Source organism: Lysinibacillus sp. NPDC095746, assembly GCF_044763535.1.
Lineage (GTDB): Bacteria > Bacillota > Bacilli > Bacillales_A > Planococcaceae > Lysinibacillus.
In genome coordinates, this window is sequence record NZ_JBIWGL010000013.1 from 57,672 (window position 1) to 115,342 (window position 57,671).

Here is a 57,671-nt window from a genome sequence, read left to right on the forward strand (position 1 = left end):
TTAGCGCCCATAATTCCAGCAATTTGTGCCACTTGCGTAGGGTCGCCTTTTTTTATGCCGCCCTGTTGGATAGCTTGATAGACTTCATCGGATAACGTGATTGTACTACGAGCGATCGCTGTACGGTTTGTGATTGTTTTATCTGAAATGTCGACCATTTTGGGGCGACCTTCTTCATTCCAGTGTGTAAAATTACTCATTATTATTAGACTTCCTTTCAAATGTTTGTAGCCAATCTTGTTGAGAATTAATATTGATAAATGTTGAGCTGTCTTCTTCAAATGGGACATAACATACTTGAAGTTGCTCTAACAAGACTTTCATACTTCGCTTGTTTTGTTGGACTAATTGCTGTGCTATTGGTAAAGCACTGCGTCGATATAAAGCAGCAAGAGGTTGTAATCTTGAAGCTTGTTTAGGTACAATCGCATCGTAACGATCATCGATAAATGTGAGCATAGTTTGGACAAATTCTGCATTAATAAAAGGCATATCACTTGCTATTACGAAAAACCACTCTACTTCCGGAAAATTTGTCATTATATTATGCAAGGCGAACAGAGGTCCTTGATGGGGCTGTTTTTCAATGATCCATTGGACATTTTCTTCTACAAACTTTGATTGTAAGCTAGCATTTGTAGCAATAATTAAAGGCTGTAGTTGATTTTTTTGTAAGGCTATGAGACTGTGCTTATATAAAGGTAGACCAGCAAATAATTCAAACATTTTCGGTTGACCGTACCGTGAAGATTGACCGCCTGCTAAGACAACACCAGCCATTTTCATATACGATTCAACTCACCGACAAAATGTTGCACAGTAGGAAGAATCAGTTTTGTCATGGCAAGTGTCACGGCATTAGTTGAACCTGGTAGTACATAGATAGCCGTTTTATCGCGACTACCCGCTGTTGCACGACTAAACATGGCTTTTGGGCCGATTTCTTCATAACTTAGTGCTCGAAACAATTCACCAAATCCCATCATTTCTTTTTCGAAAAGAGGGAGAATCGTGTCGTAAGTTTGGTCTCTCGGTGTAAATCCTGTTCCTCCTGTTACGATAATGGTATTAATGGTTTGATCATCGCACCATTTTTGTACATGGTTTGAGATTTCAAGAGGTTCATCTTTTGACATTTGGTAGTCTATTAATTCAAATGAAGCTTCTTGAAGTAATGATTGAATACGCTGACCACCTCGATCATCCGCCTTCGTGCGTGTGTCGCTCACTGTTAAAATGGCAGCTCGTATAGGAAGTTCACTATGTGTGGGATGCAAGGTAAAAGACCTCCTTTTAAAGAGTTGATTTTTGTTTTTGCTGAAAAACATTGCTTTTATTATAAAGCTATATATTAAAAGGTCAAACTAAAATTCATAGAAAGAAAGGCAAAAACGTTTATGCATAATAGATATTCTAGACAACAATTATTCAGCCCAATCGGAGAAAACGGGCAGCTACTACTAAAAGAAAAGCATGTCCTGATGATAGGAGTTGGTGCTTTAGGTAGTGCTAGCGCAGAGGCGCTTGTCAGGGCAGGCGTCGGAAAGTTGACGATTATTGATCGTGATTATGTAGAGTGGAGTAATTTACAAAGACAACAACTATATACCGAACAAGATGCGCAAGAAAAAGTCCCTAAAGTAATCGCTGCAAAAAAACGACTACAAAGCATTAACGCAGAGGTAGAAATTAACGAATATATTTTGGATGCGTGTACAGAGCAAATAATCCCACTACTTGCAGATGTAGATATTATGGTGGATGCAACGGACAACTTCGATATTCGCTTTATGATGAACGATCTTGCACAAAAATATCAAATTCCTTGGGTTTATGGTTCTTGTGTTGGGAGTTATGGTGCTACTTATACGATTGTGCCAGGTAAAACACCTTGTTTACATTGTTTGCTAGCAGCGATGCCTAATACAGGGATGACTTGCGATACAGTAGGAATTATAAGTCCAACTGTTCAAATCGTCGCAGCTTATCAAGTAGCTGAGGTATTAAAGTTTTTAGTGGGCGATGAAGAAGCATTACGCAAAAGTTATTTAACTTTTGATGTTTGGCAAAACCAACACTATGAAATCAACGTAGAAAAAATTCGCAATCATGACTGTCCATCCTGTGGTAAAAATCCGACTTATCCGTATTTATCATATGAAAATCAAACAAAGTTAAATGTATTATGTGGTCGTGATGCTATTCAAATACGTCCAGCAAAACCGATTCATTATAATTTTGATCAGCTCGCAGTTCAACTTAGTCCCTATGGTGATATTCAACAAAATCCCTATTTACTGTCTTGCCAAGCAGAAGATTATCGACTAGTGATTTTCCAAGATGGACGAGTTGTCATTCACGGTGTACAAGATATACAAAAAGCTAAAACCATTTATTATCGTTTATTCGGATAAAGGAGTGTTCCAAATGTTAGAAAAAAGAAAACCAATTGCTGTTGGAGAAGCTGTTCAACGTGTCATGGAGTTTGCCTTCCAAGAAAAAATAGAGGTCGTTTCACTACAGCAAGCGCATGGACGTTTTTTAGCAGAAGATGTTGCTGCAGACCAAGATGTACCAGCTTTTGATCGTTCACCTTATGATGGTTATGCTATTCGCTCGGTCGATAGTCAAGAGGCAAGTTCAGACAATCCAGTAACCTTTAAAGTAGTGGGGGAAATTGGCGCGGGCTATGTATTTGAGGGAGAATTGGGTGATCGAGAAGCGGTGCGCATCATGACAGGAGCTCCTATCCCGAACGGGTGTGATGCAGTCGTTATGCTCGAATTAACGCGCACATTTGAAGAAAACAATCAACGGTATATGTCGATTAAACGCTCTTATGAAACAGGAACAAATATTTCCTATAAGGGAGAGGACGTTCAAAAAGGCGCAGTTCTTATGGAAAAAGGACAATACATCAATCCAGGTGTTGTCGCATTACTTGCTACTTTTGGTTATGATCAAGTACCTGTTTTTCGAAAACCAATCGTTGGCGTTATTGCAACAGGAAGTGAATTACTTGAACCAAGTGATTCTTTGCAGCCAGGAAAAATTCGTAATAGCAATGCATATATGATAATGGCTCAAATTGAACGTGCTGGAGCAACCGTCAAATATTTTGGTAAGTTTAGCGATGAGCTAAATTTATGTATACAAGCTGTTGAAAAAGCTCTTCAGGAAGTAGATATTTTGATTACAACTGGAGGAGTATCAGTAGGTGATTACGATTACTTACCGGCTATTTATGAAGCCATTGACGCACAAGTACTTTTTAATAAAGTAGCAATGCGACCAGGTAGTGTAACAACTGTTGCGGCTCGAAATGGTCAATTATTATTTGGACTTTCAGGTAATCCATCAGCTTGCTATGTTGGTTTTGAATTATTTACACGACCTATTATTCGTTCAGCTTTTGGTAATAAGCAACCACATTTACGTAGAGAGCAGGCTGTTTTAAATGCGGACTTTAAAAAACCGAATCCGTTTACCCGTTTTGTGCGTGCGAATGCGTCTTACGAAAACGGTCATTTAGTTGCAGTTCCTTCAGGGTTCGATAAATCTAGTGCCGTTTCTTCATTAGCAGAAGCCAATTCTTTTATTGTATTACCAGGTGGATCACGTGGATACGAAAAAGGCATGCAAGTTGTTGTTTTATTATTAGAAGATTTGCAAGGAAGTGAGTGGCCATGGGGCAACATCGAAAAATCTTACAAATCGTAGGCTATCAAAATAGTGGGAAGACAACGTTAATGGAACAACTCATTACACAAGCCACTACAGAAGGCTTTCGTGTAGGAACAATCAAGCATCATGGACATGGTGGTATCCCTATGATCGAAAGTTCAAAAGATAGTGTTCGTCATGAGAAGGCTGGCGCAAGTGTGACAGCAGTTGAGGGAGAAGGTACTTTGCGCATGAGCATTCACCAAAGTAACTTTCAGCTTGCTGATATACTAGCTATTTATGAAACATTTAATATGGATATTATTTTCATTGAAGGCTATAAAAATGAAGACTATCCGAAGGTTGTTCTTTTGCGACACGCGGAAGATCAATCTTTGCTACAAAAAGTAACCAATATCGTCTGTGTTCTTTATTGGCCAACATATCCACTAAATAAACAATTAGATTATCCAATTTTTTCAATTCAAGAAAAAGCGCAATATATGGAAGTTCTTATGCAGGAAATGAGGAGAAAATCATGACTACATCGTTGTTTGAAATCATTGATAAACCAATTGATGTTGAAGAAGTTAGACAAAAAGTAACAGATCGAAATGCTGGTGCAATCACTGTTTTCATCGGAACAGTACGTGAAATGACGAAAGGCAAGAAAACACTACATTTGGAATATCAGGCCTATCCATCTATGGCTATTAAAATGTTCGAACAAATATCTAAAGAAATACAAGAACGATGGCCGGAAGCGAAAGTAGCCATTACACATCGTGTTGGTCATTTGGGAATTTCGGATATTGCCGTTGTCATTGCGGTTTCATCACCACATCGTAAAATAGCCTATGAAGCCAATGAATTTGCGATTGACCGTATTAAACAAATTGTGCCTATTTGGAAAAAAGAGTATTGGGAAGATGGGACTGAATGGATTGGTGATCAATTAGAAAATGTCCCTTATCCAAAAGGAAATCCATCAATGGGTGAGGAGGAATCTTGTGATTAACATATTACTATTTGCTCACTTACAAGAAGTAATCGGTGAGTCAAAATTATATGTAGACCTGTCAGACCGAACAATTGGACAAATTAAAGAATGGATGGAAATACAATATCCACAAGTTAATTTACAACATGTCATGACAGCAGTAAATGAGGAATTTGCAACAGATGCAACGGTTGTAAAAAAAGGGGATACAATCGCGTTTATTCCACCCATTAGTGGCGGGTAAAAAGAAAAGATGTAGTTGGTACAGATTAGTTTGCACCGACTACATCTTTTACTATATTTGTAGGGGAAGAGCCACTAGTTAACGTTTCATTTTATGCCTTCATGAAATGAACGCTCAGAAGCATAAGAAAGGAAATACCGATCATACAAATTACCCATGACCAAGCGAGCGACATGTTACCTGAACCAATCGCCATATAAATTGCAAGTGGCGTAGTTTGTGTTTTGCCTGGAAGGTTTCCGGCAAACATTAAGGTTGCACCAAATTCACCTAAAGCTCGTGTGAAACTTAAAATTCCACCTGAGACAATTGATTTTAATGCAAGAGGGATAGAAATAAAGAAAAAAACTTGCCATTTGTGAGCACCATCAACACGTGCAGCGTTCTCAATGTCCACATCAACAGATTCAAAGCCAGTTTTTGCTGATTGATACATTAAAGGAAATGCCACAACAGTAGAGGCAATGACCGCCGCCCACCATGTGAACATAATGGGTTGATTAAAAAGCCATGTAATCAAGTTACCAAGCACGCTGTTTTTACCAAAAATAATAATTAGAAGAAAACCTATTACAGTAGGAGGTAATACTAATGGTAAAAGTAACACTGTTTCTAGAAATAATTTTCCTTTGAAATTACGCTTTGCCATCCATTTACCAAATAGAATACCAGTTACTATAACAATTACTCCTGACACAAGCGCTATTTCGATAGAAAGTTTAAGAGGTGACCAGAAATCCGTACTCATCTATTAATGAGTTCCCTGAAAGCCATATTTTTTAAATACTTTCATCGCTTGCTCACTTTGTAAATAGTGATAGAAATCTTCCGCTTCTTTTGTATGCTTACTATCTTTGATAACACCTACAGGATAAATAATAGGTGTATGTGTATCTTCTTTGGCTGTAGCAACGACGTCGACTTTTTCTGACACAAGGGCATCTGTTTTATAAACCAATCCTGCATCAACATTTTCTGTTTCTGTATAAGTAAGAACTTGTCGTACGTCTTTTGTATACACTACTTTTGATTTCACATTTTCCCAAAGGTACATGTTTTTGAGTGTTTCTATACCGTACTTGCCAGCAGGGACCGTTTCAGGTGTACCAATAGCAATCTTATCAACTTTTGTTAAGTCTCCAAATGATTGAATATGTTTTTCATTTTTCTTCGGAACGATTAACACTAATTCGTTCGCTAAAAGATCCGTTCCTTGTTTTTTATCGATTAAACCCGTTTGTACCAACTCATCAAACTTATCTTCTGCTGCTGAAAAGAAAAGATCAACAGGAGCACCTTCTAAAATTTGTTGTTGTAAAGCACCAGAGCCACCAAAGTTAAATGTGATTTTAATATTATCGTGTTCATTTTGATAGGCTTTTTGAAGTTCTTCTAATGAATCTTGTAAACTAGCTGCTGCGGAAATCGTTAACTCGACTGGTTCGTTTACTTTGTTGTTGCTTCCTTGGCTACCACAACCTGCTAAAATGCCGATAAGTAGTACCAATGTAGCTATTAAACTATAATACTTTTTCACGTTGATTATACTCCTTTTATAACTCGTTATAACAAGACATAACTAATTATAATTAGTTATGTCTAAAAAGGAAATACCAAATCACTAGAAACTTTTAAGATGTAAAAAATATGATAATTACGATACTATAGAATCAATAGAAGCAGAAGGGGAGATTTTTTACATGTCACATGAACATTCCTATACGATTGAAGAGGTGGCTCAATTATTAAAGGTTTCAAAATTAACGATCTACGATTTAGTGAAAAAGGGAGATTTACCTATTTTTCGTGTAGGTCGACAAATGCGTGTGGATAAAACCGATTTACAATTATATATACAAAAGAACAAGACAGGAGCAACTCCTGCTGCACCTACTGCCTCGACTTCTCCTTCGACAAAAAATAAAAAGATTATTATTAGCGGCCAAGATTTAGCCTTAGACTTATTAGGGAAATATATAGAGAAAAAACAAACTAATAAAGTGTTGCGCTCGCATGAAGGTAGCTTTAATGGTGTTATGGCGCTGTATAACGGGGATTGTGATATTGCTAGTTTACATTTGTACGATGGTGATACAGAGGAATATAATACACCTTATTTGAAAAAGATTTTTGTAAGTCACTCTTATATTCTTCTCAATCTGATTTCACGCCGTGCAGGTTTTTATGTTCAAAAAGGAAATCCGTTGCAAATTCAATCAATGGATGATTTTAAGACTAAATCACTAAAATTGATGAACCGTGAAAAAGGGTCAGGTGCTCGTACTTTCCTAGATGAACAGTTACGTATACATCACATATCTCCATCCTCAATTGAAGGGTATAACGATGAAGAAATGAGCCATATAGATGTAGCTTCTGCTGTCGCAAAAGGGCATGCAGACATTGGAATAGGTATTGAAAAAATATCAAAACTCATAGAGGTTGACTTTATACCACTTATTAGAGAACGTTATGATATTGTCCTATTAAAAACACCCGAAAACCAACTGCTGGTTGAATCGGTAAAAGAGATTTTAAATTCACCAGATTTCCAATCAGAAGTAGTCGCACTAGGAGATTATGACGTCACTCAAACGGGACAAGTTATATATGAAACACTTTAAACTTCTTTTAGCAGTATAAATAAGGGTGACATGTCAGAAGATACGATAAATGCAACGTGAAGTGGTTGAATGGAGTGAAGTCTGAGCGACTCCTTGGGGATTAGCAATAGAGGCACGAAGGCTAAAACCATCACGTCCTGTGATAAACCTTCGTGACCAACCTCGTGCTGTTACTGAACGCTACGCTTTCGCACAAAAACATCCTGTTGCTGACGTTAGCACTACGCTTTCGCACAAAAAACATCCGCCGCTAAAGGATTACATTGATCTAAAAAGGATTAAATATACCTCATAGTTGAACTTATTTTTGTAACAAAGCGGGCAAATTAGAAACTAAATTTTAGAAATTCTTCTTTTGCACTAGACAAATATGATTTTTTCTTATATATTAAGTATAATAAAATCGTTTTCAAGAGAACAATAAATTCACATATTACAAAGAGTAATCGTGTTTTGTTTGATGCTTTTTGTAATATGTGAATTTTTTCTTTTGAAGTAAAAATGATTTTACTTAAATATTATTAATGGAGGTCATGCAAAATGGCACAAGGTACAGTAAAATGGTTTAACTCAGAAAAAGGTTTTGGATTCATCGAAGTAGAAGGTGGAAATGACGTATTCGCTCACTTCTCAGCTATCCAAGGTGAAGGTTTCAAAACACTTGAAGAAGGCCAAAAAGTTGAGTTCTCAGTAGAAGAAGGCCAACGCGGACCTCAAGCTACAAACATCGTAAAACTTTAATTTTAATGATGTAACCATAAAAAAGGCATCCTTTCAGTAGGATGCCTTTTTTTTATGCAAAAAAAGAAGAGTTGTAATGAAAATGGATTGGTTAATGAGTGTGAAATTGGAACTATATACAAAATCAATCGTATACATAGTTAGAAGGTAAACTTTGAAGAGTAGGAGGATAAATATGAGTAGGAAAAATTTGATAATTATAATAGTAGCATTTATTGTGGAAGTTTTAATTACGTATTTTATTGCTTCATTTTTCTCCGTAAGAATGATCGAGGTAATGTTTTTCACTGGTATAGTCTTCGCTGGGGGCACTTTTTACTTTTCAAGTAGTGGGGGAGCTATATCTAGATTATTTGCATCTCAAGCTAGTGGGCAAACAGGCATAATTTTGAAAAGAGAACGTTTCACTTATAAATTAGGTCCGATATTTACTGCTTCAATTATATTCTTTTTAATTGGATTGGTATTCTTTATCTTATTGGTTTGGGGAATAATCCCGCCTAGCCAAGCTTAAATAATGATGGGTCAACAAAACTTTTTACTCTATACACCTATAGAGAATTGCTGTAGACAAAGTTACAGTAACTTTGTCTACAGACCCTATCATAAAATTAATCGCTGAGCATTGCTTTTAATGTTCGTTTTTGCCAGCCTAGCTTGAAGTATGCGTATTGTAATACAAAATGTACACAGAAGGCAGCAGGGTAAGCAATCCAAACGCCATTTAGCTCGAATGTAGTGTAGTGCGATAAAACAAACGCCAATGGTACCTCGACTACCCAAATGGCGATGACTAGGAAAATTGTAGGCCATAAGACAACACCCGTAGCTCGCATTGTAGCTGAAACGGTTTGTGTATGGCCAAAAATTAAATAACTCCAAAATGCGATATATAAATAATTTTTGGCGATAAGTACCGTGTCCTGTTTATCAATAAAGAAAGATAAAATAGGCTCCGCAAATAAATACATGATTAAAATAATCGCGCCACCTAAAATATAGTTAACGAGCACACCAAATTGACGAATTTTTTTAATCATATCCGTAGAGTTTGCCCCTAAAGCCTGCGCCACAAATACTGAGGTCGCAATAGCAATACTCATCGCAGGCACCTGTGCATAGCTAGCGACCTGATTGACAACACCGTAAGCAGCAGTAGCATCGGAGCCGTAAACATTAACAAAGCCTATTACTGCAATTTCTGCTACAGAGATTGCAACCATACTAATGCTTGCTGGAATGGCTAATTTTAATAATGAAGCTAAAATATCCTTCTTTAATTTAAAATGCTGTAGAATCGATTTGTCTAAGCGTAAAATATGCTTTGTTTTATGCAAGTAGGCAAATAATAATAACATCGTCACTAGATTGGATAAAACAGAGGCATAAGCAGCGCCGTTTAAACCAAACTTAGGCAGGCCAAGCCAGCCGAAAACTAATGGTGGTAGGAATGCGATATTTAAAATAACACTTATGACTAAAAATAAAAAAGGTGTTTTGGAATCACCTACACCACGCATAAAGGTTGTGTACACCATATACCAGAACATAATTGGTAATGTGAAAAATAAAATTTGAGCATAGCTTATACTCATATCTAATATATTTTTGGGTGTTTGCATAAAGCGTAAAATCCACTCAATAAAAAAGCCACCAAAAATTGCGACGACAATCGATAAAATCGTTGTAAAGGCTAAAGTTACCCCTACAACCTCCTTCATCTTCTCATGATTGCCAGCCCCATACGTTTGCCCTACTAAAATCGAGCTACCTGAGCCAATCCCAATAGCAAATGCCATTAAAAAGAAGAAGAATGGAAAAAATGCTGAAATTGCTGCTAGCGCATCAACACCTAAATTGCGCCCAACTATAAACATGCCAAAGACTTGCCCTAGTGACTGCAGTACATTCGCTAGCATAACCGGGATTAAAAAATTAAAAAAAGCTTTTTGCAGTTTCTTATCATCATGTAAAATTTGTTGATTCATTTTTATCCCCTCTTGGGTTTTAATAACCCATTTCCTTTAAAATATGTGATAGCGTGCGCAGGCGTTCGCCAATTAGTTCACCATCCGCACTTAAAGCTTGATTAAAGAGCTTAATATCCTCTTCAATTTGTTCATTTTCCGTACATACTTCCACTGTCATTGCATCCCCTTGTAAGCCAATACGTTTAATAACAGGGTTTTCTTCATCATATAAATGATCGTAGCGATAAGCTTCCTTAAAATGAAGCTGAGATTCACATACTAATATAGCAAGGTCAAGCACGCGATGAAGTGGTAATTCTTCCGATTGACGTGACCATTTACCACCTGTATGACGCCACACTTTAGCCGAAATATCAACCTTGCCTCTGTCATTCCATTGAGCTAAGCCAAGTGACAGCCCTTGCGCATCTGTATGATAAGCAGTGCGCCCATCAATATTGGCATAATTTTCAGCAACAATAACAGGTTTATGCTTTAAATGAGTAGGTATTTTCATTAATTACATCCCCCTTTATTCGTTCAATTTTTAGTAATTTAGTAAATTACTGCATTAGTAAATATAACATTGGACAAATTCGGAGGTCAATCTATTTGTGGAAAATTTTTCATGCAATGGATCTAACGAACAAATTAGTTGAAATGTTATCTTGTAAGACTGCATTGATGAAAGGGGATAGTTATATAGAGAGTAGACTGAATTCATTAAATTGGTTAAAATGGTAATTGGTTGGTTCATCATCAAAAGTTATGGATGACTTTTGTTAAAACTTCTACTATGTAAATAGTTGACCTTCGTTTCGACTGGGCGATTCCTGGGGGATCAGCGATAGAGGAACGAAGGCTAAAAGCATCACATCCTGTGATAACGCCTTCGTGACCAACATCGTGTTGGCCCGAGACCCTGCAGCGCAGCGGATGTTTTCTGTGTGAAAGCGTAGTGTTAACGTAGCGGCAGCACCAAATGTTTTCTGTAGCGAAAGCGTAGCGGCAGCACCAAATGTTTTCTGTAGCGACAGCACCAAATGTTTTGACTGTGCGAAAGCGTAGCGACAGCAACAAATGTTTTGACTGTGCGAAAGCGAAGCGACAGCAACAAATGTTTTGACTGTGCGAAAGCGTAGCGACAGCAACAAATGTTTTGACTGTGCGAAAGCGTAGCGACAGCAACAAAGCGCCCGGTCGGAACGGAAATCAACCACACGTTTTGGTTATGATCCAATTGGTTTATATAATGGAAATCAAATAGGCATTTTCTTTGAATATCGGAAAAACGAATGAAAGAGGGTAATAGAATGAGAATCCAATCTACAAATAATAATTACATACATACGATTAAAAAAGGTGAAATTAATAGACTATCTCCAGATTTATTTTTAGATAAAAATAAAAAGGCAAAAGCGAAATATGAAATTATAAGAGAAGGTGGTTATCTTCGTCATTATGTAACAAATTTAAATGGTGAAAGAGTACTGATTAAAGAAACAAAATTACCAAAGGAACAAGATACAGAGCAAAGCACAGGCGGGATGACTGACGTTTTGTTGGATAGCCTATTCAATCAATTTACAAAAACTTTAGATCACCAAAAATCTGATGATTTATTAAAAAACGGCATAGCAGGTCAGAAAGCCAAAGAAAAATTAATGTTAGCTTATCGAAATTCAATCTAGGTACGTTTTAAAAGAAAATGATAATTAAAAAAGGTTATGTAGGTGATTGTTTGTGCAGGATAAAAAGCGTTTAGGTTATTATATATCTGCTTTGTTAGTCGTAGTACTTGTAGGAATTGTTGTGAAAAATGTATTCATAAAAGAAACAACAGTCAATCCGATAGTAGAAAATGAAGATGGAACAAAACAGCTTGTTTTTGATGCAAAATTAACACGATTAGACGAATCATCAACAACATTTAAAGAATACAATGGAAAGGTCCTAATCGTTAACTTTTGGGCATCTTGGTGTGGACCGTGCCAAGAAGAGGCTTCTGAATTTACGGATTTTTATACCAATAAACCAGAAAATGTTGAGCTGTTAGCGATCAATGCAACTTCTAAAGATAGTAGTGAAAATGCCATGAAATTTCAAGAGTCATACAAATTGAATTTCCCTATATTTCTTGATTTAGATGGTACACTTCAAAAATCATTTGAAATAATGGCTTATCCAACAACTTTTATATTTGATTCCAAAGGTAAATTAATGTACACGATAAAAGGATCGATTAATCAAAAAGAATTAAATAAATATATTGAAAATCTCTACTAATCTATAAACATTTCCTTTATGATGAGAGCACTTTTCTATTGGCGTCACTTTTAAGAAAGAGGGGGATTATTATGTATCAGAGTTTAAATGATTTTTTTAAGTCTTGGGCGTTCGAAGCAAATTGTACACAGAGGTTATTAAATAATCTAACTGATGAATCGCTTAAACAGGAAATAACGTCTGACAATTGGACTTTAGGACGTATTGCTTGGCATACTGTTACTGCAATTCGAATCATTACTTCAAATACAAGTTTACCATTTGATGCTCCATCTAAAGATTATCCTGTTCCCACTTCTGCGCAATTTATTGCAGATAGCTATGCCCAAACTAATAATGCATTTGTGAAGGCGATAAAAACAAATTGGACTGATCAAACCCTTCACGAGGACATTAATTTTTTCGGTCAAGAAATGCGAATTGGTACATTGTTAATGTTCTTGATTCAACATCAGAATCACCATCGGGGACAAATGACGGTTCTTATGCGACAGGCGGGATTAACTGTCCCAGGCATTTATGGGCCAGCTAAAGAGGAGTGGACAAATTTCGGTATGGAAGCTCCAAAAATGTAAAACTAATTAGGGATGATAGTGTGAAAATAGCTGTATTATCAGACATTCATGGAAATAAAGATGCATTAAAAGCAGTGTTAGAAGATATAAAATATAGAAGTATCGATAAGATATATAATTTAGGTGACACTCTTTACGGACCGTTATTCCCGTTAGAAACATATGAAATGATAAAGAGTACAAATATTAAAAGTGTAAGTGGGAATTGTGATCGGATATTGTTGGCGTCTTCGTCGGAAAATGCAACCGTGCAATATGTAATAGACATGCTCTCAGAAGAACATAAAAGCTGGTTAATTAACCTGCCATTTTCCATTCAGACAGATGATTTTTACTTTTGTCATGCTTCACCTGAAAATGATGAGCAATATATGTTGAATGATACAACGCCAAATGGTGTTACTTTAAAACAGACAGAGGAAATAATGAGATTAGTAAAAGATATCCCACAAAATATTATTTTTTGTGGTCACTCCCATTTTCCAACGATTGTTTATTTACCTAATAACAAAATCATTATTAATCCAGGTAGTGTCGGTTTGCCTGCTTATGAAGAAGTTGAACCGTTCTATTATAAGATGGAATCCGGTACACCATTTGCGAATTATACAGTTGTAGAAAAGCGGAATGGTGAATGGATGATTGAGCAGTTAAGCATTCCTTATGATACTAAGGTCGCTATTAAACAAAGTGAAATTCAAAATAGGTCTGATTGGGCCAGAGCATTAAAATATGGAAGAGTTTAAGGTGGTATTTCAGCGGGTGTCCAAACACTCGCTAAGAGAAGCTAAAGCCTTCGACGCAATTATGCCAAATTAATAGGATAATAAAGTAAAAGGACTTGTTGATACATCATACAAACAAGTCCTTTATTGTTATCATTTTAAATATTGACGTGAGCTTTGGTCTTTTGCTGTAATTGCTTTTAGAAGATCCTTCTTTTGGATAAATAAAATGACAGAGGCTTGAACTGTCATTGCTAAGATGAGCAGAATGAAGTGAGAATTATGACTGAAATTTAATGAGAGAAAATAAAATATTGGTGCAGACGATAAGTATGAAATATATTGGTTTTTAGTTATTAAATAAATGATGGTTGAAATACATGTAGTTACTAAAAGGAGTTCAAGTAAAATCTCGATGGAAGCACTATCAATATAATTTAGTAATTCGTTTATATAGGACATATTACAAACGTCCCTCCTTAAGGTTTTAGGAAATTGTAACATATTAGGTAATAGTTTGAAAGAAGCGATTCTGCTCATTGTGGAAATATGTTTTTTTAACTATAAAAAGAGGCTTTCCTATAAATATTTGGAAAGCCACAAGTATATCATTATAGTTCTTCCTGAAAATAAATTTTGTAGAATTTTCGATTCGTAGATTCATCGTAGCCTACTTCAATTAGTTCTTCCACTTGCTCGATATCCTGTACATTTACCTGGATTTCAATATTAGAATCGAGTTTAATTTTACGTTTATATTTTTTTTCAGCCTTTTCAAGCGCACTTTCAGAAATTACAGTTTCATATGGTTTTACCGAATTAATAATAATATCTTTTTGTGTTGGTTCAGCATTATCAAATACTGTTTCTATATAATTATTTACTTGAAATTCATCTTCAGTTCTAAAGTAATCAAGCGTTTTGTTTAAAAGCCCAAGCTTCTCAGTATTTGTAAAGCTCTCTTCTTTTAAAATATATTTTTTGCATTCTGTTAATGCTAAATTCGTTTTGTAATAATGTTCATCAGCTGCTTTAATCTTTAAAAATCGTTCTTGCCAGTAGACAATATCTTCTTTCCTTTTTGTTTTCATGAAGACAGCAGGTGCCTCATCCGTTCCCATATCTACGATAATGGCCATGTTATTAATTTTCTTTACATTAATTCCATCAACACCATTGACAACCATTTTGTTGTGATCGCTTTTTACATCTAAAAACATTTCCTTTTCATCAATTTTAACGATGGCGATTATTTTTTTAGCTTCTGTAGCTAGAAAACAATTGTCAAATAATCCAATAAACAATTCGCCACTTTTAATGTTAGGATGTTGAGATACACTATGTAAGTGTTTAGCAATGTTGATTGATTGTTCTAAGAAACTAGTCTCCTGATCAAATATTGCCCTCACATATGTGTAAACCTCGTTTAAGGCAATGTCTGTTTCATGAAAAAATTCGAATTGCTGCTCTAAATCGATTTTGCTAAACGCTAGCTGTGTAAAAGCTGCCTCTAGCATGACCTCTGGCTGTGATAATGATTCCTCACCTAACACGAGTGTATCGTCAATAAAATGTAAAATATATTGTAATAACTTACTTTCACTTACTTCAAGCATGTTTTCCACCTTCTAAAAATTTCATTGTAGATAATATACCATATCATATCCCTCGCAACTTTTTCATGTATTTTATTTTTACGAATAATAAACTTAAAAAGAACATTGAATACATGCATTTAAGAGATTTGTTGATCATTTGTATAAGGCTATGGGTTCTTTATTAAATAGGGAAACTCATTTGAAATGACAAGTACATTACCTTAAATTGACATTGATGGTTGCTGAAGTATAATGGGGTTAAATGGAACTATGCATAAAGAAATCTACAAAGAGAAGAGGTCTTAAATATGCTTTATAACATTAAACCAATAGCTGTAGTGAGCAATAGTCGAACAATGATTGAAGACGACAATTGGGGTGGTGTCATGTCTACTATTGAATTGACAAAAGATATGTATGAATCATCTTTAAAGGGGATTGATGATTTTTCTCATTTAGAAATAATTTTTTATTTTGACAAAGTGGAAGCTGAAAAAATTCAATATGAAGCGAGACATCCAAGAAATAATACGGACTATCCGGAAGTCGGTATTTTTGCACAGAGAGGTAAAAATAGACCTAATAAAATAGGCGTAACAGTTGTAGAATTACTAGAATTAAAAGATAGAACATTAATCGTTAAAGGCTTAGATGCTATTGATGGAACACCAATCATTGATATAAAACCTGTAATGAAAGAATTTCTACCGAAAGGTGAAATAAAACAGCCACAATGGGCAACTGATTTAATGAAGAATTATTGGGACTAGTATATTGTTTTATTTTATTTGTTAAGGAGAAATCATTATGTTTTTAAATCTTCATATTGAAACCGAGAGACTAGTAATTCGTCCATATGCTTTCACTGATTTGGATGAGTTATATGCAGTCGTTTCTGAGCCTGATTTTTACCGATTTATCCCAGAGGACGTGCCAAGCCGCGATGATGTTCAGCGAGTAATAGAGTGGTCCATTCAATGTAACTTAAAAAACACGCCTACTAAGATACATAAGCTTAATCTAGCTATTGTAGAGAAGCAGAGTCAAAAATTAATTGGTTATTGCGGGCTTGGCCCCGATGATGTAAAAGACACAGAAATCGAAATTTATTACGGTATTTCTGAAGCTTATAGAGGGCGAGGAATAACATCTGAAGCAACAAAAGCTTTGATGGATTATGCTTTTTATAAGATTGGTTTACCTAATATTATTGCTGTTGTTCATCCTGAAAACGTGGCATCTTTACGAATTGTAGATAAACTGGGAATGAGCTATGAATATACGTATAACAATCTTAATTCGGAACTGAAGGATTTTGAAGGATTGCTTCATTATTCTATAGATGCTAAAGCATATCAATGAAGTAAGTGAATATGTAAAGCTTAAATTCTTCCTCGAGGATAAGTTAGATGAGATCCTGGATTGGAAGAAGCGAGTTAGGGGAACGGAGGCTAAATGCATTAAGGTATTTTAATAACGCCTTTTTTGATGATGCTGCTTCGCATTCGCGCAGATAAACCCTTTACTGACAGAAAGAGGTCAGGACGACGGAAAGAATAGTCGAATCGACGGAAGGAAGGGTCTGAGTGACGGAAAGAAAGGCCGAAGCGACGGAAGAAGAGTCAGAGTGACGGAAAGAAAGGCCGAAGCGACGGAAAGAGGTCAGGACGACGGAAAGAATAGTCAAAGCGCTACTGCTTCGCATTTGCGCAGAAAAACCCTTTTGCTGCCGCTTCGTTTTTCGGACAAACGACGCCCCGTGGAAGGCGCTAAGTCGAAACGGGTATTTACCCTTCGTTTTCTGAAGAATGTTCAATTAAGAAAATAGCTTATCAATAACATGGGACTTCTACTTAATGAGTAGAAGTCTTTGTTTGTATCGAAACAAAATTCAAACGTCCATTCCCATGTCCCTCTAGTGCATTTATAACAGAATAGTTCTATTTTTCTGTTTTTTAAGACCGTCTTAAGATTACGATTAAATTGCTATAAGGTTATTAAGTTATTCTTTCTTTAAATGAATGGAAAAATGGAAAGGGGAAACATGATGGGATTGAAACGGGTTTCGTTCGTTGATAGTCTTCGTGGATTTAGTTTGCTTGGGATTTTACTTGCTAATTTAGTAATTTTTCAATATGGCATGCATGGAGCCTTAAAAAATTTATCATCACAAAGTGCAGGGGATTTTGTGAGGGTATTTATTGGTGGCTCTTTTATGCCTATTTTTACGCTGTTATTTGGATTTTCTTTTATAAAGTTAATTGAATCGGTACGCGAAAAAGGGATGAAAAGTCGATGGATTATACTTCGACGGAGCATGGGGCTCATTGTATTAGGCTGGCTGCATACTACATTTATATGGGAAGGTGACATACTCTTATATTATGGTTGTATGATTCTGTTTTTGTTACCATTCATTAATCGAGAAGCAAAAACAATTATCATATGGGCTAGTATTTTCTTTGTATTTTCAGTCGCAATTATAATGAATATTAACTTAGATCTCCCAGCAAATCAGCAGGATATCAATGCGTATATTGAAAAAGCAGATGCCATTTATGCACATGGTAGTTATTTAGATGTCGTTAATTTTCGTCTAAATAGGCTAATGCCGGAACAAGAAACATCTATCCTATTATTTGTAGCGCCATTATTTTATGCACAGTTGTTTTTACTTGGTATGGCGCTTGCAAAAATGCGGGCATTTGTAAATATGGAGCGGGAACAAAAGTGGTATAAGCTAGGTATGATACTTGTACCTATAGGGTTACTATGTAAATATTTGAGTTTAAAAGAAGGAGATTTGTCGACTATGCTGCAGATGAGTGGGGCACAAGTTTTAGCGTTAGGCTATGTATGTGTAGCTGCCTTACTCTATAAGAAATGGCGTACTTCGTCTATTATTCATGCATTTGAATGTGTTGGTAAGCTGTCTTTAACTAATTATTTAATGCAATCTATTATTTGTACAACAGTATTTTTTGGCTATGGTTTTGGATTGTTTGGAAAATTAGGTGTTTTTAATGGTATGTTATTTGGATTAGGAATTTATTGTGTGCAGTGCATTGGCAGCGTCTTCTATTTAAAAAAATTCAAGCGTGGGCCATTTGAGCAGGCTTTACGGATATGGACGAATTGGTCGATTGATGGTCGATTAAAGCAAAAAGAACAGAGTATTAATAGTGATTGAATCATTTTAAAACAAAGGGGATGAGAAAAATCCCCTTTGTAATAGCAGCCCTTGAATATGGTTCTAGCTATATGTCCTGCTAGAGAATAGATTTTGAAGGGAATAGAGACGAATCCAGAGGAAAACGAACGATGCGAAGTTTCGCATCGCAAGAAGAGATTGCAAATGTGATAGGTTTTTAATTTCAACGGGTGCTTGATGGTGGAAATTAACTTCTTAAAATCATAAAGGAAATTTTAATGATCAAAGGATGAAATGAATGGAAACCGTATTGATCAAAAAAACGTATCACTAATGCCAACTTTAGATTAGACAATTAGGAGGCTATTAGAGGATTAGTAGCAATTGCTCAACCTGCTCCGATAGCAAGTTTCAAAATGATGCAAGGACCAGATGATAATGATTCCCTACGTTTTAGAATTTAGGAGCCAAAGGTAAAGGTGAAGGGAAAACCAGCGCTTTTATGGATTGATGGAGTAGTGATGATTTACTATGCCAACGTTTTGTGAATGAAGCAAATTGTATTGTAGTAGCGTTGGACTATAAAAAGTCGATTTCACTTAAAGTGATACCTAAAGTAAAAGGAATCTGCGTACATGAAAGTAAGCAGATTCCTTTTATACTGATTATTGTGCAATAGATTGTGCTTTATCGATAATTTCTTGTGGGATGTCGATTGTTTTTAGGTGATTGAATTCAGTGTATGTCACAACTGATTTTGTTTTCATTGATAGTTCTTGATCTTCAACTTTCATTTTTAAATCGAAATTCATATCCAATTTATTTGTATCGAAAGTCTTTTTATCAATTTCTAGAACATAGTGTATTTTATCGATAGTTAAGTTATCAAGTGGGTTTTCTTCAAGACCCATATCTTTCATGGATTTGCTAATTTCTGAATCGATAAGTTCTTTAAATTTATCGCCTTTAGCGTCTAAAGATAAGATATATGCTTTATCTGTTTGTTCGAATTTGAAATCTTTGATAAAGTTTTTAAGTTGATCTAATTGTACCTTAGCATCTGCAGATGATGCAGTTTGTTCCATAATTGCATCAAATTGTTCGTTCGGTAACTTATACCAAGTTTTAGTTGTTTCATCCTTCATAAAAAAGCCTTGATCTTTCTTCATGTACATATCAATCGGCATTTCCGTACTTTTTTGATCTGCGCTAGCCATATCTGGCATTGTCATTGAACCTGATAAGTGCATAGCAATAGGATCGGTAACTACATCCATATCCATTTTCGATTTGATGGAAAACTCCATAGATTGATCGCCTGAGCCAATTTTGGAATCTTGAGTTGTTTCCATTTTTGCACTCGTGCTTTTAATGTCAGCTTGGCGTTCTATCGCTTTTTCATACACTTGCTCTAAAGTGAGTGTACTTTTATTAGTCGTGTCTTTCTTAGGGGTAGCGCTACTGTTACAGGCAGCTAGTGTTAGTGCTAGTGCTCCAACACTTAAAACTTTAAAAAATTTGTTCATTACTTTCATCTCCTATTCATTGGTAAAAAACATCATCTATTAGTATACATTACTATAATAGTAAAAGTTTCATTATTTTAAAAACAGTACTAGTTCAAAAATAAAATAATAGTAAATACCTAATGCATGTCTTGGTAAATAAGTCTTCTTACTCACTATGAGTAGCAAGAAAATTAATTCATAAATAATAATAAATCCGGTGCTAGTTAAAGTGAAATATTGCAACGGTGTTTTTAAATACTAAAACACGGGGATGATTTCCGCTCTAGCTGGCGCTTCGCTTTCGCACAGAGCAAAGCTCCCTAGGAGCGAGACGTCTGTTGAGTCACTCGGGCAACTTTCTGTGCGAAAGCGTAGTGCTAAAGAAGCGACAGGAATAGGAGGTTAGTAACGAAGCTTTTATTTTTACCGATGCCAGACGCAATTAGCAAAGGAATAATGAATAAGGTCAGTGATTGCTATGTTTGCATAAGGAAGAGTAGGGGAGGGGTGTTCGGTTTTAAGTTGAGTCTACTTTCTATGGTGGAAAAAATATTTACAAAAAGACAAAGCCGAGAAAATGATATCATTTTCTCGGCTTTGTTTATCAATTATAGCCCCAGATCATTGCGAATAATGTACCAATGATTGTGACAACACCTACGAATACTGAATATAAAATCGTTGTATATAACGTTTTCTTATCTTCAGATTCACCGATGTGCATGAATAATACTAATTGTACAGTTGCTTGCGCAAGAGCAGTTACTAGTAAAACGGCGAATGCCATGTTAAAAGACATATCGAATTTAATAACAGCTAAAGCTATAACAGTTAGTAACAGGGAGAAGCCGAAGCCCATCACATGTTGTTTTGGGAATAATTCCTTCATCAGCTAATCAGTCCTTTCAAGTAGACGAAGCTGAAGATGAAAATCCAAACAACGTCTAGGAAGTGCCAGTACAGTGAGAAGATAAACGCTTTGTTAGCTGTTTGTGGGTTTAAACCACGGCTAGCTACTTGGATTAAAATTGCAACGCCCCAGAAGAAACCGAATGTTACGTGGAGACCGTGCGTACCAAGTAAAGTCATTAATGCCGATAAGAATGCGCTTGTTTGAATAGTCGCACCTTCTTCAACATATGTGACAAATTCATCAATCTCAATACCTAAGAAGCCAAGACCTAATAGAAGTGTGATGATGAAAAATGCCATCATCGCTTTTTTATTGCCAATACGCATTGCGTGAACACCAAGACCAATTGTGAAACTACTAGTTAATAATAAGAAAGTTTCCCATAATACTGGTGTTAATTCGAAAATCTCAGCGCCATTTGGGCCACTACCTGTACGTGTTTGAAGTGTGAAATACACTGTAAATAGTGTGGCGAATAATACGATTTCGGCGCCAAGGAAAATCCAGAAACCGAAAATTTTCAGGCGATTTTCTTCTGTACTATATTCTAATGGAAGTGAAGAATCGATTTTCATATTATTTATCACCTCTCAAGCTTTTCTCAGTTGCCATAACTTCTTCAACTGAAATGTATCGACCATGATCTTTTTCAAATGAACGATGAATCATAAAGCCGAATACACCAATCATACTAATGATGGCTGGAATCCATAGATTAAATACAGCGAAGAATGCTGCAAGGAAGAAGAATCCGCTCATCCAGAATGGTGTGCCAGTGTTGTTAGGCATGTGAATTTTTTCAATTTTACCTGCTGTAATATCGCGACCTTCTTTTTTCGCGAACCAGAATTCATCTAAACGTGTAACAGTTGGAACTACTGCAAAGTTATATTCTGGTACTGGAGAATGAGTAGCCCATTCTAATGTACGACCATCCCAAACATCTGCTTTTTCATTACGAGGCATATGTTTCCAGCTGTAGTAAATGTTATATACGATTAACGCAAAGCCGACAGCAAGACCAATACCACCGATGAACGATAGCATGTTCAATGGACCGTAACCAGTTGACTCAGAGTAAGTGTACATACGACGAGCGTAACCATCTAAACCTAAAATGAATAGAGGGAAGAATGTTACGTTAAAGCAAATTGCGATAAACCAGAAAGCTGCTTTACCTAGTTTTTCATTTAAACGGAAACCGAACATTTTTGGCCACCAGTAGTGGTAACCTGCAAGTACACCGAATACTGTACCTGGAATTAATACATAGTGGAAGTGGGCAACTAGGAACATCGTATTATGATATTGATAGTCAGCACTTGCCATTGCAAGCATTACCCCTGTAACCCCACCAATTGTGAAGATAGGAATAAAGCCAAGAGCATAAAGCATAGGAGTTGTAAATTGAATTTTACCGTGTCTCATTGTGAGCAACCAGTTAAATATTTTAACCCCTGTCGGAACAGCGATTGCCATTGTTGTAATAGAGAATACACTGTTTACCATTACACCGTGACCCATTGTATAGAAGTGGTGGGCCCATACTAAGAATGATAGTAACGAAATAACGACCATACTCATAACCATTGATTTATAGCCGTATAAGTTTTTACGTGCAAATGTCGCAATGATTTCAGAGAAAATACCGAAAGCAGGTAGGATAACGATATAAACCTCAGGATGTCCCCAAACCCAGAATAGGTTGGCCCAAAGCATATCCATACCGCCATTTTGCATTGCAAAGAATTGTGTACCGAATTGACGGTCTAACATCATTAATGCAAGTGCTACAGTTAATACTGGGAATGCAAATACGATAATAATGTTTGTAATTAAAATTGACCAAGTAAACATTGGCATTTTCATTAATGTCATACCAGGTGCACGCATTTTAATGATTGTTGCGATGAAGTTAACACCAGTCATTAACGTACCAATCCCTGATAATTGTAAAGCTAAAGAATAGTAGTTGTTCCCAACAGATGGACTAAATTCTGTCCCAGCTAATGGGAAGTAAGCTGTCCAACCAGCATCAGGTGAACCACCAATGATAAATGATAGGTTTAATAAACCACAACCAGCCGCAAATAACCAGAAGCTGACTGCATTTAGACGTGGGAAGGCAACGTCACGTGCACCAATTTGCAGTGGGATAACAATGTTCATTAAACCAATTACAAATGGCATAGCCATGAATAAAATCATTAATAAACCGTGTGTTGTGAAAATCTCATTATAGTGTTGTGCATCTAGAAGTCCATTATCAGGAACTGCCGTTTGTGCACGCATTAACAATGCATCGATACCGCCACGGAATAGCATCAAAAGTGCTGTAGCGATATACATAATACCGATTTTTTTATGGTCAACAGTTGATAGCCAGTTTTTGTAGAAATAGCCCCACTTTTTGAAATACGTAAGGCCAGCCACGATAACAACTGCTCCAACTACGATACTAATAGCTGCCGCTAAAATCATCGGTTCTTGCATAGGATGGAATACTTCTTCCATACTCATTGGATGCGCTCCTTTCGGGTTTAAAAATTAATGTGAATGTTTTGCTTCAGAATTTTCTTGTGAATCAGAATGATCGCCATGGTTCATTTTACTATGATCCATGTCTCCCATTTTCATATGTTCACTATGTTCCATTGGAGCTGGTCTAAATTCTAAGTGTGTAGATGAATAGCTTGAACGACCAACGTGTTCTGCTTTTAATAGTTCATCAAATTTTTCTTTTGTTAATGGTTTTTCTTTTGCTTTTACATCAGAAGCCCATTTGTCGAAGTCTTCTTGCGTCATAGATTGTGCCTCAAATTCCATTTCAGCAAATCCGCGACCGCTAAAGTTTGAGTTACGGCCCATGAATGAACCAACTTCATCTGCGGCAAGGTGAATAGTTGTTAACATGTCACTCATCGCATATTTTTGCCCAGCTAATTGAGGAATCCAGAAACTTGTGATTGGTCCGAATGAGTAAAGTTTGAACTCAATTGGACGGTCAACAGGAATATTTACATAGTTTACAGTTTCAATACCTTGCTCTGGATAGCTAAAATGCCATTTCCAGTTAGATGATGAAGCGTAAATAACAAGTGGCTCTTTGTTGTCATAACCATCTGGTTGAGACTCTACAGTACTTGTTGTTCTTACAGTTACAATTGCTAAGAATGCCACTATGATAATAGGGATAACTGTCCATGTAATTTCCAGTAGATGACTACCCTCTTCGTGAGGAGGCTCATAATCGGCAGATGCTTTTGAAGCACGGTATTTTGTTAGCATAAATGCTAAAAGCACATACACGACTAGTAATATAAAGGCCATTGTAATAATGGATAAAATAATTGTGTCTGATAATGTTTTGGCATTTGGCCCTTTTGGATCAAAGATTGTTAATGGTTCACAACCAGCAAGAACTGCAAGCGCACCAAATGCAATGAACATTAAGCTTAACTTTTTCTTCATGTTTGACTCCTTTCTTAAAACGGCTATTCATAAATTTCATGTGTTTGCGTATAAATTCGAATTTATAAATAGTGGGTAATAAGGTCACCTCTTTTAGTTGTTGTACCAATCAAATAATAAGAAATACTTACAATGGCATGGTTCATTATGAAACATTGAATTTAGTATTTGATTGGTCTAGTGCAAGCGTTCGCAAAATCATAAATTTGTGTAATCGACTTTTTAGACAAAGTGTCATAATCAATCGACACAAAATGTCATTGTTTGCAAATAGGATTATACGCTCGTTTCAAAGAAAAAAAATTATTTTTTTATATTTTTAATAGTAAATCGGGGATGATTATGAACATTTTTTGAACAAAAATCGTTATTTCAATATTAGTATTTTTGCATTTAATTAAATAAACACTGTTGAAACGTTGAAAACACTGAGTTTCTTGTATTTAACCATGTAAATAGTTTTTTTTGTGAAAATATCATTTCACATTTTAGACTACATTTTGTAATAAAATTGCCGTCATGTTGAGGTTTTGAGTGCTTTTTTGTTGCGTTTTTTAAAAAGATGAGTACGCGGGAAGATGAATTATGGATATATAAGGAGAAATTTTAAATGTCAGGGATGAATGGAAAGGGGGATAATATTAATTATGTTAATATAATTATACACTTCCATAAAATGTTATTCGAATGTTTTATCCGGAAAGTAAAAATAGCAAACTAAGGATATCCTTGGTTTGCTATTTTTGGTTACAAAGACGAAAATAAATGTTCTAAGCAGAAAGAAAGCGATTTATCCTTATTTGACACAATTATGCCAAGGTAATGAAGATAAATTTAAGCTCCTAGCTTTAGCCATTTTGCTACTTGTCCATAGATAGTATTTTGGAGTTTTGGGGCTAGGTTATTCATCTTTAAGGCGAAGTACAATGTTTTCATTAAATTTAATGTGCATGTACGTCCACTAAAAAAGGCTTCGTTATAGCCCTGAGTCACTAAATGCATTTCAAATTTATCAAATACCTGATCGACAAATTCTATTAATGCTTCCTCGGAATAGTTACGAGCTAGTAACGCTTCAATTATATTAATTAAGCGTTCCTCCTCATCGTCGATGAAGACCGTATCTTTCCATGTAACAAGTTTTAATGCATGCAAGATGTGAGGTGCATACTGTAAGTTGAATTTAGGATGTTTAATCGTCATGGCTGCTAAATCTGCACCATGTGCAATGCTATGCGCCCAGCCCTTATCATGAACATGACCTCGTGTATCTTTTTCCAATAATAAATAGCGGCCAATCTTTTGAAAGAAAGCTTGTAGACGATCATCGTTTAATACCAGTAGGTCAGCATCTTTTGCAAGAATACCTGCTGCAAGTAAAGCAGAAAACGAACGTGTAAAGACACTATCTGTCAATTCTTCACCTAGCTTTAAATATAAAAAATCGTCGCCTGTAACAGTATCAAATAAATATTGTAACTGTTCGGTGCGCAGTAAATTATCGCTAAGTATATGCATAAAAGTACGATATATTAATTTGTCGCGTAATTCGGCATCTGGTGAACCAATGTGCGTTAACATTTCTTGTAACAACCAATCGCCTTTTTGTAACATAAATTCTTGTTGTGCTGAATGTGTCATAGTGGAAAATGATTGTAAAGTATTTTTGATATCCATATGTAATTCCCCCGAAGTTAAGTTAATTCTCTCTTTGAGCATTTTTTAAATGTATTCCTTGATAATCTGTAGTCTTTGTAATTACTTTCATAACAATGCGCAGACATAGTAAATTGTAAATGCTTTTAGAGCTATGCTTTTTTATTATAGCGTTTCAATGATAATTTGTGAGTTGTGAAGTTTTCTAGTGATATAGGAGTATATTCACAATGGGAATTCCAGAATCAAAAGAAAGTTGATATGATAGACAAGCAACAAAAAGGAGACACTTAATAAACGAGCTCAAAACAAAAGACATACCTATTAAAGTATGTCTCATCCTAGTTATCATATAACGGCTGACTTTATACCGAGCGGCCATTCGGTAAAGGTATTTTGATTAGTTTTTAATTCTACAAGAATATTTGCATTTATAATGGCATCGATTAGCCATTCACTATAATGAAGGTTCGGTTGAGAGTGCATTAAGATTCGTTGCATATCTTTTTTGTCAATACTTAGCAGTTTATAGTTGCATTCAATGTGTACATTTTGGGGAATAATAAAAAGTGACTCATGTTGGTGTCCAAGTGAAATGGAGCCAGGAATGTGACCTTTGATACTTATAATATGTGTAATCGCTTCTTGTGTATATACATCAATCTTAGTTCTTGTGAGTATTTCAAATTCAATCGGAGAATCCTTCAGATGGGGACCGTCCGCTGTAGATAGCGAAACAACTTTAATTGATAGTGCCTCATACATAGGAGAGATGCTACTACCAAATTCACTAACTGTATCTATTAATTGCATGTATTCCACTCCTTGTGAAGAACTTTAAAATACAAAGCCGCTGCCTGTAAATAGTAATAAACAAAAGATATTATTAATTATAATACAATTTATTACAAAACATGAAATGCTAAAGTGGATATTTTTTATTAAAAAATGAGCGGTGAATAAATTTATTGGTATATTTGTGTTGGCCTTGATTTGTGGCAAACCTTCGAGGTCAAATAAGAGTAGCCTACTAAAGTGTTCAGTGAATACGAATATCAACTTCATGTTATGATGATTATTTAATAAGAAACTAATAAGTAAAATAGAGCTAAAGAGGTGAGAAAAATGACAAAGCGAAAACGGCATGTGATCAAACATGACAATATTGTTGTTTTTCCTGGTGCTATTCAGACATTAATACGTGAAGGACATATGTATGCGGAAAATTATCAATATGAAGAGGCTGTGGCAAGCTTTGAAAATGCATTTTCATATGAAGCTGGAGACGAAAGTGCATTAAGTACCTACGCGTATGCTTTATATGAATTAAAAGAATACGATAAAGTTAAAAATGTTTGTGAGCAATTGTTTGCTATGGGGACGACATTGTATGTAGAAGTAATGGAACTGTATGTTACAGTATGTATGCAGTTAAAGGAATACCATCAAGTAGAATCATTAATTACGACATTAATTGAAGAAAAAGTACTTCCGGAAGATCAGCTTGAGAAATTTGAACGTATAAGAAGCTTGAATCAAGAGGTTGCTAAAAATCTCCAAAAAAAAGAGGATGCTAAACGATTGTTAGAAGAGCAAGAATATGAACTTTCGAAATTTAGCGCATTAACGCCAAACGAACAATCTATTCTTCTGCATCGCTTAATGGATACGAATGTACGACAATTAAAAATAGCATTGAAAGCTATTATTGAATGTCCAACAATCCATCCATTTGTTCAGAGCTTAGCATTAATTTTATTAGTGGAACAAGAAGTGTCGATTGACATTACTGTCTCAAAATTTGATGAAACAATAACTGTTAATCCTAAAAATTTAGTTCTACCAAATCAGTTGCCTCAGTATAGGGAAGTAAAAAAAATAATTGAAAATAAATTAGAGCAAGACCCATCGACGTTGGAAATGGTACAATATTTAATGGCGAAGCATGCCATTGTAACGTATCCGTTTGAATGGCAACCATTCGAAGCCGATGATATAGCTTATAGTTATATTGACTTTGTACAATCGATGCTCGGAAAAGTACAGGAAATGGATTATGAAATTATCGACTTTTTACAAATGTTGGAAAAACTTACTGAACTACATGAGGTATGAAATAAGTTGAAACTATACGCATCTATGTTATACTAAAATGGTTGTCAAAATCGTAGTTACGAATGAATTGTCTAACATTTAAACTTGATTATTTATTTGGAGGTATTTATACATGTCAGCAAAATGGGAAAAACAAGAAGGTAATATCGGTACTCTAACAATCGAAGTACCAGCTGCAGAAGTAGATGCAGCAATGGACCAAGCGTTCAAAAAAGTTGTGAAACAAATTAACGTTCCAGGTTTCCGTAAAGGAAAAATGCCTCGTAAAATGTTTGAACAACGTTTTGGTATCGAATCTTTATACCAAGATGCATTAGAAATCATCGTTCCTGATTCTTATTCAAAAGCGATCGATGAAGCTGGAATTATGCCAGTTGATTACCCAGAAATTGCTGGTACAGAAAACTTCGTACACGGTAAAGATTTCACATTTACTGCTCAAGTAACAGTGAAACCAGAGCCGAAACTTGGTGAATACAAAGGTTTAGAAGTTACGAAACTTCCAGTAGAAGTTACTGATGAAGAAGTAGAAACACAAATTCAAGACCAATTAGCTCGTAAAGCAGAGCTTGAAATTAAAGAAGACGAAGCTATCGTAGAAGGCGATACAGCTACTATCGACTTTGAAGGTTTCGTAGGCGAAGAAGCATTTGAAGGTGGTAAAGGTGAAGATTACCCACTAGAAATCGGTTCAGGCTCATTCATCCCTGGCTTTGAAGAGCAACTTGTAGGTGTAAAAGCTGGTGAATCTAAAGACGTAGTTGTTACTTTCCCAGAAGAATACCATGCAGCAGAATTAGCAGGTAAAGAAGCTACTTTCAAAGTAACTGTAAAAGAAGTGAAAACGAAAGTTCTTCCAGAACTAAACGACGAATTCGCTAAAGAATTAGACCCAGAAGTTGAAGGTGTCGATGCTTTACGCGCTAAAATCAAAGAGCAAACTGCTGAACAAAAACAAGCTGAATCTGATGCAACACTTCGTGATCAATTAGTTGAAAAAGCTGCTGAAAATGCAGAATTTGAAGTACCTGCTGGTATGATCAACTCTGAAACTGATCGTATGTTACAAGAATTTGGTCAACGTTTACAAATGCAAGGCATGAACTTAGACCTTTACTACCAATTCTCAGGTCAATCAGAAGAAGATTTACGTGGACAAATGAAAGAAGAAGCACAAAGCCGTGTACGTGTATCTTTAACACTTGAAGCAATTGCTGAAGCTGAAAAAATTGAAGCATCTGAAGCTGATATCGCAGCTGAATTAGAAAAAATGGCTGCTCAATTTAACATGACTAAAGAGCAAATTACTGGCGCTTTAGGCGGCACAGCAGTTCTTGAAAACGACATTAAAATTCAAAAAACAGTTGAATTTTTAGTAGAAAACGCTAAAATTACTGAATAGGATTTTTTTGTAACTGGATAAAAAATGAAAACAAGGTACGGCATTAAACCGTGCCTTGTTTTATCACATATTTTTTATTTAGAATAAGCTAGATTCCCCTTTTAGTTCAGTTAATGATAGTTTTAATATTACGACTACTTTCACCGCAAAAAGCATCCTCCAAACAGGAAATACTTTTTTGAAAAGGGGATAGGCAAAAGCCTTTACACTTCTCTAATACATAGTATTGTTTGACTTTTCACACGATGCTAAAATTTGACTTTATTCAGTAGAGATCAAATTGATGTCTCAATCCTTCCAAATGAGGAACAACGAAATACATCCTCGTCTGAATGAAGTTAAGCCTCTGGCGAATATAATAGATTTTCAACTTCTTTCAGCCATTATTTTCTGTAGCGACAGCTACAATTATGCCGAGGCATAATTAATAGAAAAAAGTTACTTGAGCATTTTTAACTTGTATCAACGGTATTTTAGTGAAGCCACAGGCCAAATATTAGTCGAGAGCCAGAAAACTTGACGGAAAGAAAGGTCTTTGATCGCTAGAGGTTTCTGAAGAATCAGTCAGTTATACACAGAATTCAACCACACGCTAATGTTAAGAGCTGGAATTCATCAAGCTAATGAATGGGCATTATTTGCAATAAATAATAATGTTTTTTGTACAATAAATGTCGAAAACTTTTTGAAATCTTGAAACATAGACGCCGTGGTGTAAATAGATGCAGACAATTTATTTGATAAAGATTCAATAATCTTGTAAGATTGTTGCTTGAATAGGGGTGAAACATATTGTTCAAATTTAATGATGAAAAAGGCAATTTAAAATGCTCATTCTGTGGAAAACCACAAGAACAGGTACGTAAACTAGTTGCAGGTCCTGGTGTTTATATTTGTGATGAATGTATCGAACTTTGTTCAGAAATCGTTGTAGAGGAACTGGGCGTTGAAGAAGAAATTGAATTTCAAGATATTCCAAAACCGAAAGAGATCTTAACGATTTTAGATGAGTATGTAATAGGGCAAGAACGTGCTAAAAAAGCTTTAGCGGTTGCGGTTTACAATCACTACAAACGCATTAATACAAATAGTAAAATTGATGATGTAGAATTAGCAAAATCGAACATTGTGTTAATCGGCCCAACTGGTAGCGGTAAAACTTTATTGGCCCAAACATTGGCGCGTATATTAAACGTTCCTTTTGCAATTGCAGATGCTACTTCTCTAACAGAAGCTGGCTATGTTGGTGAGGACGTTGAAAATATTTTATTAAAATTAATTCAATCCGCAGATTACGATATCGAGCGTGCTGAAAAAGGAATCATCTATATTGATGAAATCGATAAAGTTGCACGTAAATCCGAAAATCCATCCATTACACGTGATGTTTCTGGTGAAGGTGTGCAACAAGCTCTTCTAAAAATTTTAGAAGGTACAGTTGCTAGTGTCCCACCACAAGGTGGTCGTAAGCATCCACACCAAGAGTTTTTACAAATCGATACTACAAACATCTTATTTATTGTGGGTGGAGCATTTGATGGAATAGAATCCATTATTAAACGTCGTCAAGGTGAAAAAGTAATTGGCTTCGGTTCAGATCCAAACAAAATTGATACGGATGAAGGCTCAATTATGGCGAAGCTGATTCCAGAGGATTTATTAAAATTTGGTCTAATTCCAGAATTTATCGGTCGATTACCGGTACTTGCAAGTCTAGAACAATTAAACGAGGCTGCGCTTGTACAAATTTTAACGGAGCCTAAAAATGCACTAGCTAAGCAATATCAAAAAATGCTTGAACTAGATGGTGTTGAGCTTGAGTTTGATGAAGGTGCTCTTTCTGAAATTGCAAAAGAAGCAATAGAACGGAAAACGGGTGCACGTGGTCTTCGTTCAATTATTGAGTCAACAATGCTTGATGTAATGTACGAACTACCTTCACGTGAAGATGTGAAAAAATGTATCATTACGGCAAAAACAATTACGGATAAAGAAAAACCGAAATTGCTTCTTGAAGATGGCACTGAACTCGATGAAGGTAGCGACACAAAAACTTCAGCATAACGAACAGACACTAATGTCTATTGTTATGAGATAAAGAGTAATTTAGCTGACTTCGATTGTGCAATATTCGCACATATCGACAGTCAGCTTTTTATTCATTCATACATAAAGCCAACTGTAATTAGATGAAATTTTTGGCTCAATTGATTAACTAGTGTGAATTAGCTTTTTAGACGCATACTAGTAGCGTGGGAGTGAATAAGAAAATTATGACGGAGGTGAATACCCGCATGGTGACAATACAAAAAACAACAAGTGTACCATTATTGCCTTTACGTGGACTTTTAGTATACCCGTCGATGGTGTTACATATTGATGTGGGTAGAAATCGTTCTGTAGCGGCGCTAGAACAAGCGATGCTAGAGGACCAATTGATATTATTGGTAACACAAAAAGAAGTACATGATGAACAGCCTGATGAGCAAGATTTGTATACAGTTGGTACGATGGCATATGTCAAACAGATGCTAAAATTACCAAATGGAACTCTGCGTATTTTAGTGGAAGGTGTGGCGCGAGCAACATGGTCTAACTATCGGGCGCTAGAAAAATATACGATTGTTGACATCGATGTTAAGGAAGAAACAAACGGTAAGGATGTTGAAACACAGGCTTTAATGCGTACGTTGTTAACGTATTTCGAGAGATACGCGAAAGGCTCCAATAAAATTACATCTGAAACCATCAGTACTGTGGCAGACATTGAAGAGCCAGGTCGTTTAGCAGACATTATTGCATCGCATTTACCCTTTAAGATTGCAGATAAACAAGAAGTATTAGAGATGCTCAATGTAAAGAAGCGTTTAGATCATTTAATTATTCGTTTACATGACGAGCAAGAAGTACTTGATCTTGAAAAGAAAATTAATACAAAAGTTAAGCAATCCATGGAGCGTACACAAAAGGAATATTATTTACGTGAACAAATGAAAGCTATTCAAACTGAGCTAGGAGATCGCGAAGGAAAAACTGGCGAAGTAGCTGAATTACGTAAACGTATTGACGAAACAGGAATGCCTGAATCAACGAAAGAAGTAGTGCTTAAAGAGTTAGATCGCTACGAGAAGTTACCATCGGCTAGTGCAGAGAGTGGCGTCATCCGAAACTATATTGATTGGATTATTTCATTGCCATGGACGAATGCGACTGAAGATCGCATGAATATCGAACATGCGGAGAATATTTTAAATCGTGATCATGACGGGTTAGAAAAAGTAAAAGAACGTATATTAGAATATTTAGCTGTACGTCAGTTGAAAAAATCGTTACGTGGACCAATATTATGTTTGGCTGGCCCTCCAGGAGTAGGTAAAACATCGTTAGCTCGATCTATTGCAGAAAGCTTGGATCGCAAATTTATCCGTATTTCATTAGGTGGGGTACGAGACGAATCGGAAATTCGTGGTCATCGTCGTACGTATGTTGGGGCAATGCCAGGTCGTATTATCCAAGGGATGAAAAAGGCAGGAACTATTAATCCTGTATTCCTGCTAGATGAAATTGATAAAATGTCTAATGACTTTAGGGGAGATCCGGCAGCAGCAATGCTTGAAGTTTTAGATCCGGCTCAAAATAATACATTTAGTGATCATTACATCGAAGAACCTTATGATTTATCAAATGTACTATTTATAGCAACTGCGAATGATTTAAGTACAATTCCTGGGCCGTTACTAGATCGTATGGAAGTAATCTCAATTGCTGGTTATACAGAAATTGAAAAAGAGCAAATTATGAAAAATCACTTAATACCGAAACAGTTAAAAGAGCATGGCTTGAAAAAAACACAAGTTATTATGAAAGACGAAGCAGTAGTGGATATTATCCGTTATTATACTCGTGAAGCAGGTGTTCGCGGACTAGAGCGTCAAGTCGCAACCCTCTGTCGTAAAATCGCTAAGATCATCGTTTCTGGTGAGAAAAAACGAGTAACAGTGAGCTCGAAAACGTTAGAGGATTTACTCGGTAAACATCGTTTCCGATATGGACAAGCGGAAGAGGAAAATCAAATCGGTGTAGCTACTGGGCTTGCTTATACAACTGTGGGTGGTGATACATTACAAATTGAGGTATCATTAACACCTGGTAAAGGAAAATTGCAGTTAACTGGGAAGCTCGGCGATGTCATGAAGGAATCTGCTCAAACAGCTTTATCGTATGTCCGTACAAAGATGGAAGATCTAAAAGTGGATGCAGAATATTTTGAAACACATGATATTCATATTCATGTTCCAGAAGGAGCTGTGCCGAAAGATGGTCCTTCCGCAGGTATTACTATGGCAACTGCAATTGTTTCTGCAATTTTACACCGTCCAATACGCCGTGAAGTCGGTATGACAGGTGAAATTACATTACGTGGACGTGTATTGCCAATAGGTGGCTTAAAGGAAAAAACACTCAGTGCGCATCGAGCGGGTTTAACGACAATTATTTGCCCGAAAGATAATGAGCGAGATATTGAGGATATTCCTGAAAGTGTACGCGAACAACTAACATTTAAACTAGTGTCATCGGCTGATGAAGTGTTAGCCCATGCACTGGACGGAGGTTTATAAGAAAATGAAAGTCCATAACGTAGAAATGGTCATAAGTGCTGTAAGACCAGACCAATATCCAGAAGATGGACTGCCAGAATTTGCACTAGCCGGTCGTTCAAATGTGGGGAAATCCTCCTTTATTAACCGAATGATCGGTCGGAAGGCTTTAGCACGTATTTCTTCTAAGCCCGGAAAAACACAAACGCTTAATTTTTACAAAATTGAAGAACAATTATTTTTTGTAGATGTTCCGGGCTATGGTTATGCAAAGGTTTCAAAAACTGAGCGTGAAGCATGGGGAAAAATGATTGAGCGTTACATCACTGGACGCAATGAATTAAAGGCAGTCGTACAAATTGTTGATTTACGTCATCCCCCTACAGCTGATGACCGCATGATGTATGATTTTTTAAAGCATTACAATATTCCTTGTATTGTTATTGCAACAAAAGCAGATAAAATTCCAAAAGGTAAATGGGATAAGCATAAAAAAATCGTGAAAGAAACGCTAGACATGGAAAAAAATGATCCTCTTATTGTCTTTTCTTCAGAAAAAGGAATCGGCTTTGAAGAAGCTTGGCGTACGATCGAAAATAAAATGTAATAAAAAAACATCTATTGAGTCTATTATTTAGGACAGTAGATGTTTTTTTATTAAAAATTGGGGGAATCGCTTGATGAATGGAACAACTGACCGATAAATTAAATAGGAGGTGGACTAAATGGATATTGCAGCTTTATCAATGGCAATGAATCAAGCAACTTTAATGCAAAATGTATCTCTAGCTGTAACGAAACAGGCAATGGAGATGCAACAGCAAAATACAGAGCAATTAGTTGAAATGTTAGATGCTCCACATCCGACAGCCGGACATACAATTGACGTTCAAGTATGATGAAGCAAAGGTAGCTTGAAATTGGAAGCTACCTCTATCTTTATGTCTAATGGTAGATTTAAAAAGTAAGTAAAAGCACTAAAATGTAACTTTTTGAATAGGAAAAACTACCAATAGTACGATATACTATATATTAATAACAATTTTTTAGGAGGCGGGATTTGTTGAAGAAGATTCCATACATACTAATGATTGTGTTACTAACGGTTCTAGGATATTCATCAAATAATACAGCTCATGCTGCCCAAATGGTGACTGGAACCTTTGTTGATGTAACATTTTCAGAATATGCAAATTCTAACGGAGTAATAGAAAAAAAGCTTAGTAAAATTACTTTGCAAAATGAAAGCGGTCGTCAAGTTACATACAATATAAATGATAATGCCCGCCTGTATATTAATAATACAGTGACAACAATCGAAGGCTTTAAGATGGGAATGAAAGTAGAAGCGGAAATTTCTCTTCGTAGTGTTGTTGAGCTGCGAGGTACTTCTAATTCTACAAGTGAAACAGAATCTCCAACAGTTACACAAAATACAAAAACACTTGCTGGAGTAGTGACAAGTATTGATCCAAATGGACTATTCATTATGCTGAAACCAGATATTGGGGAGGAAACAACTTACTATATAAATAAAGATACCGATTATCATAAAAACTCCTCAGCTGTCGATATTAGCGCTTTGTATGTGGGAGATCGTGTTAAGCTTAGCCTTAAAAATCGAAACACTTCCATTGTCACAAAAATAGAAATTAGTGAGACAGGTACATTAGTTGAAAACCTATATAAAGGTGAGATACAGGCTGTTAATGCCAATACAAATAAATTAACTGTCAAAAACCAACATGCTTTTATAAATTGGCAGTTTGGCTCTGACACAACAACGGCTTTATCAACAATGAATTTTTCATCGAAGGTTCCGATATATGTTGGCAATACAAAAATTGAAAAAGGTCAGTTGAAAAATTACATTGGCAGTCAAGCATATTATGTAACAGTTAAACAATTTGGCAAAGAAGTGATTGAAAAGATTGTTGTGTTGAAAAACAATGAGCGAACGTACTATGAGCCTATGCTTTCTGTAGATACTAAATATCAATTATTTAAACTTAAATCTGCCGGTACATTATACTTCCACGATGGAACGATTTTAATTAGAAATGGTCGTTTAATTGAACCTACTGGCTTATTAGCGTATGGTACAGCCTTTGTAATTTCGGACGGTGCTGCACGTGATCATTATGCCCAAGTTGTTCAAGTAACAAGTGATAGCTTTATGTCACCAAACTTATCAGGTCATGAATTATATTATGGACGTTTATCACAAGCAGATGGCTATTTAATCGAAATTGATGATGCGATGAAGATTGAGTCAAATGTCTTCAAGAAAACGGAGCGAACTGTACTATCTGTTAGTAATTCAACAAAAGCCATAGTAGATAATGGTAACAAAATATATAGTGTCATTCCTGATATTGAGCTTCATTTATTTGAAGGCGAATATGGCTACTTCTATGTAAAGGATGGTCATGTACAGGCCCTTCATATGCTTAATAAAGCAAAGCCTGTTGCACCATTAATGTTAACTGGTAAACTACAGTCAGTTAAATCGAAATACCCAGCAGTAATTAATGTGAAGAGCGTTAGTCAATGGCAAAATGGTCGCTGGTATGAAGCTGGTGAAATGGTTGATATGAATATTGATCAAGCTACAATTATTAAAGCTGGTAAAGTTATTCAAGCATCTGATTTAAAACCTTCTGATCGTTTAGTAGTATTATCAGATCGTTTTGTCAAAGCACATTTAATATTAGTTGATTAATTAATTTAGAAGTCTGTGAGTCTTTTGCGAGTTTACGTTAGCACTGCGCTTTCGCACAAAAAACATTTGCCGCTACCGCTATGCTATCGCGCAAAAGACTTTTGTTGCTGACGCTGCGCTTTTGTATAAAAAACAATTGCGCTGTCGCTACACTAACATCTGCAGGCCTAAGTACAAAGCCAATTCCGGACGCAATTATGCCGAGGCATAATTGACCTTGAATTTTTCAGGTGTGTTGAAAAAGCAGATAAGAATGATAAATCAACACACCTGATTATTTTGTAAAGTAGAAGAAATTTATTGACAGCTCCAGATGCGGATATGTATGGAATGAAAGTGAGGGACAAAAAAAGAATGCGAAAACATTTATCTAAAATAATGTTAGTGGTTCTTGCTGTATTTATTATTGGAATTACTATCCCAGAAAATGCATCAGCTGTTTCATTAGAAACAACAGGTGCTGTAAAAAATGAATATACATATGAGGAAGCTGTTTTCATTACAGGAACGCCCATTATATTTAAAGGTACTAGTAAAGACATTAAAATTACACAAAAAGAATCTAAAGGAAAGTTAAACGAAACACACAGTTTAAAGCTAACAGCAAGTAATGGTGCTACATTGACACGAAATATCACTTATGAATCTGATGTCGTAGATTATGCTACGATTGGTCAAAAAACATCGAATGGTGTAGTGAAAAAGTATACTGAGAAAATTGTTGTTGGGAAAATAACATATACATTGGTAGATTACCAATTTTCACAAGGGACTGTAGCGGACAATCGTGCAGCCTCTGATTATTACTCAGGTAATGTGATTTCAAGAAAAACATATGCCTTTCAAACTGGAACTGGAAAAAATGCAGTTCAAAATACAGTAACAATTGATACTGATAGTCGTCATGCTGGCTATGAAAACTTCTGGGGAGCGACAGAAACACAAATTACAGAAGCTGTTTATAAATATAGCGACGGTAAGACTAGCCATGTGAAAAACCGTTTATCGACAAGCAAATCCCGTGTACTAAACTATGAAGAAAACCTAGGAAGTTTAGGTAGCTTTGATGGTGGATATGCGGTAGTAAGTGAAAAAGATGTTATTTCTGAATATACGTTTGATTTATACTCTGGGCAAAAAGGAACTCTTGATTTAGATAAAGAATATATGCCGACAATAGAGCGTTTAATCATTCCTAAGTTCCGTGATTTATCAAAGCATTATGCAAAAGGAGCTATTGAAAAATTATACTCTTTAGGTATTTACTCTGATGCAAGTAACTTCTTCTCACCAAATACCCCTATGAAGCGTATTGACTTTACAACGGCGATTGGTAAGGCAGTTGACTTACGTGTTATGGAAGAACCGAAAACGAAAAAATCGACATCAGCTACTAGTATTTTTAAAGATGTTAAACGTACGGTGAAAGATTATGCCTATATTGAGTCTGCGTATAAAAAAGGAATTATTAAGGGTGTAACGCCAGAGTACTTCAAACCTGATAATCAAATTACTCGAGCTCAAGCCGCTACGATTTTTGTACGTGCATTAGGGCTAGAAAATAAGGCGCCAGATCCAGGCTATATGACGAAATTTAAAGATGATGCGCAAATTCCGAACTATTCAAAAGACGGTATATACATTGCGAATGAGTTAGGATTAATGACTGGTGACCCTATAACAGGTCGATTTAATCCAGATCAACCATTAACACGAGCACAAGCATCCGTAGTATTAGAACGTTTCTTGAATTATTTGGAAAGCGATTTAAAACAAAACTATCGAGATGACATATTGTTCTTTAATTAACGAAAGGGCTGAAAAATAAATGACCTATGCTAAAAAAGCATTTCTATCCCTGCTTTGTTTCGTACTAATTTTGGTGACAGCAGCTCCAGCTGTGACCCAAGCAGCTACGACAATTAATGATGTCCCAACAAATAACGGTAAATACAAAGCTATTTCGTGGGCAGTCGATAATGATCTACTCTCATTAAATAGCGCTAATAACTTTTTACCTAATGAGCAAATAACTGATCGAGAGCTTGTTGTAATGTTTGCGAAGCTCGATAAGAACTATGCATTAACATATAACGAAAGTGTCGCATATAACTTTTACAGTGAGTTTTACTTACCGTTCAATGGTACTTACACAACAGCAAATCGTTCGAAAGCTGTTACACGTGGACAATTTGCGCGTATATATGCCGCCTTTAAAGGTTTAGATTTAGATGAGCCTCAGGCGGTTCAATATTTATACACAAATGATATTTCAACAGGAAGCACTGGTAAAAAGACATTTGCCGATTTCGATCCTTCTACAAAGCTAACTCGTGGAGATATTGCTGAATTTTTATATCGCAGTGTACAAAACGGCAACTTTGCTGTACTAGGATTAAAACGTGCAGCAGCAGGTCGTGATAATGATAAAATCACATTACCGCCAGGCTTCATGGGCTCAAACAACGCAGAATTTGAAGAGCCAAAAGATAATTCTAATGATTTTACTGGACCAGAGTATGTGAATAATGCTCTTCAAAGTATTGATGTAGAAAAACCAGATTTAATTGCAAATGATCAAGATTCAACGCTCATTACTGTATCTTTAAAAGCTTGTAATGGTGATCCAATACCTGATGATAAATCTTATACATTCCGTGTAACTTCGTCATATGGAGCAAAGATCGTTGACACATCTGGTGAGGCTGTTCGAAATGTACAATCAGATGGCTCTACTGTCTCTGCAATTGTTATAGCACCAAAACTAACAAAATCTGTACGTGATACAATTACATTTGAGCTTATTAACAACACAGATCCTGGTATGAAATGTCTTGTAGGTGAGAAATTGAATGCACATGTACGCTACTCACCTCAGCCAGAAATGCGCATTGATTACCAAGTGTATGATCCAGCAAATACGGATGATAATAATGGGAATGTCACACCTCCATATGTACCGTATGAAAAATTACCAACGTTCTTTACTGAAAACATTATTAACGTTCATTGGATTAATCCAGAAGAAAAGCTATTTAGTATTGGACAGCAAACGAATGTAACGAATAGTTTAGGAAATGTGGAAAATAAATATTTACAATATGGTGGCAGTGATAAAAATTACCCTGCATTAGGCTATGAAAATGCCATCTTACAGTTTGAGAATTATAATATTTCAGTTTGGCTATTCGAAACAATTATTCAAAAACGCTTAAAGGATTCCATTAGTGATAAAGTTGAAATCATGTATATGATTTCAGATGATGGACGTCCTATTTACCGTATTCAAGGAATCGATGATGCAATTGCCTCACAGGTTGAGAATATTAATCCAGTCGGTTCTATTATTCAACTTATGGGCTATATGCCAGACGAAAAACAGCTGACGCTCGAGCATTATGATAGTGTTATGAAAATTTACGCAATTCTTACAAACTTGAGTAACTATGATCGAACAGTATTATTAAAATACCAAGGTGGTAAATTACTCGGTCAAGTAGAAGCCTATAAAAAACGAGTGGAAGCATTAAAGGAAAGTGCAGATGCGGCATCAAGACCATCGGGTAAAGATCGTTATACTAAGGTTATGGTTACATTAGTAAGACCGGGTGGAGAAATTATTACTGACTATCAAGGAACAGTGAAAATTAAATTTGATGGTGTTGAGAAGACAGCTTCATTTGTGACAAATACTTCGGATTATTTAAATCACACAGGAAGCCCAGGGACAGCTGTAGCGTACTTTGATTCGGTTATTTATGGAAAATCAAAAGCTGAAGCAACATTAGTTAATAAAATAGATCCTCGTTATGCAACAATATTGAAGGATTTTAAAGATAAAACAATAGTAAAGGAAATTTTCACAAATCCTTACTTTAGTAAAAATTCTTGTTCTTTAGCAACAGAAGTTGCTTACGTAGTCGATTACTCTGCTTCCATGAAAGCTTCTGACCAAACAAATTATCGTGGTAAGAAGATGATGGAAGTAATCAATCAAATTAAGGCTAAAAATAATATTGTTATTGAAACAAATACAAAAGCTACTGTTCTTGGAGAGGGTACAACAGACAATGTCTTGAAAAAAGATCTATATAAAGCATCAAAAGAGAAGGGTGCTACAGATATTTTTGCAGGTATAGATCTCGCTCTGTCTAAATTCTCAAATGACTCGAAAACTTCAAAAGCTATAATTGTTGTTTCAGACGGTAAAACAAGTAAATCTAAAATGACAAAAGTGCTGAACGATGCGAAAAATAAAGGGGTTAAGGTTTACACTGTAAGTATTGGTAAAAAAACACAAATTAATGATGCCATTTTAATGCAACTGGCTACTGAAACTGGTGGTACTTATTACCACGCTAATGATAACTTACAATTACATCAAGTTTTCCAAAAAATTATTGATGCAATTTTATGTAAAACTTCGCCTTCAAGTTGCGTGAATCCTGAAGATTTATTTGAAGAAGCGACAGTCACTCTACGCAAAGGCAATATTACGATGAATGCAAAAATTGATGGTAATTGTTCAAATGTTGCAAAGGTAAATGTACGATTCCCTTCTTTAAGTGGAGATGTGCAATTTGAATTGACAAAGCGTAGTGATAATGTCTACATGCTAACAAAAACAGTGCAAACAATGCAGGACTTCAAAGTTAATAATGAGATTGAATTCGTAGCATATGATAAAGACGGTAAAATTATAGTTACTAAAACTGTGACAATCACAAATTAATAGCTAAAAGTTAAGCTGAACTAATTTTAACAATTAGTTCAGTTTTTTTATGACATCTTCGTGTGGGTGATTTCCATTCCGACTGGGCGCTTTGTAGCTGCCGCTTTGCTTTCGCACAGAAAAAACAATTGTTGCTGCCGCTATAGTCTGCTTGAAGAAATGGATGGATCACTTTAAAGCTGTCACAAATATTTACAGAATTATTTAGATTGGTCTCGTTACTTAGCAAGGAATATGAGAACACTATATTGAATAAGTAAAATAAGGTGATCACTTCTAATATTGAAATTCATACTCGTATTTTTGGGGGATTATTGTGGTTAAGGACTCGTGGTTTACGATTCAGGAAATCGATAATAAAACATTCGCAATTAGTGAATATGGACATTGGGAAAAGGTGCATTCATTTCTATTAGTCGGCAATGAAAAAGCAGTTCTTATTGATACTGGTCTTGGAATTGATAATATTAAACGTATAACGGATCAATTGACTGATTTGCCGATTGATGTTTTAACAACTCATGTGCATGTCGATCATATTGGAAGCCATGGAGAATTCGAAAATGTTTATGTTCATGAAGCTGACTCAGATTGGTTAACGAATGGTATTACAGGATTGACCATAGAACAAATAAGAAGAGATATTAGTAGAGATATAACCATTCCAACTCCAAAAACCTTTAATCCAGAAACTTATAAACCATATCAAGGAACACCAACTGGCTTATTACAGGATGGTGATGTGATTGAGATAGGAAATAGACAATTAATTATTCATCATACCCCTGGGCATTCTCCAGGTCATATATGTGTTTTTGACAAAACACACGGATATTTGTTTACTGGTGATTTACTATATGATGAAACACCTATTTATGCTTATTATCCTTCTACTAACCCTCTTGATTTAATTGATTCCTGGGAAAAGATATCAAAGATCCCATATGTCACAAAAATTTATGGTTCACATAATACATTAGGTCTTGAACCAAGTATCCTACAAGAACTCATAAACGCAGTTAAGGAACTTAAAGAAAAGGATCTAGTAAAGTTTGGAACAGGGATTCATAAATTTAAAGGGTTTAGTGTACAGTTTTAATTTTATCTTCAACGAAAAATGGGATTATAGCTACCTATAACGATATTCGTTTTAAGAGAACAATAGTATAAAGAAAGTAAAAAAAGCCTTGTTATAAAAAATTACACTTAACAAAGCCAGTATAAATGATTCGCTCTGTAGTTGTTATTGATTACACACAATCTGATCTCATTTATATTCTCATAGTTAAAAATTTCTTGAAGAACCTCTTTTAATTTGTCCCTAGACCTTGATTTTGAAATTTTGGAGAAATCGCAATATATTCTAGACTAGCTTCTTTAAAAACCGTATCTATTTCAAAATAAGCATAACCTTGTATCTCCGAATTTTCATTTTTTAAAACTAACAATTGGTTATGCTTACTTCTACGAGAAACAATGGTTTGTGCGTCATAATATGTATTTGGAAAAGCCTCATTATGTAATTGTTCAAATTGTTCTCTATCATTTAATGTAAAAGTTACTAAAAACTTATCATGTAAAATTGGTAAATCGCTTTTTGAAATTTTTAAAATTAGGTGTTCGCCCGTATTTTTTGCACCTGAGCTTTCTTAAAAACTTTTGTTGAATCAAATTTAATTTATTTATGAAAAAGTAAAATGTATTTATATTAAAAAATGTTTGAACGAGAACATCCCATAATTTTTTTAATTCAGTTACATTAATTGTTGCCGAATATGGCCCCCAGACTTCTGCTGAATGTTCATCCATATCTAAACCAATAGCTGCAATCATTTCATTTTGCTCGTTACGCATAATCACAAATGACAGATGATCATCCGCTATAATAAAGTTTTCATTTATATCATTAATAATTTCATTAACGTTTAAACCAACATAGCCACTATGAGAAGTTCTTTCTTTATTTAACTTTGAAATGAAACCCCCGATATCTTCAATATCACTAACCTTTGCTAACTCAATAAACATTGTCCACTCTCCTAACTCCTCTTTTTCTTAATAATATAATAAATGGAAATTTTTCACTATAATTCTTATGAAATAATAAACATAGTTTTCACTCATAATTGATCAAAAGCCTTTAAAACATATGTATTGTGTTAAATTTAATGAATTTGGGAATGTTACACCTAAAGATATTTTAAGGTGGAGACAAATGAATAGAACTTTTTCTTTTTTCTTAGTTTCGTTTTGTACATTTTTTTTAATAACATTACATGTATCTGCCAATGATAAACTGAGTCCTTATGAAGAAATATATCCCGAAATAGGATATAAGTCGGTGGAAAAAGCAGTGGATGATTTTGAACAACACTTTAACAAAAAATTAAAGCTACCACTTAGAGTACCTCCTATAAGCTTTACACATCATTTTGGACGATTCTCCGATTTAAAGTATGAAGGTAATGACGCATTTGAAGTAAAATTTATTAATGACCAATTATCCGAAAATCACTTTAAAATCGATATTCGTCCACTTAAGTATAAATTGCCTCTAAGAGAGAAATATGTAGTGAATACTTTTAAATTAAAAAATGGGAATGTAGCCACGTATATGACTATTTCAGGTTTTAATGTCCTCGTTTTTGAGAGAGACAATTTGCAGTATATGCTAAGTATAGATAAGCGAGTTTCAAATAAAGTAACTCCTGAGACTTTAGTAGACATAGCCAATTCTATTGATTATTAAATGGATCAAAAATTTTAATGTGACTAGAACAATAGTTTAGAAAAGTAAAAATAGCCTTGTTAAAGATAATTAAACAAGGTTATTTTTTATATCTTAATAAATTTTATTTAAACTGTCCAAATACTCCATTAGGATGATTTTTTTAAAACGTATGTCATGTGGATTGATTGAGTGGAGGCTTGACGACTCCTTCGGGATCAGCGATAGAGGAACGAAGGCTAAAACCATCACATCCTGTGATAACGCCTTCGTGACCAACCGCGTGTTGGCCCGAGACCCTGCAGCGAAGCGAAGCGGCTCATCGGACGCCCCCAGGAAGCTTTGCTCTGTGCGAAGCGAAGCGACAGCAACACTATTAAAGAAAATGATCTGGAAAACATTAAATTTGAAACAGGAAGTATAATTTGTTACACTTAGTTTATAATAATTCTAATGTAGATAACGAATTTCAGTTCTTCATGACATGTTCACAAATTATTGATGAACTCTTGTCGAACTGTGCTATAATGAGATTTGTTAATTAGAACGTGAGAGGTGTTATTCATGCATACCATCGTAGTAGGCTTGAATTATAAAACGGCGCCAGTTGAAATTCGTGAAAAGTTATCATTCATAGAGAGTGAACTACCACAGGCAATGGAAGCGCTGCAGAAGCAAAAAAGTATATTAGAAAATGTTATTGTTTCGACATGTAACCGCACTGAAATATATGCAGTAGTAGATCAATTGCATACCGGACGTCATTATGTGAAACAATTTTTAGCAAATTGGTTCGACATACCTGTGGAGACATTTTCTTCGTATTTAACAATTCGTGAAGAAGATGAGGCAATCGAACATTTATTTAAAGTGACTGCTGGAATTGATTCGATGGTACTTGGCGAAACTCAAATTTTAGGACAAGTACGAAAAAGCTTCTTAAATGGACAAGAGATTGGAACAACAGGTACGGTATACAATCAGCTATTTAAACAAGCGGTGACATTTGCGAAGCGTGCACATAATGAAACGGCTATCGGTGAAAACGCGGTATCTGTCTCTTATGCAGCAGTGGAATTAGCGAAAAAAATATTCGGATCTTTACAACGGAAACATGTAGCAATTTTAGGTGCAGGGAAAATGGGGGAACTTGCTATTGAGAACCTTTATGGTAGCGGTGTAGGAAAAGTAACCGTCATTAACCGTACGTTCGAAAAAGCAGAAAGCCTTGCAGCTAAATTTGACGGTGAAGCAAAATCTATGAAGGAATTACAATGTTCGTTATTAGAAGCGGATATTTTAATTACGTCTACAGGTGCAACAGATTATGTTATTGACTATGAATTGATGCAATTTGTTGAACGTTTGCGTAAAGGTAAACCATTATTTATGGTAGATATTGCAGTTCCACGTGATATTGATCCACGTGTTGGCGATTTACCAAATGTTTTCTTATATGATATAGATGATTTGCAAGGCATCGTCGAAGCAAACTTAGCTGAACGTGAACGCGCTGCGGCTGATATTTCTGTAATGATTGGCAAAGAGGTTGTACAATTTAAAGATTGGGTTGCGACTCTTGGCGTTGTCCCTGTCATCTCGGCTTTACGTAAAAAAGCGAATCATATTCAAGAAGAGACAATGATTAGTATCGAAAATAAAATGCCGGATTTAACGGATCGAGAACGTAAAATTTTAAGTAAGCATACAAAATCTATTATTAATCAATTGTTAAAAGAACCAATTCTACAAGCTAAGGAAATGGCAAATTCACCAAAAGCAAATGAACAGTTACGTTTATTCCAACAAATTTTCGGTATTGAGGATGCTGTGGAAGCTGAAGTTACTGTGATGACAGAACAAGAGCTTGAACGCAAAAAACGCGTACAGTCGTCACAAACTTCCACTGAACCAAAGTATTCTTTCTAAAGATAACTATGTGTTCGGGGTGTAACTTTAGAATTATTAGTTGTTCCTTCGAGTTTTTCTCGCGAACGAGATTTTCTACTGATATTAAATGAGGCGTTTTCGTATCTGTATGGTAAACTAAGGATACGAAAACGTTTTTTTCTAGGCTGAAGTACATTACTTTAGCACTCTCAACATAAAGAAGGGATGTCTATTGGCTGATTTGACAATGACAAGGCTCTATGAAGTAATGATCGTCTTGTATGGGATCAGTCTAGTATGTTACTTTACTGATTACTTTTATAAGCAAATAAAAGCAAGGCGAATTGCTTTTTGGCTTGTTTCATTCGTATGGGTAATTCAAAGTGCCATTATATTATTAACTTTTGTGGAATCGAAGCGTTTTCCGATTTTATCGTTGTCAGAAGGGATTCTCTTTTATTCCTGGTTGCTCGTGACATTATCAATTATTTTGCACTGTATTGCACGGGTTGATCTACCGGTGTTTATTATTAATATACTAGGATTTTTATTCGCTAGTATCTTTACTTTTATGCCGAAACGGTCAACAGGAGTAGTTAGCGATACTTTAATTTCGGAATTGCTTTTTATTCATATATCATTTGCAATATTATCGTATGCAATGTTTTCGTTAACATTTGTTTTTGCGATATTGTATTTAGTATTATATCGTTTACTAAAAAAGAAAAAATGGTCACATTTATGGACAAGGTTACCATCACTACAGCAGACGAGTAACTGGATGAATGTATCATTTTTCATTGCTATTCCAGTGCTATTTGTAAGTTTAGTTTTAGGGTTTGAATGGGCACTACTAACGCTAGAAAGTTTTTCAATTTTTGATGCGAAGATTATTGGGTCCTTTATTATTTTAATTTTGTATTGCTTTATATTGTATGCGAATCGTAAAAGTAAGCTGACAGGGACAACTTATGCGTGGGTACATATATACGCTTACCTATTAGTTGTTGTTAACTTCTTTTTAGGAAGTAGTTTATCACGATTCCATTTATGGTATTAGAAGAGAGGTTGGAGACTGTTGAGAAAAATTATTGTAGGTTCTAGGAGAAGTAAGCTAGCTTTAACTCAAACAAATTGGTTTATCAATGAGTTAAAAGCTGCTGGTGTACCATTTGAATTTGAAGTGAAAGAAATTGTGACGAAAGGTGATCAAATTTTAGATGTGCAGCTATCTAAAGTAGGTGGTAAAGGGCTTTTTGTAAAAGAAATTGAACAAGCACTTTACGACAAAGAAATAGACTTTGCTGTTCATTCTATGAAGGATATGCCTGCAGTACTGCCTGAAGGATTAGTAATTGGCTGCATTCCACCACGTGAAGATGCGCGTGATGCATTTATTTCAAAAGGACATGTGAAATTTGCCAATCTTCCAGCAGGAGCTGTTGTTGGGACAAGTTCTCTTCGTCGTAGTGCTCAACTTTTAACAGTCCGTCCGGATATAGAAATTAAATGGATTCGTGGAAATGTGGATACACGTTTAGCTAAACTTGAAACGGATGAATACGATGCTATTATTTTAGCAGCAGCGGGACTAAAACGCCTTGGCTGGAGCGATGATGTAGTTACTGAGTTTTTACCTGTTGAAGATTGTCTACCAGCAGTAGCACAGGGCTCTCTAGGTATTGAATGTCGTGGAGACGATACAGAGCTATTAACAGAATTAGGTAAGTTAACAGATAGCATTACATGGCAAGAAGCGCATGCAGAACGTGCTTTCCTAGCTGCTATGGATGGAGGCTGTCAAGTACCTATCGCAGGATACGCAAAGTCTAATGGGGAAGAAATTACATTAACTGGACTTGTTGCTGCCCCAGATGCTTCAGTTGTTTATAAGGAAACGGTTGTGGGCACTGATGCGGAAGCAGTTGGAAAAGAACTTGCTGAAATTTTAACGAAGCAAGGTGCTTTTGATTTAATTCAACGAGTAAAGGCAGAGCAAGATGCAAAATAATTTACCTTTAGAAGGTAAAACTATTATTTTGACAGGTACATCTAAAACAACAACAATAATAGATGATATTACAGCTTTAGGTGGCCAAGCAGTAATTGCCCCATTGATAGAAACTTGCGAGCTAATCAATAGAAATGATGATATGCAACTAGAGTTAGCGCGTCAATTTGAATGGCTCATTTTTACGAGTCAAAATGCTGTAGAAGCTTTTGCTAGTAAGATGCGCCGATTTAGCGTAAATGCAGCGCATTTTCCAGGGAAAATTGCTTCTATTGGTACTAAAACTACTACAGCCCTAGAACAGCTAGGATTCCATGTGAGTTTTATGCCTTCTATATTTAGTGCAGATGTATTTGTTCAAGAATTTCCTAGTGTAGCAGGTAACAATCCTACATGTCTATTTATTCGTGGAGAAAAAGCGAAAAAGACATTGAAGGAAGGGTTGCCCTTTAAATTGAAGGAATGGACAGTATATCAAACGATTGAGCGACACGACCAAAAGCAATTATTGATTGAATGTATCCGCGCGAATAGCGATGTCACAGTGATTTTTGCTAGTCCTTCCGCTGTTGACGTCTACGCCAAGGATGTAGCTTCGGTAATTGGTTGGGAAGCAGTACGTGTAGCTGTAATCGGTCATATTACAGAAGCAGCTATTTTGAATCACGGTGCTATTGTGGATGTTATGCCGAGCGTATATACAATGCAAGCAGTCATCGAGGAAATAACGAAAGTAGGAGAAAGAAAATGACAAAATTACAATTTCAAAGACATCGTCGTTTGCGTGCAAATGCTGCCATACGATCAATGGTAAAAGAAACATACTTACACAAAGAAGATTTAATTTATCCAATCTTCGTTATTGAAGGCGAAAATATTAAAAATGAAGTATCTTCTATGCCGGGAGTTTTTCAATTTTCTTTAGATAAACTTGAAGCTGAGATTGATGAAGTTGTTGCTTTAGGTATTCCTGCGGTTATTTTATTTGGCTTACCTGCAGAAAAAGATGCAGTCGGAACTGGTGCATTCCATGATCATGGTATTGTGCAAGAAGCAACACGACTTATTAAAGCTCGCTACCCAGAGCTTTTAATCATTGCAGATACATGCTTATGTGAATTTACAGATCACGGACATTGTGGCGTAATTGAAGGCGATCAAATTTTAAATGATCCTTCATTAGATATTTTAGCACGTACTGCAGTATCACAAGCAAAAGCCGGTGCGGATATCATCGCTCCTTCCAATATGATGGATGGATTTGTGGCTGCCATTCGTGCAGGTCTAGATGAAGCAGGCTTTGAAAATGTTCCGATTATGTCGTATGCCGTAAAATATGCATCTAGCTACTATGGTCCATTCCGAGAAGCTGCTGATGGTGCGCCTCAATTTGGTGATCGTAAATCATACCAAATGGATCCATCGAATCGGATGGAGGCATTCCGTGAAGCAGAGTCGGATATTGCAGAAGGTGCAGATTTCTTAATTGTTAAGCCAGCTCTAAGTTATTTAGATATTATTCGTGATGTGAAAAATAACTATACATTACCGATTGTTGCGTATAACGTTTCTGGTGAATATGCAATGATCAAAGCAGCGGCTATTAATGGCTGGATTGAAGAGAAAAAAGTAGTGCTTGAAACGTTACTTAGCATGAAACGCGCAGGCTCAGATTTAATCATTACGTATCATGCTAAAGATGTTGCACGTTGGTTGGAGGAGAAATAAATGACGCGTTCTTACGAAAAATCAAAACAGGCTTATGCTGAAGCAATTAACTTAATGCCAGGTGGTGTTAGTAGCCCAGTACGTGCATTCAAATCCGTAAATATGGATCCAATCTTCATGGAATCAGGTCACGGTGCTATTATTAAAGACATTGATGGCAATGAATATATTGATTATGTATTATCATGGGGACCTCTTATTTTAGGTCATTCACATCCTGAAGTTGTACAAGCAATTGCAGAAACAGCAGCGAAAGGCTCTTCGTTTGGAGCACCTAGCTATACAGAAAATCGATTAGCTAAATTAGTGTTAGACCGACTTCCTGGTATGGAAATGATACGCTTCGTGTCTTCTGGTACAGAGGCTACGATGTCTGCTTTACGTGTGGCTCGTGGTGTTACAGGACGCGATAAAATTTTGAAATTTGAGGGTTCTTATCATGGTCACGGAGATTCCTTACTAATTAAGGCAGGCTCAGGGGTAGCTACATTGGGCCTACCTGATAGCCCAGGTGTCCCAGCGGATATTGCACGTAATACGTTAACAGTAGCGTACAATGATTTAGAAGGAGCAAAACTAGTTTTCGAAAAGTTTGGTTCAGAGCTTGCGGCAGTAATTGTTGAGCCAGTGGCAGGAAATATGGGTGTTGTACCTCCACTACCAGGCTTCCTACCAGGCTTACGTGAATTAACAAAGGAACATGGATCATTGTTGATTTTTGATGAGGTTATGACAGGCTTCCGTGTTGACTATGGCTGTGCACAAGGTTATTTTGATGTAACACCAGATATGACAACATTAGGAAAAGTAATTGGCGGTGGACTTCCTGTCGGTGCATTTGCAGGGAAAAAGGAAATTATGGAGCAGGTAGCACCAGCTGGTCCAATTTATCAAGCTGGAACATTGTCAGGGAATCCATTAGCAATGACGGCAGGCTATGAAACATTATCTCGCCTTGATAATAGCTCTTATGAATACTTCAAAAAGCTAGGAGATCAATTAGAGTCTGGTTTCCGTGAAGCAGCAACGAAATACAATATTCCGCATACTGTAAATCGAGCTGGTTCAATGATAGGTTTCTTCTTTACGAATGAAGATGTTATTGATTTTGATTCAGCAAAAACGTCAGATTTGCAATTGTTTGCTGAATACTTCCGTTTAATGGCAGAAGAAGGTGTTTTCTTACCACCATCTCAATTTGAAGGTTTATTTATTTCTACTGCACATACGGAGGAGCATATCTCAAAAACAGTTGATGCTTTCCATAAAGTATTTGCACAATTAGCAAGATAATAGGAGAGCGAAAATACGTTCCTTTTATGAAGTAGTGTAATTCTCAATCAATTAACAAATTAGTAACCACTTCTTATCAATTCTAACATTTGATAGGAGGTGGTTTTTTGTATGCTTTTAAAATTTGCATATGAGGACTTTATTGCAGATAGACGATTCAATAACACAACTAAGGCAAATGTGCAGAATTATAGATATTTACTCTATCCATTTATTGAATATTGCCTTGAAAAGGGTGTAATTAATGTTGAGGACGTAACTCATGTACATTTGCGTGATTATCTTATGCAATGCCAAGAGAGAGGTAATAAACCTAATACAATCAACTCAATCATTTTGCGTATAAGAGCCTTTTACAACTATTTAGTTGATGAAAAAATAGTAAAAGAAAGTATCACTAAAAAAGTTAAATTGCAAAAAACAGACGTTAAAATTGAAGTTTTTACGGATGAACAGATTTATCAAATGCTCGCTTATTATCGCAGTTTGCGGAGGAGAGACTTATCCTACTCAAGTTATCGTGGGTATATGCTTATACTTTTACTGCTCGGTACAGGAATACGTAAAAAAGAGGTTATCATGTTGAAATGGTCTGATATTGATGTGAAAAATTTGACCATGAATGTATATGGTAAGAACCGTAGATATGAAACGGTCTTCTTGACTGAGAAATTAGTAAGAGAATTAAGTATTTATCGCTCATTTTGTATCCAACATTTTGGTAATGACAATGAGTATGTATTTTTAAATAGAGATAACACACCGATGACATCAAACTCTATGACTCTAGTATTTAGGAATTTAAAAGAAAAGATGAACTTTAAAGATGTAAGAGTAAGCCCTCATACGTTTAGACATACGTTTTGTCACAGACTTGCAATGAGTGGTATGTCAGTATTTGCTATCCAAAAGTTAATGCGCCATTCCGACATCTCAACAAGTATGAGGTATGTTGCTATGTGGGGTAACGAGTTAAAAAAAGAAAATGATAAACATAATCCATTAAACGATTTAGACGTATAGGGATGGGGGAGAAACATATGAAAACAATTATCCATGAAACTTTAAATGGTATGCGTCAAATTACAGCACAATACAATCCTGAATTTAAATCAGTATCCTTTGAGGAAGATACGGTGCTTTACGATGGTAGGCAATTTAATGTAAGCCGAATGACATTGAAAAAAGATGATGTACAAGCCATGCTTCAATATTTTAAGGCTTTAGAGAAGTAAGCAACAAAAAAAGAGGGTTAGCACTCGCAATGCTACCCTCCAACGCTTTTAGCCATACGACAAATACAACTAAATATGAGCGTTTTACATGCCTTCATTTTACTTCAAAAAAAGTGGAAATGCAAAGGTCTAGTTTCCTATTGTCTTTTTTAGGTAGCATGAGGTCATGTTGGCTCTTTGGTGGTTGCCCATTAACACCAATCAAAATAAAATATGGTCAGGTTATTACCTTCCCATCGCACACAAACGTCTAGCACCCTCTATAAGAGTTCCTTGTTTCGCTTTGGGTGTGAATGGTGTTAGCGACCAATAACGGCTAGGAGTGGAAGGTCTGAGTGGCTACGGCTACGCAGGATACATCACACATTGTAATTGTTGCCGAGTTTCTCACAACAGTAGAATAGGCATTTACGATATTTGCAGAAGGTGAATATAAGGATTACAAGAACTATCGGGGGCAGAAGTAGATTAGTAGATGTATTGTTCGAGAGAGCGCATTTAACAAGGGCATACATAAACGGATTCCTCAAATGACGGATTCATGTTGCGATGGCTGTCTATGTCATAGATTCAAGATTAATTGTCTCTGAGACATAGGCAGTCATTTTTGCACCAAGCCGTTGTCCTCAACTCTGGCTTCATGTTAAAAGGGATTAGAAATAGTTGTCAAGAGTTTATTAGTCTAGTATAATATTAATTCTAGGCACTTGAAGCCATTATATGAAACTTTACATTTACAATGAAACCTAAATATTAACTGAGCCTTAAAGGCTATATTATTTGAAACCTATAACAGTCTACTAACATGCAGTGGTAGACAATACTAAATTGGACTTTTCTTAGAGATGAGAAGGTCTGATTGGTGTTGTCTACCTTTTTTGTTGGCTCCGAGTACCTAAATGATAATTTAGGAAAAGGAAGATTTAAAATGTATCACTTTGCTTACAATTTTTTTGACAAACGACCAAGTGTGGTTTCAGCAATGACCTTATTGCGTAAAGTTCATGGAGAGAACAAACGATTTGTTCAGCTCATGCAACTAAAGGATGGAGATGTTATCAGCAATAAGAGTGAGATTGGTAATAAACTTTATATGCTAATTCCAAAAGGAGAATGGTTAGGAGAAGATGTATATTTTTCTCTGAACACGTTTAAAAGTTACCATAGACGCTCAGAAGACTGTGTTCGGCTTAATGCACTATATACAGATTTGGATTGCTATAAGCTCGGAATTGATGTAAATGAGGCACGCTACCAAATTGATGAAATGATAGCTAATGAAGAAATACTTACACCAAATATCATCATTTATAGTGGGCGAGGCATACAGCTAATCTGGTTAATGGAGTTCATGGTATATAAAACATATTTAAAATTATGGATTCGTATGCAAGATGAAATCTTTAATCGCTTTAGTCACCTTAATGCTGATAGACAAGCTAAATCTGTAACACAGGTGTTTCGTTTAGCAGGAAGCATTTCTTCAAGAACAGGTGGAATTATACGAGCAGAGTATTTAAGAGATGCTCGTTACTCAATTGGAGAAATGAAGGAGTTCCTATTGCCAGTGCTTCCTTCTGTGAGGAAGAATGAAAAGGTAGTGGTGTTACCGTCAGCAGAGGATGACAAGAAGCTAAAGAAGAAGGGTGTCAACCATGTACTAACTGAGAAGAGCTTAAACCAAGCACGCTTAGCAGACTTTGAAAAGCTAATAGAAATTCAACCTGTTGTTAATCGAAAGACGCTACTGTTCAATTATGCGATATGTGCCAAAGCATTAGGTATGGAAGATAAGTTAATTGAGCGTAACCTTCAAAGAATTAATTCCAACTTCTACAAGCCGTTGCCTGAATCACGTGTTAGGGGAGCTATTAATTCTGTAGGAAAAGTAGCATATAAGAAGACTAATGATACGCTGATAGTTGAGTTGAATATCACGTTAGAAGAGCAAAGACAGCTTACAACGATTATTAGTAAGCAAGTCAAAAAAGAACGAGAGAAAAAGCGAAAGGAAGCTAAAAGGCGTCAGGAGGGTGTGCGTCCTAAAGAGGAGTATCAAGCTGATAGAAAACAAAATGCTAAAGAACGCCTTTATGTTCTGTCTAGGTTAATGTTGGAACAGCCACATTTGAAGAACAATGAGCTTGCAGAACTGCTAAGTGTGCATCCACGAACAATTAGTAGAATGAAATCTCAACTTAAGAATGAGACATGATGATTCCACTTATATGTATTATTACTTCTAGCCCTTAACAGCAGTACAGCGAGGGAGTGGGATAGTATGTATAGAGTAGTAATGGTATGGTAGTAATAGTATATGTGTGAACCTTAGTAATAGCTAATACAGGTGATGATATTGCTCCTGTTGTTGTAGAAACTAAAGCAGAACAACCAACGATAAATGAAATCGTAACTATCCAAAATAATCAAGCTGTGACAACTTCATTGCAGGTTGCTGAAACGTTTGGTAAGCGTCATGACCATTTGATTGAAGCTATTAAAAATCTCGCTACCGAAAATTTGGGAGTGAAAAACTTCTTCCATGAAGACACATATCAAAATGACAGAGGTAGAGAGTATCCAATGTTCTATATGAATCGTGATGGGTTCACATTATTAGCAATGGGATTCACAGGGAAGAAAGCAATGCAATTCAAGATTAAGTATATTGAGCAATTCAATCTTATGGAACAACAATTGAAATCACAGGTTACAATAGCTTCATACATGATTGAAGACTCTATTAAACGTGCTGAGCAATGGATTGCTGAACAAAAAGAAAAAGCATTACTTGAGGAAAAGGTTCAAGAGCAAACAGTGGTTATTACTCACAAAATTTAATAAGAAGGAGTGATTTATATGTCAAGAAACTGGAATTTACCCCCGATGAAATTTAATTTGGGCGAAAAAGTCATATTCACATTCAATGGCAATGAACTAGTTGGAATAGTTGAAATAGCAGACTTTGGCGGTTCGTTTGAACACGATTTCCATTCGTATGATATTTTCGTAGCTGAAGACAATTGTTTGTATAAGCATATTCCCGAGGAAGCTTGTAGAATGGCTTGCTTCTAACGAGATTGAATCAGCGCTCAGATGACTCGAGTATTAGCTAGTGCATACTTGGTTGCATGTATTGCTATCAGGTTGATTCACAGAGGGTTTACCGAAGGCGATTTTTGCTAAGAGAATCGAATTAAAATCATGCGGTAGGGGGAAACACACTCTATCGCTTTTCTATTGGTCTAGGAGCGATACTATGAGTAAGTGAAGGCATTAACAAAAGGACTATGTAACTTGAATCACAATCTTTCAACGTTTGCAAAAGGAAATGTTCATTCCCTGCTTAACTTACTCATATTTTCACGAGCGTACAGTAGCAACAACAGCAGGCACACAGTCACATAATGACTTAATCAAGCAAGCCAAAGCCGTAGAAAATGAAAACTATGTCCGTATGATGCTAAACAATCAAAGCAAATGGAACACTCACAGGAAGCATTTCAAGGCTTGCAGGGATGATATTGAGCAGGCTTACCTTGATTCAAAGGATTTCATATATGATTTTCTTTCAGCACAGCATTAATTGTTGTGCTTCTTCTTATATTATTAGTATTTTATTTTAAATTGAAGATAAAGAATCATAGAAAAAATCAAAACTTGATTCCAAAATACTATTATTAATGATATATTTATATAACTTGGATAATTAAGGAGTGTAATGATTTGTGAGAAAAGCGTATCTTTTATTTTTATTAATTTCTATACTATTGATAATAACAGGATGTAGCGGTAGAAATATTGAAACTTTACAGGGTTCCCTGCTTGGTCATTGGAAAAGTATAGATGAAGATGGAAAGGAAACACATTATTATATTGACAAGCAGAATTTTACTACGGTTATTAATGGAACTAAGATGGTTTATGACTATAAAGTTGTTTCTGAAAATGAAGAAACTGATGAATTCTCTATAACTACTGAAAATGCTGAAGGTAGTGGAAGTAATTATTCTTTTACATTTTTGAATAAAGAAAGAACTAAAATTGAATCTTTAGTAAATATTAATACTATTAAGTCAACTAATGATGCACAAAAAGAAGCATTCGAATTAGCACGAGATTTCATTAATTCGCTTGGAGGTAGTATGGAAGTTACTGAGGAATGGGAATATGTTGATAGTACAAAGCAACCGAAGAAATAACTAGAATTATAGTGAAGTAGATATAATGTAGAGTAGGCACATTACTTAATTGTAGTGTGTCTTTTATTTGTACAAATTGAACATGATAATATTTCATTCTACTTTTTATGCGTATGTCTAATTGAATCACAACCTTGTTACCTTTCACGATACGATAAGGACTAAACCTCCAATAATCTAACCATTGGCTTATCCATGATAAAACACAGCATAAACCCCAATTATTGCTCCAATGGATAAATAGTTGAAAGAGCAGCAATACATAAATAAAAATGTTTCATTGATTAAATTGTGACTGATTCCATTTAAGATTCACATTAAGAACATACGTTTCTGACGAGAGTGGGTTGATTCTCGTTCAAGAAATACATCTATGAGAATGGTTATCAAATTACGAAAAGGTTGCTTATCGCAACTTGAGAATGGTACTATAAATTTACAAAGATAAGAAAAAAAGGAAGTGCGGTCATGGGAGAATTAATTCAAGTTCAATCAATCATAGAAGATAAGAAAGTAAATGATGCTATCCAACAGGAGATAGATAAGAAGTCAAAAATGTATGAAGGAGACTTCAATCGCTTCATGCATTATGCAGAGCAGATGAAACAACCAATATCATTTGAAACACTAGAAAAATATTTGCTACATACGATTGAAACAGGTCTTAAACTAAGTACATTCAACAAGCGTTCAGCAGGGATTAAACACTTCTTAGTCAATATATATGGATTGATTGAAACAGAAGACCAAAACAAGCGCATTGCCCTACTAAGACAAAAATACAATCATACTGCCTATGCAAAGCAGAAGCTGATGAAAGGTCAATCGGCACAATCGAAAAGTGAAGTCATGGCACTGATTGAAAAATTAGATACAAGAGCCAAAGCCAT

Annotated in this window: 57 protein-coding genes (2 of these 57 cut by a window edge); 39 read left to right on the plus strand and 18 right to left on the minus strand. The window is 35.7% G+C overall.

The window, feature by feature from the left end:
• The 3 genes in view from moaC to ACIQ7N_RS11480 are tightly spaced (each overlapping or abutting the next) and all read right to left on the minus strand, a layout consistent with a single transcriptional unit that may run on beyond the window.
• Positions 1-200, minus strand: partial view of a cyclic pyranopterin monophosphate synthase MoaC gene (gene moaC / locus ACIQ7N_RS11470; protein WP_370075498.1) — the beginning only. 283 nt of this gene lie to the left of the window's left edge; only the first 200 of its 483 coding nucleotides appear in the window; its start codon is at positions 198-200; its stop codon lies off the left edge, out of view.
• Positions 193-786, minus strand: coding sequence for a molybdenum cofactor guanylyltransferase (gene mobA / locus ACIQ7N_RS11475; protein WP_402932062.1), 594 nt, complete (start codon positions 784-786; stop codon positions 193-195). Before mobA ends, moaC begins: the two co-directional genes overlap by 8 nt.
• Complete coding sequence (locus tag ACIQ7N_RS11480) at positions 783-1,277, minus strand: MogA/MoaB family molybdenum cofactor biosynthesis protein (RefSeq protein WP_402932064.1); 495 nt, start codon at positions 1,275-1,277, stop codon at positions 783-785. The genes mobA and ACIQ7N_RS11480 overlap by 4 nt, the downstream gene beginning before the upstream one ends.
• A 120-nt stretch (positions 1,278-1,397) precedes the next feature.
• On the opposite strand from ACIQ7N_RS11480, the gene ACIQ7N_RS11485 reads away from it, so the two are divergent.
• The 5 genes from ACIQ7N_RS11485 to moaD are packed head-to-tail and all read left to right on the plus strand — an operon-like array spanning position 1,398 to position 4,907.
• On the plus strand, positions 1,398-2,414 hold the full coding sequence (locus tag ACIQ7N_RS11485) for a thiazole biosynthesis adenylyltransferase ThiF (protein WP_402932066.1): 1,017 nt from the start codon (positions 1,398-1,400) through the stop codon (positions 2,412-2,414).
• 13 nt (positions 2,415-2,427) lie between these two features.
• Positions 2,428-3,720 (plus strand): molybdopterin molybdotransferase MoeA, encoded by a 1,293-nt coding sequence (locus ACIQ7N_RS11490; RefSeq protein WP_402932068.1) that lies wholly within the window; start codon positions 2,428-2,430, stop codon positions 3,718-3,720.
• A complete protein-coding gene (gene mobB, locus ACIQ7N_RS11495) occupies positions 3,681-4,205 on the plus strand; it encodes a molybdopterin-guanine dinucleotide biosynthesis protein B (RefSeq protein WP_402932070.1) in 525 nt (174 codons plus the stop codon). Before ACIQ7N_RS11490 ends, mobB begins: the two co-directional genes overlap by 40 nt.
• Positions 4,202-4,681 carry a molybdenum cofactor biosynthesis protein MoaE gene (locus tag ACIQ7N_RS11500; RefSeq protein WP_402932072.1) on the plus strand — a complete coding sequence of 160 codons (480 nt, stop codon included), beginning with the start codon at positions 4,202-4,204 and terminating at the stop codon, positions 4,679-4,681. The genes mobB and ACIQ7N_RS11500 overlap by 4 nt, the downstream gene beginning before the upstream one ends.
• Positions 4,674-4,907 (plus strand): molybdopterin converting factor subunit 1, encoded by a 234-nt coding sequence (gene moaD / locus ACIQ7N_RS11505; RefSeq protein WP_402932074.1) that lies wholly within the window; start codon positions 4,674-4,676, stop codon positions 4,905-4,907. The genes ACIQ7N_RS11500 and moaD overlap by 8 nt, the downstream gene beginning before the upstream one ends.
• Positions 4,908-4,998: 91 nt before the next feature.
• Here the strand turns inward: moaD and modB are convergent, their stop codons facing one another.
• Complete coding sequence (gene modB / locus ACIQ7N_RS11510; RefSeq protein WP_402932076.1) at positions 4,999-5,655, minus strand: molybdate ABC transporter permease subunit; 657 nt, start codon at positions 5,653-5,655, stop codon at positions 4,999-5,001.
• A gap of 3 nt (positions 5,656-5,658) precedes the next feature.
• Complete coding sequence (gene modA / locus ACIQ7N_RS11515) at positions 5,659-6,444, minus strand: molybdate ABC transporter substrate-binding protein (RefSeq protein WP_402932078.1); 786 nt, start codon at positions 6,442-6,444, stop codon at positions 5,659-5,661.
• Between the two features lie 163 nt (positions 6,445-6,607).
• On the opposite strand from modA, the gene ACIQ7N_RS11520 reads away from it, so the two are divergent.
• The 3 genes from ACIQ7N_RS11520 to ACIQ7N_RS11530 all read left to right on the plus strand — a co-directional run bounded on the left by ACIQ7N_RS11520 (position 6,608) and on the right by ACIQ7N_RS11530 (position 8,786).
• Positions 6,608-7,531, plus strand: a complete 924-nt coding sequence (locus tag ACIQ7N_RS11520; RefSeq protein WP_402932080.1) for a substrate-binding domain-containing protein — start codon at positions 6,608-6,610, stop codon at positions 7,529-7,531.
• Positions 7,532-8,071: 540 nt separating this feature from the next.
• Positions 8,072-8,272, plus strand: coding sequence for a cold-shock protein (locus ACIQ7N_RS11525; RefSeq protein WP_248716720.1), 201 nt, complete (start codon positions 8,072-8,074; stop codon positions 8,270-8,272).
• Between the two features lie 175 nt (positions 8,273-8,447).
• Positions 8,448-8,786 (plus strand): hypothetical protein, encoded by a 339-nt coding sequence (locus ACIQ7N_RS11530; protein WP_402932082.1) that lies wholly within the window; start codon positions 8,448-8,450, stop codon positions 8,784-8,786.
• A gap of 97 nt (positions 8,787-8,883) precedes the next feature.
• On the opposite strand, the gene ACIQ7N_RS11535 is transcribed toward ACIQ7N_RS11530, so the two are convergent.
• Positions 8,884-10,260: an MATE family efflux transporter gene (locus tag ACIQ7N_RS11535; protein ID WP_402932084.1), complete on the minus strand. Its 1,377-nt coding sequence runs from the start codon at positions 10,258-10,260 to the stop codon at positions 8,884-8,886.
• A gap of 19 nt (positions 10,261-10,279) precedes the next feature.
• Positions 10,280-10,759, minus strand: coding sequence for a DUF6530 family protein (locus tag ACIQ7N_RS11540; RefSeq protein ID WP_402932086.1), 480 nt, complete (start codon positions 10,757-10,759; stop codon positions 10,280-10,282).
• 796 nt (positions 10,760-11,555) lie between these two features.
• On the opposite strand from ACIQ7N_RS11540, the gene ACIQ7N_RS11545 reads away from it, so the two are divergent.
• From ACIQ7N_RS11545 to ACIQ7N_RS11560, 4 genes are all read left to right on the plus strand, one after another.
• Complete coding sequence (locus tag ACIQ7N_RS11545) at positions 11,556-11,933, plus strand: hypothetical protein (protein ID WP_402932088.1); 378 nt, start codon at positions 11,556-11,558, stop codon at positions 11,931-11,933.
• Between the two features lie 52 nt (positions 11,934-11,985).
• Positions 11,986-12,528, plus strand: coding sequence for a TlpA family protein disulfide reductase (locus ACIQ7N_RS11550; RefSeq protein ID WP_402932090.1), 543 nt, complete (start codon positions 11,986-11,988; stop codon positions 12,526-12,528).
• Between the two features lie 71 nt (positions 12,529-12,599).
• On the plus strand, positions 12,600-13,103 hold the full coding sequence (locus ACIQ7N_RS11555; protein ID WP_402932092.1) for a DinB family protein: 504 nt from the start codon (positions 12,600-12,602) through the stop codon (positions 13,101-13,103).
• 20 nt (positions 13,104-13,123) lie between these two features.
• Positions 13,124-13,849 carry a metallophosphoesterase family protein gene (locus ACIQ7N_RS11560; protein WP_402932094.1) on the plus strand — a complete coding sequence of 242 codons (726 nt, stop codon included), beginning with the start codon at positions 13,124-13,126 and terminating at the stop codon, positions 13,847-13,849.
• A 132-nt stretch (positions 13,850-13,981) separates the two neighbouring features.
• Here the strand turns inward: ACIQ7N_RS11560 and ACIQ7N_RS11565 are convergent, their stop codons facing one another.
• Complete coding sequence (locus tag ACIQ7N_RS11565; protein WP_402932096.1) at positions 13,982-14,290, minus strand: hypothetical protein; 309 nt, start codon at positions 14,288-14,290, stop codon at positions 13,982-13,984.
• Between the two features lie 149 nt (positions 14,291-14,439).
• Positions 14,440-15,444, minus strand: coding sequence for a nucleoid-associated protein (locus ACIQ7N_RS11570; RefSeq protein WP_402932098.1), 1,005 nt, complete (start codon positions 15,442-15,444; stop codon positions 14,440-14,442).
• 290 nt (positions 15,445-15,734) lie between these two features.
• On the opposite strand from ACIQ7N_RS11570, the gene tsaA reads away from it, so the two are divergent.
• From tsaA to ACIQ7N_RS11585, 3 genes are all read left to right on the plus strand, one after another.
• Positions 15,735-16,196 carry a tRNA (N6-threonylcarbamoyladenosine(37)-N6)-methyltransferase TrmO gene (gene tsaA / locus ACIQ7N_RS11575; protein ID WP_402932100.1) on the plus strand — a complete coding sequence of 154 codons (462 nt, stop codon included), beginning with the start codon at positions 15,735-15,737 and terminating at the stop codon, positions 16,194-16,196.
• A 37-nt stretch (positions 16,197-16,233) separates the two neighbouring features.
• The gene (locus tag ACIQ7N_RS11580; RefSeq protein ID WP_402932102.1) at positions 16,234-16,788 is read left to right on the plus strand and encodes a GNAT family N-acetyltransferase; all 555 of its coding nucleotides are present in this window, start codon (positions 16,234-16,236) and stop codon (positions 16,786-16,788) included.
• Between the two features lie 685 nt (positions 16,789-17,473).
• Positions 17,474-18,616: a DUF418 domain-containing protein gene (locus tag ACIQ7N_RS11585; protein WP_402932104.1), complete on the plus strand. Its 1,143-nt coding sequence runs from the start codon at positions 17,474-17,476 to the stop codon at positions 18,614-18,616.
• 626 nt (positions 18,617-19,242) lie between these two features.
• Here ACIQ7N_RS11585 and ACIQ7N_RS11590 read toward each other — a convergent pair.
• The 7 genes from ACIQ7N_RS11590 to ACIQ7N_RS11620 form a co-directional block, all read right to left on the minus strand.
• Positions 19,243-20,103: a DUF6612 family protein gene (locus ACIQ7N_RS11590; RefSeq protein WP_402932106.1), complete on the minus strand. Its 861-nt coding sequence runs from the start codon at positions 20,101-20,103 to the stop codon at positions 19,243-19,245.
• A 586-nt stretch (positions 20,104-20,689) separates the two neighbouring features.
• On the minus strand, positions 20,690-20,974 hold the full coding sequence (gene qoxD / locus ACIQ7N_RS11595; protein WP_402932108.1) for a cytochrome aa3 quinol oxidase subunit IV: 285 nt from the start codon (positions 20,972-20,974) through the stop codon (positions 20,690-20,692).
• A complete protein-coding gene (qoxC, locus tag ACIQ7N_RS11600) occupies positions 20,974-21,573 on the minus strand; it encodes a cytochrome aa3 quinol oxidase subunit III (protein ID WP_079563106.1) in 600 nt (199 codons plus the stop codon). The genes qoxD and qoxC overlap by 1 nt, the downstream gene beginning before the upstream one ends.
• Position 21,574: 1 nt before the next feature.
• Positions 21,575-23,518 (minus strand): cytochrome aa3 quinol oxidase subunit I, encoded by a 1,944-nt coding sequence (gene qoxB / locus ACIQ7N_RS11605; protein ID WP_248716706.1) that lies wholly within the window; start codon positions 23,516-23,518, stop codon positions 21,575-21,577.
• Between the two features lie 27 nt (positions 23,519-23,545).
• Positions 23,546-24,469, minus strand: a complete 924-nt coding sequence (qoxA, locus tag ACIQ7N_RS11610; RefSeq protein WP_132357018.1) for a cytochrome aa3 quinol oxidase subunit II — start codon at positions 24,467-24,469, stop codon at positions 23,546-23,548.
• An 834-nt stretch (positions 24,470-25,303) separates the two neighbouring features.
• Positions 25,304-26,146, minus strand: coding sequence for a DUF2785 domain-containing protein (locus ACIQ7N_RS11615; RefSeq protein ID WP_402932111.1), 843 nt, complete (start codon positions 26,144-26,146; stop codon positions 25,304-25,306).
• 327 nt (positions 26,147-26,473) lie between these two features.
• Complete coding sequence (locus ACIQ7N_RS11620; protein WP_402932113.1) at positions 26,474-26,938, minus strand: hypothetical protein; 465 nt, start codon at positions 26,936-26,938, stop codon at positions 26,474-26,476.
• A 312-nt stretch (positions 26,939-27,250) separates the two neighbouring features.
• Here ACIQ7N_RS11620 and ACIQ7N_RS11625 point away from each other — a divergent pair, with 312 nt between their 5' ends.
• From ACIQ7N_RS11625 to ACIQ7N_RS11670, 10 genes are all read left to right on the plus strand, one after another.
• Positions 27,251-28,240, plus strand: a complete 990-nt coding sequence (locus ACIQ7N_RS11625) for a CDC27 family protein (RefSeq protein WP_402932115.1) — start codon at positions 27,251-27,253, stop codon at positions 28,238-28,240.
• A gap of 112 nt (positions 28,241-28,352) precedes the next feature.
• Positions 28,353-29,642, plus strand: a complete 1,290-nt coding sequence (gene tig / locus ACIQ7N_RS11630; protein WP_132357014.1) for a trigger factor — start codon at positions 28,353-28,355, stop codon at positions 29,640-29,642.
• 792 nt (positions 29,643-30,434) lie between these two features.
• On the plus strand, positions 30,435-31,706 hold the full coding sequence (clpX, locus tag ACIQ7N_RS11635; protein WP_132357013.1) for an ATP-dependent protease ATP-binding subunit ClpX: 1,272 nt from the start codon (positions 30,435-30,437) through the stop codon (positions 31,704-31,706).
• Positions 31,707-31,936: 230 nt separating this feature from the next.
• Complete coding sequence (gene lon, locus ACIQ7N_RS11640) at positions 31,937-34,261, plus strand: endopeptidase La (protein WP_402932118.1); 2,325 nt, start codon at positions 31,937-31,939, stop codon at positions 34,259-34,261.
• Positions 34,262-34,265: 4 nt separating this feature from the next.
• The gene (gene yihA / locus ACIQ7N_RS11645) at positions 34,266-34,847 is read left to right on the plus strand and encodes a ribosome biogenesis GTP-binding protein YihA/YsxC (RefSeq protein ID WP_132357011.1); all 582 of its coding nucleotides are present in this window, start codon (positions 34,266-34,268) and stop codon (positions 34,845-34,847) included.
• A 118-nt stretch (positions 34,848-34,965) separates the two neighbouring features.
• On the plus strand, positions 34,966-35,139 hold the full coding sequence (locus ACIQ7N_RS11650; RefSeq protein ID WP_012295488.1) for a YjfB family protein: 174 nt from the start codon (positions 34,966-34,968) through the stop codon (positions 35,137-35,139).
• A gap of 161 nt (positions 35,140-35,300) precedes the next feature.
• Positions 35,301-36,962, plus strand: coding sequence for a hypothetical protein (locus ACIQ7N_RS11655; protein ID WP_402932120.1), 1,662 nt, complete (start codon positions 35,301-35,303; stop codon positions 36,960-36,962).
• 354 nt (positions 36,963-37,316) lie between these two features.
• A complete protein-coding gene (locus ACIQ7N_RS11660; protein ID WP_402932122.1) occupies positions 37,317-38,771 on the plus strand; it encodes an S-layer homology domain-containing protein in 1,455 nt (484 codons plus the stop codon).
• A gap of 19 nt (positions 38,772-38,790) precedes the next feature.
• Positions 38,791-41,694, plus strand: coding sequence for a vWA domain-containing protein (locus ACIQ7N_RS11665; protein WP_402932124.1), 2,904 nt, complete (start codon positions 38,791-38,793; stop codon positions 41,692-41,694).
• Positions 41,695-42,010: 316 nt separating this feature from the next.
• Positions 42,011-42,793, plus strand: a complete 783-nt coding sequence (locus tag ACIQ7N_RS11670) for an MBL fold metallo-hydrolase (protein WP_402932126.1) — start codon at positions 42,011-42,013, stop codon at positions 42,791-42,793.
• A 211-nt stretch (positions 42,794-43,004) separates the two neighbouring features.
• Here ACIQ7N_RS11670 and ACIQ7N_RS11675 read toward each other — a convergent pair whose 3' ends face one another.
• Together ACIQ7N_RS11675 and ACIQ7N_RS11680 are read right to left on the minus strand one after the other, a co-directional pair.
• Positions 43,005-43,307, minus strand: a complete 303-nt coding sequence (locus ACIQ7N_RS11675) for a GNAT family N-acetyltransferase (protein ID WP_402932177.1) — start codon at positions 43,305-43,307, stop codon at positions 43,005-43,007.
• The gene (locus ACIQ7N_RS11680) at positions 43,267-43,722 is read right to left on the minus strand and encodes a hypothetical protein (RefSeq protein WP_402932128.1); all 456 of its coding nucleotides are present in this window, start codon (positions 43,720-43,722) and stop codon (positions 43,267-43,269) included. The genes ACIQ7N_RS11675 and ACIQ7N_RS11680 overlap by 41 nt, the downstream gene beginning before the upstream one ends.
• 187 nt (positions 43,723-43,909) lie before the next feature.
• Between ACIQ7N_RS11680 and ACIQ7N_RS11685 the strand changes: the two genes are divergently transcribed.
• The 14 genes from ACIQ7N_RS11685 to ACIQ7N_RS11750 all read left to right on the plus strand — a co-directional run.
• Positions 43,910-44,443: a hypothetical protein gene (locus ACIQ7N_RS11685; protein WP_402932130.1), complete on the plus strand. Its 534-nt coding sequence runs from the start codon at positions 43,910-43,912 to the stop codon at positions 44,441-44,443.
• A gap of 543 nt (positions 44,444-44,986) precedes the next feature.
• Positions 44,987-46,351, plus strand: coding sequence for a glutamyl-tRNA reductase (gene hemA, locus ACIQ7N_RS11690; protein WP_132357007.1), 1,365 nt, complete (start codon positions 44,987-44,989; stop codon positions 46,349-46,351).
• Positions 46,352-46,544: 193 nt separating this feature from the next.
• The gene (ccsA, locus tag ACIQ7N_RS11695) at positions 46,545-47,372 is read left to right on the plus strand and encodes a cytochrome c biogenesis protein CcsA (protein WP_132357006.1); all 828 of its coding nucleotides are present in this window, start codon (positions 46,545-46,547) and stop codon (positions 47,370-47,372) included.
• Positions 47,373-47,390: 18 nt separating this feature from the next.
• The gene (gene hemC / locus ACIQ7N_RS11700; protein ID WP_402932133.1) at positions 47,391-48,323 is read left to right on the plus strand and encodes a hydroxymethylbilane synthase; all 933 of its coding nucleotides are present in this window, start codon (positions 47,391-47,393) and stop codon (positions 48,321-48,323) included.
• On the plus strand, positions 48,313-49,074 hold the full coding sequence (locus tag ACIQ7N_RS11705; protein WP_402932135.1) for a uroporphyrinogen-III synthase: 762 nt from the start codon (positions 48,313-48,315) through the stop codon (positions 49,072-49,074). The genes hemC and ACIQ7N_RS11705 overlap by 11 nt, the downstream gene beginning before the upstream one ends.
• Positions 49,071-50,051, plus strand: a complete 981-nt coding sequence (gene hemB / locus ACIQ7N_RS11710; RefSeq protein WP_402932137.1) for a porphobilinogen synthase — start codon at positions 49,071-49,073, stop codon at positions 50,049-50,051. Before ACIQ7N_RS11705 ends, hemB begins: the two co-directional genes overlap by 4 nt.
• Positions 50,052-51,344, plus strand: coding sequence for a glutamate-1-semialdehyde 2,1-aminomutase (hemL, locus tag ACIQ7N_RS11715; protein ID WP_402932139.1), 1,293 nt, complete (start codon positions 50,052-50,054; stop codon positions 51,342-51,344).
• A gap of 111 nt (positions 51,345-51,455) precedes the next feature.
• The gene (locus tag ACIQ7N_RS11720) at positions 51,456-52,367 is read left to right on the plus strand and encodes a tyrosine-type recombinase/integrase (RefSeq protein ID WP_402932141.1); all 912 of its coding nucleotides are present in this window, start codon (positions 51,456-51,458) and stop codon (positions 52,365-52,367) included.
• Between the two features lie 17 nt (positions 52,368-52,384).
• The gene (locus ACIQ7N_RS11725) at positions 52,385-52,579 is read left to right on the plus strand and encodes a hypothetical protein (protein WP_402932142.1); all 195 of its coding nucleotides are present in this window, start codon (positions 52,385-52,387) and stop codon (positions 52,577-52,579) included.
• 928 nt (positions 52,580-53,507) lie between these two features.
• Complete coding sequence (locus ACIQ7N_RS11730) at positions 53,508-54,794, plus strand: primase C-terminal domain-containing protein (RefSeq protein WP_402932144.1); 1,287 nt, start codon at positions 53,508-53,510, stop codon at positions 54,792-54,794.
• 200 nt (positions 54,795-54,994) lie between these two features.
• Complete coding sequence (locus ACIQ7N_RS11735) at positions 54,995-55,420, plus strand: Rha family transcriptional regulator (protein WP_402932179.1); 426 nt, start codon at positions 54,995-54,997, stop codon at positions 55,418-55,420.
• Positions 55,421-55,438: 18 nt separating this feature from the next.
• Positions 55,439-55,654 (plus strand): hypothetical protein, encoded by a 216-nt coding sequence (locus tag ACIQ7N_RS11740; RefSeq protein WP_402932146.1) that lies wholly within the window; start codon positions 55,439-55,441, stop codon positions 55,652-55,654.
• Positions 55,655-56,307: 653 nt separating this feature from the next.
• Complete coding sequence (locus tag ACIQ7N_RS11745) at positions 56,308-56,781, plus strand: hypothetical protein (RefSeq protein ID WP_402932148.1); 474 nt, start codon at positions 56,308-56,310, stop codon at positions 56,779-56,781.
• Between the two features lie 468 nt (positions 56,782-57,249).
• Positions 57,250-57,671, plus strand: partial view of a tyrosine-type recombinase/integrase gene (locus ACIQ7N_RS11750; RefSeq protein WP_402932149.1) — the start only. Its footprint extends 448 nt past the window's final position; the window shows 422 of its 870 coding nt (coding positions 1-422); it begins with the start codon at positions 57,250-57,252; the stop codon falls past the right edge of the window.

Coding starts and splice junctions, on each gene's coding strand:
- ACIQ7N_RS11705 (WP_402932135.1), top strand. CDS start 48,313: ATGCAAAATAATTTACCTTTAGAAGGTAAAACTATTATTTTGACAGGT.
- ACIQ7N_RS11615 (WP_402932111.1), bottom strand. CDS start 26,146: ATGGATATCAAAAATACTTTACAATCATTTTCCACTATGACACATTCA.
- ACIQ7N_RS11585 (WP_402932104.1), top strand. CDS start 17,474: ATGGGATTGAAACGGGTTTCGTTCGTTGATAGTCTTCGTGGATTTAGT.
- qoxB (WP_248716706.1), bottom strand. CDS start 23,518: ATGAGTATGGAAGAAGTATTCCATCCTATGCAAGAACCGATGATTTTA.
- ACIQ7N_RS11555 (WP_402932092.1), top strand. CDS start 12,600: ATGTATCAGAGTTTAAATGATTTTTTTAAGTCTTGGGCGTTCGAAGCA.
- ACIQ7N_RS11665 (WP_402932124.1), top strand. CDS start 38,791: ATGACCTATGCTAAAAAAGCATTTCTATCCCTGCTTTGTTTCGTACTA.
- qoxC (WP_079563106.1), bottom strand. CDS start 21,573: ATGAAAATCGATTCTTCACTTCCATTAGAATATAGTACAGAAGAAAAT.
- hemB (WP_402932137.1), top strand. CDS start 49,071: ATGACAAAATTACAATTTCAAAGACATCGTCGTTTGCGTGCAAATGCT.
- ACIQ7N_RS11680 (WP_402932128.1), bottom strand. CDS start 43,722: ATGTTTATTGAGTTAGCAAAGGTTAGTGATATTGAAGATATCGGGGGT.
- ACIQ7N_RS11625 (WP_402932115.1), top strand. CDS start 27,251: ATGACAAAGCGAAAACGGCATGTGATCAAACATGACAATATTGTTGTT.
- ACIQ7N_RS11485 (WP_402932066.1), top strand. CDS start 1,398: ATGCATAATAGATATTCTAGACAACAATTATTCAGCCCAATCGGAGAA.
- ACIQ7N_RS11660 (WP_402932122.1), top strand. CDS start 37,317: ATGCGAAAACATTTATCTAAAATAATGTTAGTGGTTCTTGCTGTATTT.
- ACIQ7N_RS11580 (WP_402932102.1), top strand. CDS start 16,234: ATGTTTTTAAATCTTCATATTGAAACCGAGAGACTAGTAATTCGTCCA.
- mobA (WP_402932062.1), bottom strand. CDS start 786: ATGAAAATGGCTGGTGTTGTCTTAGCAGGCGGTCAATCTTCACGGTAC.
- ACIQ7N_RS11520 (WP_402932080.1), top strand. CDS start 6,608: ATGTCACATGAACATTCCTATACGATTGAAGAGGTGGCTCAATTATTA.
- ACIQ7N_RS11740 (WP_402932146.1), top strand. CDS start 55,439: ATGTCAAGAAACTGGAATTTACCCCCGATGAAATTTAATTTGGGCGAA.
- tig (WP_132357014.1), top strand. CDS start 28,353: ATGTCAGCAAAATGGGAAAAACAAGAAGGTAATATCGGTACTCTAACA.
- ACIQ7N_RS11530 (WP_402932082.1), top strand. CDS start 8,448: ATGAGTAGGAAAAATTTGATAATTATAATAGTAGCATTTATTGTGGAA.
- ACIQ7N_RS11620 (WP_402932113.1), bottom strand. CDS start 26,938: ATGCAATTAATAGATACAGTTAGTGAATTTGGTAGTAGCATCTCTCCT.
- lon (WP_402932118.1), top strand. CDS start 31,937: ATGGTGACAATACAAAAAACAACAAGTGTACCATTATTGCCTTTACGT.
- ACIQ7N_RS11525 (WP_248716720.1), top strand. CDS start 8,072: ATGGCACAAGGTACAGTAAAATGGTTTAACTCAGAAAAAGGTTTTGGA.
- ACIQ7N_RS11720 (WP_402932141.1), top strand. CDS start 51,456: ATGCTTTTAAAATTTGCATATGAGGACTTTATTGCAGATAGACGATTC.
- ACIQ7N_RS11490 (WP_402932068.1), top strand. CDS start 2,428: ATGTTAGAAAAAAGAAAACCAATTGCTGTTGGAGAAGCTGTTCAACGT.
- hemA (WP_132357007.1), top strand. CDS start 44,987: ATGCATACCATCGTAGTAGGCTTGAATTATAAAACGGCGCCAGTTGAA.
- ACIQ7N_RS11540 (WP_402932086.1), bottom strand. CDS start 10,759: ATGAAAATACCTACTCATTTAAAGCATAAACCTGTTATTGTTGCTGAA.
- ACIQ7N_RS11545 (WP_402932088.1), top strand. CDS start 11,556: ATGAGAATCCAATCTACAAATAATAATTACATACATACGATTAAAAAA.
- yihA (WP_132357011.1), top strand. CDS start 34,266: ATGAAAGTCCATAACGTAGAAATGGTCATAAGTGCTGTAAGACCAGAC.
- modB (WP_402932076.1), bottom strand. CDS start 5,655: ATGAGTACGGATTTCTGGTCACCTCTTAAACTTTCTATCGAAATAGCG.
- ACIQ7N_RS11650 (WP_012295488.1), top strand. CDS start 34,966: ATGGATATTGCAGCTTTATCAATGGCAATGAATCAAGCAACTTTAATG.
- tsaA (WP_402932100.1), top strand. CDS start 15,735: ATGCTTTATAACATTAAACCAATAGCTGTAGTGAGCAATAGTCGAACA.
- ACIQ7N_RS11535 (WP_402932084.1), bottom strand. CDS start 10,260: ATGAATCAACAAATTTTACATGATGATAAGAAACTGCAAAAAGCTTTT.
- ACIQ7N_RS11565 (WP_402932096.1), bottom strand. CDS start 14,290: ATGTCCTATATAAACGAATTACTAAATTATATTGATAGTGCTTCCATC.
- qoxD (WP_402932108.1), bottom strand. CDS start 20,974: ATGAAGGAATTATTCCCAAAACAACATGTGATGGGCTTCGGCTTCTCC.
- ACIQ7N_RS11730 (WP_402932144.1), top strand. CDS start 53,508: ATGTATCACTTTGCTTACAATTTTTTTGACAAACGACCAAGTGTGGTT.
- hemL (WP_402932139.1), top strand. CDS start 50,052: ATGACGCGTTCTTACGAAAAATCAAAACAGGCTTATGCTGAAGCAATT.
- ACIQ7N_RS11570 (WP_402932098.1), bottom strand. CDS start 15,444: ATGCTTGAAGTAAGTGAAAGTAAGTTATTACAATATATTTTACATTTT.
- ACIQ7N_RS11725 (WP_402932142.1), top strand. CDS start 52,385: ATGAAAACAATTATCCATGAAACTTTAAATGGTATGCGTCAAATTACA.
- qoxA (WP_132357018.1), bottom strand. CDS start 24,469: ATGAAGAAAAAGTTAAGCTTAATGTTCATTGCATTTGGTGCGCTTGCA.
- ACIQ7N_RS11500 (WP_402932072.1), top strand. CDS start 4,202: ATGACTACATCGTTGTTTGAAATCATTGATAAACCAATTGATGTTGAA.
- ACIQ7N_RS11590 (WP_402932106.1), bottom strand. CDS start 20,103: ATGAACAAATTTTTTAAAGTTTTAAGTGTTGGAGCACTAGCACTAACA.
- ACIQ7N_RS11685 (WP_402932130.1), top strand. CDS start 43,910: ATGAATAGAACTTTTTCTTTTTTCTTAGTTTCGTTTTGTACATTTTTT.